The sequence below is a fragment of the Frankia canadensis genome (assembly GCF_900197875.1).
Lineage (GTDB): Bacteria > Actinomycetota > Actinomycetes > Frankiales > Frankiaceae > Frankia > Frankia canadensis.
Window position 1 is genome coordinate 1 of record NZ_FZMO01000268.1, and the last position, 42,642, is coordinate 42,642.

Consider the following 42,642-nt stretch of genomic DNA (forward strand, 5'->3'; position numbering starts at 1 on the left):
CCTCGCGGAACTCCGGGGAGAATTTCCTGCGACGTTCAGCCATGTGGCACACACTCCATTCCGTGTACAGTCTATTAGATCGACTGCCCGGAATTCTCGGGGCGCCTCAAAGGTCGGCCAGGCGGACGGACTGGTTGTTCAACTGGCGTGCGAGGTCGGGCGGCTGGTCAGTGTTGCGGCGTAGCTGGTCGATGGTGAGGCCGGTGAGGGTGGCGGCGGTGTCGGTGAGGCGCAGGGAGAAGTTGGGGAAGGCGTCCAGAATCGCGGTCAGGTCATGCAGGGGGAGCTGGGTGACGGCGGAGCTGATCGGTGGCTGAGTGAGGAGGCCGGCGAGGAGGGCGGGAACGCCGTTCTGGTGGGCGGCGGCGCGAGCGAGGACGATGAGCGCCTGAGTCAGCTGGCGGGGGCGCGCGGTGGCGAGAACGTCGGTGGCGAGCTGGGGGTAGGGGTCGCTGCCGGCGGTGAGCGTGTGGCTGACGAGATGTTCGGCGATGCGGTCCGGTTGCAGGGCTCCCCAGTAGCGGTCGTCGGCTGCCGGGTAGAGGTGGTGCAGCCACTCGGCGAGGGTGAGTCGCGAGGCGGGTGGCTCCTCGCGGAGGTCGGCGAGCCGGCCGACGGTGTCCACCGCCTCGGCGCGGTCCGCGGCGCCGCACAGGGCGGCGGTGACGACGGCCCAGCGCAGCAGGACATCCGGAAAGCGGGGTGCCAGGCCGCGGGCGGTGGCGCTGGCCGTCCAGTAGCGCTGCTCGTGGCCGAGCAGCACATCCGCGACATCGTCGCCGGCGCTGGCCTCGACGGGCCGGGGGCCGGCCTGCAGCAGAGCGGTCAGTGCGGCCATCTGCAGGGTGAGAGCCAGGGCGTACCGGTTGGCGTCCAGATCGCGAGGGGCGGGAAGCCTGCGGGCGATGGTCGGCCAGTCGGCGGTGGAGTCCGTTCGTGCCCAGACGGTGGCCAGGTCGATCGCGGCATGGTGGAAGGCGTCGGCGCGGGTGCCGTCCGGCTGCAGGGGCGGCAGAGGTCGGGGTTCGACGGTGGCGCACAGGTCCGGGAACTGCGAGCGGAGCTGGGCCCACCAACCGCTGTCCCTCGACGCGGAGCGGGCCAGCAGCAGCGCCCGCACGGGCGCCGCGGTCCGCTGCCGCAGGATCCGGAGCAGGGCGTGCGTCTGGTCGTGGCGGGTGTCGGCGTAGTCGACGACGATCAGCACGGGCGTGTTGGTGTCAGCCAGGATGGTGATCTGGTCGGTGGTGGCGTCGGCGGCGAGGAAGCCGGCGACCCAGCCAGCGGCGGCCAGATCCGCGCAGACCTGCTCGGCGAGGCGGGTCTTGCCCTGGCCGCCCGGTCCGGTCAGCGCCTGCACCTTGGCAGTGGTGCCCGGGACCCTGGTGGCCGGCTCGGTCGAGGGCACGCACCAGGAGGTGAGGGCGCGGCGTTCGTCGTGGCGGCCGTAGAAGCCGACGACCGCGCGCAGGGGGTGCAGCAGCAGGGCGGGGGAGTCGCCCCAGTCGTCGATCGTCTCCGTGAACAGGCGGTGCAGCTCCACCGACTCCAGCGCCAGCGGCCGCCCGCCGGTCAGCGCGTCGCGGAACGCGGCGTCGGCGGCGAGGACCCGCAGCGGGGTCGCGCGCAGGCGACGCTCCCCGAAACCGCCGGTGCGCAGGGTGAGGATGCCGAGGAGCAGCCCGTCCGCGAACAGGCCCGCACCCGACATACCCGACCAGGGCGATGACTGGCCCGAGCGGGGCGGCGGTTCCGCGGGGAATTCGCGGATCAGCACGTCGTAGCGCCGACCCTGCTCATCCACCCCCGGGTTGACAGGGCCGGTCGCATGGTCCCGGACCCGCTCCTCGCCGTCCTTCAGGCTGCGGGGGAAGCCCTGTGCCTCGCAGTCCACCTGGCCGGCCAGGCCAGTCAGCCGGCTGAACCGCACCGGCGGCAGCGCGGGCGGCTCCCATCCGTCGCCCTCGGCGCCGACGCGGAGAACCGCGACATCCATCGCGTCGGACAGGTCGGCCCAGGAGACCGTCGCGGGCCACCAGCGGGCCGAGCCGGACAGCCGCACCTCCAGCGGGCCCAGCACCCGGCCGCCCGGCTCCGCGATCACATGGGCCGCGGTGAGGACCAGCCGGTCCGACACGAGCACGCCGGAGCCGACCGACACCTCCTCGTCGGACAGCCGCGCCCGGACGGCGACGACCCGCCCGGACGGCACCCCCGCCCCCATCGCCGGACCCCGACGACTCAGCCGCGTTCCCGATCCCGGATGCGGGCCGGACCGCCGGTGGCACCATCCTGCGGCTTCAGTACCAGCTTGAGCCGGTGCGTGGACGCGGCGGACACTCCGCCTTTGCCGCCGAGGGTGACCACCCCGAACCGCACCCCGGCCTCGCCGGCGCCGTCCCGGCGAACCTCGAGCGCGAACTCCAGCTCGACGGGCTCGACCTCGAACCGGAACCGCGGATGATCCCCCGCCGCGTCCGCCGCCGCCTCCAGCTCGGCCCGCAGCGCCCCGACCGCCTCAGCCAGCCCGACCCACGGCTCATCCGTCACGACATCCCCGATCACCGAAACAGGTGACCGAATGCTCGCACATCACCACAACAAGCCAGTCGACAACCCCGAACGGAGTCAGGGTGACGCTCCGATCGGATAGGACGACAGCTGGCCACAGGATGTGGCTCGCGTCGCCGTGCGATGGCCTCCTACCTGCGCGTGGTTCGTCCGAGATGTGGCTTACGTGACCGGCTGGCGGCCGGTGCTGATCATGGCCGCTCCGGGTGACGGTGGCTGGGGGTGCGGCCGCCGGCCGAGGGGACGGGACCTGGAGATCACAACTCCGCACCTGAGCTAGCCGAAGACCTCGATGGGGCAGGAGGCCGCGCCGCTGCGGGCGATGCGGGCGTCGCTGGTGATCAGGGGTAGGCCGAGCGCCTCGGCGAGCGCGACGTACTGCGCGTCGTACGCGCTGAGGTTGTGGTGCAGCTCGCCGACCCGCCGCCACAGTGCGAAGGTCTCGTGCCGTTCGAGCGGTAGCACCTGGTAGTCGGTGATGGCTCTGGTGGTTTCCCGCTCGGTCAGCCGGCGGCCTCGGCGCATCCCGTACAGGGCCGAGAGGACCTCGTAGTCGAGCAGGCTCGGCGCCGCGAGCGAGATCAACCCGGCGAGTCGGCGCCGGACGGCGGCACCGGCATCGCCGTGGTCCGTCAGGGTCCTCACCAGAGCCGAGCAGTCGATCACCGCCGCGTCGCGGTTCAACGGCTCGCCCGGCCCTCGTCGATCGCCGCGAGGATGTCCGACGTGGCGACCTCGGACGCGGTCGTGGCGTCAAGACGGGCCATCATGCTCGCCAACGTGGGCGTGCGTGCCTCCCGCGTCACCAGGTCGAGGAGGTACGCCTGCAGGCTGCGTCCACCCTCCGCGGCCTTGGCCTTCAGCGCTTCGAGGGTCGCCTCGGGCACGTCCCGGATGGTGATCGCCGTCATGGTCGCACCCTAGCCCGTGTGCCTGCGTTATGCAGGCACACGTCGAGGTTCGCTGATGCGGGGAACGGCGGCACCGTGTCGCGAACCCCGGGTTCCCTGTCCGCTTTGCCCCGGAATTCGCGACACAGACTGCCGTAACGCTGCCATGACCCGCCTCGCGGCGAGGATCGCGACGTTGGCAACGCAGGGGATGCGATCTCTGCGGCGCCGTGATGGACCGGTTGTGATCGCCCGCGACATGAACGCCGACGTGACGTACGATTTCCTGTACAAGTGGCCGAGAGCTCGGGAGGCTCGATGAGGACGATGACGTACTCGGAGTCGCGCGCACGTTACGCCGAGACGCTCGACCGCGTGGTGCAGGACCGGGAGGAAGTCGTGATCACGCGAGCTGGCCACGAGCCCGTGGTCATCGTCTCCCTCGACGACTACCAGTCGCTCAAGGAGACGGCCTACCTACTCCGCAGCCCGGAGAACGCGCGGCGCCTGCTCACCGCCATCGACCGGCTTGAGAGCGGTGGCGGAACCGTGCGGGATCTGGTGGAATGAAGATCGTCTGGGACGAGAACGCCTGGGATGACTATGTGTGGTGGCAGGGGCAGGACCGTAAGATCCTTCGCCGCATCAACGCTCTGATCCAGGACATCGCCCGGAACGGCAACGAGGGAATCGGTAAGCCGGAGCCCCTGAAACACGGGTTCCAGGGGTACTGGTCTCGCCGCATCAACGACGAGCATCGTCTTGTCTACCGGACGACCGGAGACGAGATTCGGGTCGCCCAGTGCCGATATCACTATGGCCGGTAGTTCGCGTGCCCGGACCTGCCCAGCGGGATTCGACCCTCGGCCAGCGTGGTGGTTCACCGCGCCCGCCGTGGGCGCTGCTGGGGGAGGGACCGAAGTGAGGGCCAGCGGGTTCTGAGGGCGTCGTGCATGGCCGCGGTGAGCTGGCGCAGTCCGTCGTGCCCGCCCTCGTGCACGGTCAGGTGGTGGACGACCGCGAGGCGGTGGGCGAGGCGCTGGCGGGCGGTCGCCGTGCCCCAGCGCCAGTCGCGGTGCGGGATCGTGGCGAGGTGGTCGCGGGTCCCGCGGTGCGCAAGCTGTACGAGGGAGTCGCCGCGTAGCAGCCAGCCGGCGCAGGCGTCGGTCAGATCGTCCGGGACGTCGGTTCTGGTGTGGTGGTGCCAGGTAGCGCGGTAGGCGGCCTCGGCCTCGGCCAGTAGTCGGGGCGGCGGAGCGGTGGCGCACCAGCAGGTCGGGAATCCGATGCGCAGGTAGGCGAGCTCGACGAGGCCGTTGCCGAGGGACGCCTGCTCGAAGTCGATGAACCGGATGCCGTCACTCGTGTGCAGATCGTTGCCCGGGCAGGGATCGCCGTGCAGCAGGGCCAGGCCCGGGGTGTTGGTCAGGCGTGGAGCGTCGGCCAGCCCTGGCGGGCGGGTCAGCCGTTCGACCAGGCCGTACAGGTCGGCGCGCGTCCCCGCTGGCGGGGTGACACCGAGAGCATCGGCGAGGGCGACGAAGGCGTCGACGTCGGGCTCGGTCGGTCCGGACCAGGCCGGGAGCGCACCCGGATCCGCCGCCCTGGCGCAGGAGTGGAGCCGTGCCAGCGCCTCGGCGTAGCCGACCACCCAGTCCTCGCCGGGTCGTCCGGGCTGCACGTGTTCGACGATGAGGAGGCGCCGGGCCGGGTCGGTGCCGAGGAGTCTGGGCGCCACCGGCGGGGTGACCTGGGACGCGAGTCTCAGCGCGGCCACCTCGCGGGCGTACCGCTCGGCTGCCCGCGGCGCGTCGACGAACTGCTTGACCACGGCACGCCCGCCGACACCGGCCAGCTCCACCCGCCACACCCGCGACCGCGGGCTGCTGCGTAGACGACGCACCCGCCGAGGCGCCCCCAGATCAGCCCGCAACTCCTCCCGCACAGGCGGCCGCGACCACATGACCACTAGAATGGAATATCCGCCGGTAGCACGACGGCCCTGCGGGCGAGCACCGCTTCGGCGAAGATGTCGGGTGGCCGGTAGTGATGCCCCTCGACGTAGTGGAACACCAGGTTAGGCGCGAGCAACAGTTCCCCGCCGGCGCCGACCACGCCGATCTCGGCGCCGACCACGCCGATCTCGGCGCTGCCGAGCCGGGCTTCTTCGCCCCCTCGATGGGCGATGCAGATGGGGGCTGTCATCGTGGCGTGTGGTAGCAGGCAGTTGTGGAATCCCCGGATCGTGGCCGGCTGCACCAGGTGCCTGCCGGACCGCTGCTCGGTCACAACCTCCTGCGGCTGACCCCGGCCGAGCAGCAGACCCGGCGATGAGCGACGCGGCGAGGACCTGCCCGCGGCTCGACCTCTCAGCCACGCTGACCTACGTTGACCACTCCGGCCGCGATCTGCCCGCGCGCCGGAGTTCCGAGTGAAGGAGCCCCATGGAGGGAATCGACCCCGCGGTGCCGCCGAGCGGCACGGGCTGCGCCGACTGCGAAGCCATGAACCCGCCCAGCTGGTGGTTCCACCTGCGGCGGTGCGCCGAGTGCGGACGCGTCGGCTGCTGCGACTCCTCGCCCAACCAGCACGCCAGTGGGCACGCCGCGGCCACCGGTCACCGGTTCGTGCGCAGCTTCGAGCCGGGCGAGAAGTGGTTCTGGGACTACGGCGAGCAGGTCATGTACGAAAGCGGCCCCGCGCTCGCCGCTCCCGAGCACCGTCCGCTGAGCCAGGGCGTGCCGGGCCCGGCCGCGCGGGTGCCCGGTGACTGGGCCGAGCACCTGCACCGGTGACCGGTCAGGCGTCGATGTCCGCGGCCGCGGCGAGCACGCTGCCGAGCAAGCCCGGAAAGCGGGCATCGAGGTCGTCTCGCCGCAGCTGGACGGCGTGCTCCCGGCCCCGCACCCGCGTCGAGGTGACCCCTGCTTCGCGCAACGTCCTGAAGCGGTGCGACAGCGTGGACTTGTGGAGGTCCAGCTCGTACTCCTGCACGGAACAGGGGTGGTAGCGGTCGTCGGCCAGGGTGCGCAGGATCCGCAGCCGCACCGGATCGGCCAGCGCCTTCAGCACCGAGACGAAGTCGATCCGGTCCTGCTCGGGCTCCGGGAAAGCGCGCAAGCGCAGGACTACGACGCCCTGTTCGTGCCGGGTGGCCTCGCCCCCGGCGAGTTGCGCAGGAACGAGGCGGCGCTGGACTTCGTCCGTGAATCCGCGGCAACCGGTCGGCCGGTGGCCGCGCTGTGCCACGGACCCCAGGTGCTCATCAGCGCCGGGCTGGCCGAAGGCCGCCGCATGACGTCCTGGCGGGACGTCGCCCCCGAGATACGCGCCGCCGGCGCCACCTACGTCGACGAGCCGACCGTGGAGGACGGACAGTTCATCACCGCCCGTAAACCGGGGGACATGCCGGTGCAGATGCACCACCTTCTCGAGGTGCTCGACGAGCGTCGTGAACACTGCCCCGGTTCCAGCCGGAGGCGATCGAGGCGAACCTGCGGGTCGTCGACCAGGTGAGGCGGATCGTCGCGGCCAAGGAGGCCACGCCCGCCCAGGTCGCGCTCGCGTGGGTTCAGGCCCAGGGCGCGGTCGCGATCCCCGGCACCCGGCACCGCTCGCGCCTCGACGAGAACGCCGCGGCCGTCGACCTGGTGCTGACCGCGGACCACCTCACCGCCCTCCGGCGCGCGGTGATCGAAACCGGGGTCGCCGGTGAACGGGACACCGAGGCCGGCTTGGCCCGGATGCACGCGTGATCGGCACAGTGTCCGCCCTGCCGGCTCAGACGTCGGCCGGCTCGTCGAGCACGGTCAACCCTTCGGCGGCCAACGATGCGATCTGCAGCTCCTGCGGAGTGAGCTCGTCCCGACCTCCGATCCTTGGGGAGACGGTGGCGGGCGTGCCGCCGGCGGCGGTGAGCTCAGCGTCCGCCCGCGCCGCCCAGCCCCGCCCCCCGGCATCCTCGAAAGCCGCACTCGCCGCGGCGAGGTGGTGGCGGGCTGCGGTGATCCGCCCGGGCAGCGGCCTCGGCCAGCATCGTCTTGCCGATCCCCGCCTCACCGGCGATGATGACGGCCTGCCCCGTGGCCGTCATCATGTCGATCAGATGAGTCAGCACCGACATTTCCGACGAGCGGCCGATCAGGAGACGTCATCCGTTCTTCCCAGCTGTCCCGCATGAGGACAAAGTCGGCGCCGCCGGCTGTTGGGGCAGGCCACGACACGTCAGCACCACACCACTCCGGAATTCGGCGCCACGAGAGAAAGAACATCGATGACTGAGCCCAAGCCCGTCCTCGAACCGGTCGCCCAGGCCTTCGCCGACGCGAACTCCACGCCCCCGTTCCTATACCAGATCTCCCCGGAAGAGGGCCGCAAGATCGTCGACAGCGTGCAGGCCAATCCCGGCCAGGTGCCCGACGCCGACATCTCCGACCTGACGATCACCGGCGGCCCGACCGGCACTGTGCCGATCCGGATCGTCCGCCCGGCCGGCGCGACCGGTGACCTGCCCGTCATCCTTTATGTTCACGGCCTCGGCTGGGTCTTCGGCGGGCCGCAGACCCACGACCGGCTGATCCGCGAACTCGCGACCGGGACCGGGGCGGCCGTGGTGTTCCCGGACTACAGCCTCTCGCCCGAGGCGAAGTACCCGACCGCGATCGAGCAGATCTACGCCGCGGCGGAATGGATCCACACCCACGGTGCCACGCAGAGCCTGGACGCCAGCCGGGTCGCCGTCGCGGGCGACTCGGTGGGCGGCAACATGGCCACAGTCACCACGATCCTGGCCAAGCAGCGCGGTGGCATCTCCTTCGCCGGCCAACTGTTGTTCTACCCGGTGACCGACGCAAGCTTCGACACCGGCTCCTACCACCAGTTCGAGACCGGCTATTTCCTCGCCCGCGAGGGCATGCAGTGGTTCTGGGACCAGTACACCACCGACCCGGCGCAGCGCGCCGAGATCACCGCATCGCCGCTGCGGGCGACGACCGACGATCTGGCGGGCCTTCCCGAGGCGTTCGTCATCGTCGGCGAGGCCGACGTGCTGCGCGACGAGGGTGAGGCGTACGCGGCCAAGCTGCGCGAGGCCGGTGTGCCGGTCACCGCGGTGCGTTACCAGGGCATCGTGCATGACTTCGTCGGGCTCAACCCGTTGCGTGGCAGCCGTGCCGCGCAAGCGGCGATCACGCAAGGCATCGGCTTCCTCGCCGGCGTACTCGGCACCGCCTGAGGGGCGCCGGTTACAGGCTTGGGCCGTTCCGCGGGCTCACACCTGTAACCAGCCGCTTGCCTGGCCGTCCCGCGTCGAGGTCGATGACGATCACGGGTTTGCGCGACCTCGGCCTTCGACACGGGTCAGCACCTCGACACAGCGCCGCGGACAGCTGCTCTCGAGCCTCGGGCACACGTCGTTCCCGGCGCAGCCACCGGCCGTAAGCCAGTTGGGTCCGTGCCTGTTCCAGTACTGCCAGCCCATCGCGTCCCCGCTCGAGCGACGCTTCAAAATGGATGGCGACCTGGTTGCCTTCGGCGAGCAATGCTCAGCATCGCTGCACCAGCATGTCCAGATCTGGTGACCTCAACCAGGTGGCATCGCGTTCGGCTCCCTCGAGCATTCGTCGCGCCGATGCGACCTTGCCCGAGCCGACTGAGGCGCCCGCTTGCGCTATCGTCGAGCAGGCAGCAGGCGCTGGGACGAGAGCACAGAGGAGGGTCGCATCCTCATGCACGAGATCGCACCGGAGTCGCCGTTCGCCTTGCTCTCGGACGACGAAACCCGCGCCTGGTACGCGTACATGAAGGTGCACTTGCGGTTACGGTACGAGATGAATCGTCAGCTGCGGGCCGAGCATGGGCTCTCCCTCGCCGATTTCGACGTTCTCGTGGCCTTGATCAGCGACGAGCACGCGACTCTCTCGGTTTCCGATCTGGCCATCCGCATCGGGTGGGAGCGCAGCCGAGTCAGTCACCACATCCGCCGCATGGCCGACCGGGGCCTGGTCGAGAACACAGTCAGCGAGACCGACAAGCGGGTCACCGTGGTGTCGCTGACATCTGCAGGGCGCGGCACGCTCGCCGCGGCGTCTTCCAGTCACGTCGAGCTCGTGCGGACGATGTTCCTCGAACCGCTCGACAGTCGGCGAACCCGGCAACTCGCCGAGTTGTTCGAGCAGATCTACGACAACCTCATTGCACACGGCACATTGCCGCGCCCCGCCGACCACCCATGATCCACGTTGCGGTTGTCCCCGTCATCGTTGCCGTGCAAGAAACTCCGGCAGCCGCATCACCGATGGCCGCAACCGGGCGGTGGTGCCGAAGTCCGCGGCGTACGACGGTGGCTTGCCGAACCACTCGTACATGGCTCTCTGATCATCGTCCTCGATCTCATCTATCCGGTCCGCCTCGAACCGCGTCGGCACACCGGACTCGGCCTGCAATGCCTCAGCGATCTCCTCGGCGGTGAGCTCGTCTCCGCCGATCTCCAGGCTTCCGTGGGGAATCTTCCCTGCGTCCATGACAGCCGTCGCGCAGATCTCCCCGATGTCCTCGACCGCGATCATCTGCAACGGGACACCGGGGAGCAACGGATACCGAAACACCCGTTGCCGGTCGTCGCCGGAGACCGGAGACCAGTTGATCAGGTTGTCCATGAAGAACACCGGCCTGATCACCGTCAGATTCACTCTCGAGCCACGCGAAGCGACGTCCCGCAGGTCGGTTCGCACCGTCACCGCGCTGCCACGCTCGATCACGGGGTGATGATCGTGTAGACCTTCGCGATGAGCCCGTTCTCGACGAGGCAGATGTCCATGCCTCTCGCGGCCGGCGCCTGCCCTTCGGGTCCGAAGTGCCAGGCCAGGAAGCCGAGATCGTGGTTGACGAAGATGGGTCCGCCTTCGGTGAACGCAAAACCGGGTGCTTCGTCGAGCAGCCTCTGCGCCTTGGCGTTCAGGGCTTCGCGCCCCACGACGACCTCTTCCGGGTCGGCGAAGACGACGTCTTCGGTGTAGGTGCGCTCGACCGCTGCGGCGCGCAGCAGCGGGTCGCGCTCGCCGAAGACTTCGTGCAGGTTCGCCTTCATCAGCGACTCGATCTCGTCGGACATGGTTCTCCCATTCTCGTCTTACGTGAAGTGTCATCTAATCGTGATAGGCGGTCAAGGCCAAGCCCCGGTCGTCGCGGACCTCGACGGGCCGGCCGAAGGGCAAGCAGCCCGGCATGGCGGGGACGACCCGCGCGATGGTCGATGACCCGGACGGGATCCGCACGGCCGACCCGTCGCTATGCGGGGACTGCGGATTCCCGCTGGCCGGGGCGCCGCGGGCCACGACGCGGCGCCACCAGATCGTCGAACCGCCGCCTCCGCTGCACGCGTGGTGCGGTGCTCACACGTTGCGTGACCTGCGGTCCATCCACGACGGCGACCCCGACGGGCAGCTGTGGGCCGAGGCGATGGCGACGACGCTGCTCGACGCCCACCACGCCGCGTGCGACGCCCGCGACACCGCGCAGAACGCACTCGCGCCCGAGGCCGTCGCCTTCATCCGCAACCACTATCGCGACGCGCTCGCCCGCGGTGAGACCGACAACCACGGCGACCTGTCCTCGCTCGCCCACGACGCCCGCACGCTGATCCGCCGGATGCGCCGCGAGGAGGACATGATCCTCCGGTTCGTCGTCGACCCGACCGTGCCGTTTTCTAACAACCAAGCGGAGCGCGCCGTCAGGCCGGTCAAGGTTCAGCAACGAACCTCCGGTGGGTGCTGGCGGACCCTGGCCGGCCTCGTCGACTTCGCCGTCGTGCAGTCCTATCTATCGACCGCCGCCAATGGGGCCTGAACACCCGCGACGTCCTCGAACGCCTCTTCGCAACTGGTCTCTGGCTACCGCCCACTACTTTCCAGGTGGTTAAGCCGGACGCGCGGGCCTCGACGAAACAACGGGCGCGACCACTAGAGCGGAATATCCGCCGGTAGGACGAGGGCCCTGCGGGCGAGCACCGCTTCGATGAAGATGTCGGGTGGTCGGTAGTGGTGTCCCTCGACGTAGTGGAACACCAGGTTCGGCGCGAGCAACAGTTCCCCGCCGGCGCCGACCACACCGATCTCGGCGCTGCCGAGCCGTGCTTCTTCGCCCCCTCGATGGGCGATGCAGATGGGGGCTGTCATCGTGGCGTGTGGTAGCAGGCAGTTGTGGAATCCCCGGGTACGGATGATGGAGTGGTGGGCGCAGAGATAGAACAGGGCGTCGAGGAAGGCGCCGTCGGGAAGTGCGGTCGGGAATTCGTGCTCGGGCGCCAGCCAGCCGACCGTGAGCGCCGGAGTCCCAGGCGGCGGCCAGCCCTTGATCCTGCATATCGCATCGAATCGCGGGTGTGTTGCGAGATCCTGCAGGTATGGCATTGAAGAGCCTTTAGCGTCGTCCCTACGAGTCGACGGCCACGGGAACGGACACGCTGGCGGCGGACGCGCCCGTGGCCGCTGGGGCGCCGGATGCCAGCCCAGTCGCCGGGCAGAGCGAATTTCGCAGCAGCTATGGTTCGCCCTGGTAATTGACAGGGCGAACGTATCCCGGTGAGGCTAGAGTAGAAAGTTCGTCGGTAGGACGACGGTCCTGCCGGCAAGTACCGCTTCGATGAAGATGTCGGGTGGCTGGTAGTGGTGTTCTTCGACGTAATGAAAAACCAGGTTCGGTGCGAAGAGCAGTTTTCCATCGGCGGCGACCACGCTGATCTCAGCGCTGCCGAGCCACGCTTCTTCGCCGCCGCGACGGGCGGGGTAGGGGGCGGCTGGCTTAGCGGTGTGCGGCAGCGCACAGCTGTGGAAGCCCCTGGTGCGCAGGATCGAGTGGTGGGCGCAGAGATAGAAGAGGGAATCGAGGAAAGAACTCTCGGGAAAGGCGGTCGGGAAGTTGTGCTCGGGTGCCAGCCAGCCGACCGTGAGCGCCGAAGTGCCGGGCGGTGGCCAGCCAAAGTTCCTCGACATGTCTTCAAGATTCGGGTATGGAGTGAGATCCGGCAGGTATGGCACTGAATAGCCTTCCATGTCGTTTCCTCTGGTGTCCCTGGCGGGCGGTGCTGGTCTCTCCCCTTCGATGTTCCCTACCAGTCCTCGACAACTCGGCAGGCAGCCCAGTGCCAATCACCCATATTTGGTTCCAGGAGTTCGGATAGCCGTGTCGACCTGTCCACCGTTCTGGAGGTGGGGGCTATGTGGAGGTCCGGGCCAGGTATGAGCGAATAATCGGGAATACTGCTGCCGGCGGGGTAGACGAACTTTTCATAGTGGTTTATGCCCGCCCCCTCAAAGTATTTCATGGTCGCAATATCATTTGTCTCGATGGCATATCCGAGCTGATCGGATATCGGCATACCATGTCGAATGTACATCGTCAGGCTGGTGCCTTCGGGGATGGTGACGGTCGAGGGATCGCCGGGCCGGATCGCCCCGTGGCCGGCGAACACGGGCCGAGGCGGTGCCGGGAGTAGATCAATCCCTTCTGTGGCAGGCGGGGTGACGTGGTCGATCCCGAGACCACCCTGCGTGAAAGGCGCCCGGTGGGCGAAGGCGCGGCCGCCGGCGCCGGCGAGGCCGCCCGTGGCGCTGCTGATGGTCAGCTCGGTGAGGTTGACGTGGCCGGGGTGGGCGAGTTGTTGGGCGGCGAGGTCCTCGGCGCCGCCGGCTGCCGCGCCCGAGCCGGCAGCGGCGAGATAGGAACCACCGGCGGACAGCAGTCGGGTGGTGCCCTGGCCGACGCCGCCGCCGACCGCTCCGGCGATGCCGCCAATGGCCACGGCGCGGGGATCGAAGTGGCCCGTGACCAGGCCGATGCCGCCGGACGTGGCGGCCCCGACGAGAATGCCGGCGCCGATGGCTTGGCCGCCGGGCACGAAACACAGACCGACGCCGGTGGCGACGACCCCCACAGCGGCCAACGAACCCCAGGGGTCCTCCCGGATGTTCGTCCAGGCCTTCTCGAAGACACCGGCGCGCTGCTGGGAGAGGTAGTCCTGGTATTGACTGTCGGTGAGTGGGCGCTGGCCGGTGGGATCGAGGAAGCCGACCGGATTGTTCCAGGCGTACTGATACGGGTTGGCGGCGCCGGGCATGCCGGGTACGTGCGGAAGCGGATCTGTCGACAGGAACGAACGGGTCGCCGGGTCCAGGACGCGTTCGCGTTGCCAGACGAGACCGTTCACCGCGAGCTCGCCCCGAAACCCGATCGTCGCACCCTGCTCGGTGGCCGGATCGGTGGCCGGCGTGGTCTCGCCCCAGGGGTCATGGGGACCCTGGGCGCCAGGTGGCTGTGTCTCCGGCGTGACCCATCGATCGCCGAGTCGGCGGGCGTGGCCCGGCCCGGCGAGGGAGTCCCACAGCACGGGGGTGCCGCCCACGGCGATCGGAGCGCCACCAGCGTCGGTGACGAGCCGGGTCGTGCTGGCGCCGGTGCGATGGACAGCGTCCAGACGCCCGAGGTCGTCCCAGTCGTAGCTGACGGTGCGGCCGTCGCTGCGCCGTTCGGTGCGGCGGCGGCCGGCCGCGTCGTAGGTGTAGACGGTACGGATCCGCTTTTCACCCTCGGCGGTGTCGAGGGTCTCGGTCAGTTGGCCGGCGGCGTCGTAGTGGGCCTGTCTGGTCTGGGTCGTCGTCGTGCCACCAGCCCGAGACCGTTCTTCGGTGATCAGGCGCCCGCCGAGGTCCCAGCGGTAGCGGTGTTGACCCCAGGGGCCGTCAGCCTGGATGAGCTGCCCGGCCGCGTCGTAGGCAAAGCGAACCGGTTGGCCCGCCACGGTGGTTCGGACAAGACGGCCGTCGGCGTCGCGTTCCCCGGCCTGGGTGGCCGCGGTCCGGGAGGGCACGCGCAGCCGGCCCCGGTCCGGGTCGATGACGGCATCAAGATCGCCGTCGGCGGCGTACTGGTAGCGCAGGCCGGGCGCGCCGGGGACTCCCACGGTGGTGACACGGCCGTCAGGATCATGGTCCCAGGCGATGGTTCCGGCGGCGGTGGTGCGACGGGTCAGCCGGCCGACGGAGTCGTAGCGCAGCCGGACATCACGGCCGCCGCCCTCGCGGGCACGGAGGAGACGACCGGCGGGATCGTAGTCGTAGGTGATCTGCGAGGTGTCGGCCGTGAGTGGTCCGCGGCCGGTGATCCGCCCGGCCCGATCTCGCCAGATGCGCGCGCCCGAGCCATCGGCGTGCTGAACGGTGTGGAGCAGGCCGTCGGCATCGCGGCTGATGGTCGTGGTCCGGCCCAGCGGATCGCTGCGGGTCGCCAGCCGGCCGACGGGGTCGTAGCCGAGGCGCGTGGTGCCACCGAGAGGATCGGTCCAGGACGCCAGCCGTCCGCGCAGGTCGTAGTGATAGGAGCTGACGACGCCGCGGGGGTCGGTGATCTCGGTCAGTGCCCCGCGGGCGTCATAGCGGTAGCGGTAGGTGGCGCCGCCGGCCAGGGTGAGCCGGGCTGGCAGGCCGAGTGGGGTGTTCTCGGCGACCACGCGGCCGCCGGACGGGCCGGTGATCGCCGAGACGGCGCCCAGACGGTCGTACTCCCAGCGCATGGTGCGCCCGTCCGGACGGACGAGGGCGCTGAGCCGACCAGCCGCGTCCCATTGGTAGCGCTCGGTGGCACCGGAGGGCAGGCGCGTCTCGGCGAGCCGTCCTGCCCGGTCGTAGCGATAGGTGATGGTCCGCCCGGACGGTGAGGTGATGGCGGCCTGGCGTCCGCCCGGCGTCCAGACGTAGGAGGTCTGGTTACCGGCGGGATCAACGACCCTGACGAGCCGCCCGGCCGCATCATGCTCGTGATGGGTGCGCGCGCCGGTTGGATCGGTCTGGCTGACAAGCCGTCCCACGCGGTCGTAGGTCCGCTGCCAGGTCTGACCGCCCGGCCCAGTGATCGCGACCAGGCGACCGCGTCCGTCGTGTTCATGGCGCCAACCGGCGCCGGCCGCGCTGGTACCGGTGGTCTCGTGACCGTCGGCGTCGTAGCCACGCCGCAAGGTCGCGCCGGCCGGATCGGTGACGGCGACCAGACGGCTCAGGCCGTCGTGGGCGAACGTGAACGCGTTCCCGTCTGGTGCCACGACCTGGCTGGTGTTACCGAACCGGTCGTAGTCGAAGCGCACGGTCGAACCGAGCGGATCGACCACCTCGCTGACACGGCCCGACGGGCCATGGGCCGACTGCCACCGGCTCCCGGCCGCGTCCACGTAGGTCTCGGGACGGCCGGCGGGGGTGTGACCGAACTGGCGCGTCAGCCCGGCGAAACGCTCCAGGATCACCCGGCCGGCCGCGTCGGTCTCCCAGTCCCGAACCTGCCCATCCGGGCCGGTCATCCCGACCAGCCGCCCGGCCCGGTCGTAGCGGAAGGTCGTCTGCCCCCCACCGCGGGTCCAGATGCGGGTGGGCTGGCCGTCGTCGTTCCAGCGCAGGTGACAGGCCACACCGTCCGGATCGACGATGCAGGTCGGCAGGTCGTCGGCGCTGACGGTCAGGCGGGTGACGCCACCGGTGGGATCGACGATCTCGGTCGGGGTGCGAAACGCCGCGGCGTAGGTCCAGCGGGTCTCGTGCCCGCCGGAATCGCTATGCGCCAGCAGACGACCGGCCGCGTCCCAGGTGAAGGATTCGTCGAAATCCTCGGGGCCCGTCCGCCGGATGAGGTTGCCGGCGGTGTCATATTCCATTGCCCAGCGCGCACCAGAACGCTCCTGAACGCCGACCAGCCGGCCGGCCACGTCGAAGCTGCGGCGCGTCACGTGGTCGGCGTCATCGACGACGGCCGTGAGCCGGCCGGCCTGATCGTGCTGGTAGCTGTTGATCGCGCCGCCGGATTCGTCGCTGACGATCGTGCGGTGTCCGCCCGAGTAGCGGAAACGCGTCAGCCGCCCCTCGGGGGAACGCTGGCTGATGACGCGGCCCGCCTCGTCATAGTCGGTCTGGACCAGCTCGACACCGTCGGCATCCACGACTCCGAGCAACAGGCCGGCCCGCGCCCGATAGCTTCGTGTGCCGCTTGGCCCGCCGCTGGCTTCGATCAGGTTCGCCGCATCGTCATAGCGGTAGCGAACCGACCGGCCGTCGCTGGTGCGGACCCCGACGATGAGGTCCCGGCTGGTGTCCCAGTCCAGTGTCAGATAACGGCCCGAACGAAGCTCCGACATCCGGACGAGCCGGTCGTTCTCCCAGGCGAGCACACAGGCGCGGGGACCGGACTCGATCCGGACCGGCCGGCCGGCGGGGTCGTACCACCAGCTCTCTTCGGAAGCCTGCCCGGCGTCGCGCACAAAACGGAAGCCTCCGGCCGCCGCTGCATCCGTCGCCGGCCCCCGGGTCGGCGCCGTTGGCTGGTCAGGTTCGGGCTGGTGTTCGGTGGCGGGCGCGATCTCGTTGGGGCTTCCCTCCGCCGAATCTGAGGGGGCGGCAGCCAGGCAATAAAGGACGGCACCCAGCAACGGCATGGGGGAGGGATCGCCCGCGGTCGGGCGCCGCACCAGCGATTCCGCGCCGTCCGGAGACCGCCACCGCACGACGTCCGCGGTGAGGTCGAGAGCGGTGTCGGCCCAGCAGCTCCAGCCCAGACCAAGAGCACCGCGGTCGGCGAAGGCTCGTGAGTTGTAGGTGCGCCGCCAGCCCAGGCCGGCAGCTCTTCCCGGCATCGGCAGGTCCAGTTCGGACTCGACGAGGTTGCCGTTGGCCGTGCACACCGGGTCCTCGGCGAAGCCGCTGTCCAATGGGCGGCCCCGAATCTCCGGAGCATCCACCGTCAATGCTGTTGACGGCAGGGCGCCCACACCAGCCTTGGCCAGCGCGGCGGCAATCATGGTATCTCTGATCGTGACTATTCCGGCCGCTGTTCCTGGGGAACCGCCGTCCGCCGCGACAAAAGCCCCCTTGACACTGTCGACGAACCGCTCGCGCTCCTGGGCGTCGATCAGGTGGGTGGACATCTTCGCCCACAGGTCCGGATGGTTCAACGTGTACTGCGAGCCGAACGCCGACACCACCGAGTCGTAGCGGCTCTGTACCGCCGAAACCGCGCCTGACAATTCGGTCCGTGCCGCCGCAGCGTCGGTGACGAAGGTCTGCAGGTCGTCCGGGTCGGCCGCGCTGGTGGTCACCGGTCAACCGGCCGAGTAACCAGGAATGATCAGGCGATGCGTCACCGCGGTGCCTCCAGTAGCTCGGGTCAGGATGATCGAAAGCCTGGGCGGTCGACGTCCGGCAACGGTCCACCTTGTACCATAAACCCGCTCTTCGCTACAAAAGTCCAGGTGGGGACACTCGGCGATGAAATTGCCTCGAGGTTGTGGTGCCTCGGCCGATTCCAGGACGGCGCCCGTCAAGCCCGGTTATGGGCAGGGTCGCTGTCACTGGTCGGAGGACGACGAGTCGTTCAGGGAGACGGCTTATCTGCTTCGCAGCCAGGAGAACGCCCAGTGCCTGGTCATCGCCATCGACCGGCTGGAGAATGGCGGCGGAGCTGTGCGGGATCCGGTGGAATGAGTCATCCGGACCGCCGTGCTTCCCCGCCGGTCATCGGCGGGGGAGATGGCGGGTGTGGGTGTAGGGGCGGCGGCCGAAGGCGAGGATCCTGGCGGGGTGAACGGCGTAGACGTGCGCGATGCCCTCGCCGCCGGGATGCCGGAAGGCGCCGTCATGGACGTCGAAGCGCCAACTGCCGTCCCATTTGGTGCGCCAGGCGGCTGCGAGGCGTTCCAGGGTCGCCGCGTCGGTCACGCGGGAGGCCGTGCCCTCGACCATGACGTCGAGGCCGCTGTCCCAGGTGTCGGTGCCGGTGGTGATGACCACGTGGGGGTTGGCGGCGAGGTTGACGGCCTTCTGCTCGGCCGGGCCGGTGCTGAAATGCAGGGCGTCGTCGAGCCAGACGGCGACCAGGGGGGTGACGTGCGGCCGGCCGTCGGCGCGCACCGCGGAGATCCAGCTGATCTGGGCGGCCTCGAGCACGGCGCGGGCCTGCGCCCAGGTGGTGGCCTGAGTGCCGGCGTCGCTGAAGCGCTCGTCGAGCTCGGTCAGCGGCTCATCGTTCATAGTCGCCTCGCTTCCCCGCGGGGCCGGTCCGCAACCGCCGTGGCGCCGGTGCGGCCGGTGGGGCGGCACCCGCCGCCAGCCGTCCGGCCCGGTCCGGGTGACGTGCTCTCTGGCCATCGATGTCGCCAGCCGTCCGCCGTGGCCATGCGGGAGGATTGATATCTGTTGCCGGTTGAGCGCCGGATAGCGCCGGGTGATGCCGTATGATCGTGAGTGTGAACCTCAAGGAGTGGGCTGTCGTGAACGGGGTCGGGTACTCGACCGCCCGACAGTGGTTCCTTGACGGCAAACTGCCGGTGCCCGCCCGCAGGGTCGGGGGGCTGATCCTCGTCGACGAACCCGCGCTGCCAGCTACCGGCACGACGGCGGTGTATGCCCGGGTGTCGTCCGCTGACCAGAAGCCGGACCTGGACCGGCAGGTCGCGCGGATCGTCACCTGGGCGGTCGGGCAGAACCTTCCCGTTGGCAAGGTGGTCACCGAGGTCGGGTCGGCGCTGAACGGCCATCGCCGGGAGTTCCTCGCGCTGTTACGTGACCCGCAGGTGACGACGATCGTCGTCGAGCACCGGGACCGGTTCGCCCGGTTCGGCGCCGAGTACGTCGAGGCGGCGCTCGCCGCATCTGGCCGGCGGCTGCTGGTCGTCGACCCGGCCGAGGTCGACGACGACCTTGTCCGGGACGTCACCGAGATCCTGACGTCGCTGTGCGCCCGGCTGTATGGCCGGCGCGCTGCGACGAACCGAGCCCGCCGGGCCGTCGAAGCCGCCACGGAGGCGTCCGAGTGAGGACGCTTGCGGCGTACCGGTTCGCCCTCGACCCGAACGACGCCCAGCTCGCCGCGCTGTCCCGGCATGCCGGCGCGGCCCGGTTCGCGTTCAACTGGGGTCTGGCCCGGGTGAAGGCCGCGCTGTCGCAGCGGGAGGCAGAGAAGTCCTACGGCATTCCTGACAGTGCGCTCACTGCCGTGCCGTGGACGCTGCCCGCGCTGCGACTCGCCTGGAACCAGGTCAAGAACGACGTCGCCGGGTGGTGGGCGGTGTGCTCGAAGGAGGCGTTCTCCGCCGGCCTTGACCACCTCGCTCGGGGGCTGAAAGCGTTCTCCGACTCCCGCAGGGGGAAGCGGAAAGGCCGCAGAGTCGGGTTCCCCCGTTTCAGGAAGCGCGGGAAGGGCCGCGACAGCTTCCGGTACACCACCGGCGCCTACGGCCCGGCCGGCGACGTGCGGGTGAAGCTGCCCCGGATCGGCCGGGTGAAGGTCTGTGAGTCGATGGGCGCGCTTACCGGTCGGCTGGCGGGCGGTTCGGCACGGCTGCTGGGTGCGACGGTGTCGCGCAGCGCCGGCCGCTGGTTCGTGTCGTTCACGGTCGAGGTGGACCGGGAGGTCCCCGCCGGCCCGTCTCCGCGGCAGCGCAGGGCCGGGCCGGTCGGCGTCGACCTCGGAGTGAAGCATCTCGCTGTCCTCTCCACCGGCGAGACGATCCCGAACCCGAAGCATCTCGGCGGGTCGCTGCGCCGGCTGCGTACCGCGTCGCGCGCTTACGTCCGGTCGAAACCCGGTTCGGCCGGCCGGCGCAAGCGGGCCGGCCGGCTCGCCCGTATCCACGCTCGGGTCGCCTGCCAGCGCCGTGACGGGCTGCGCAAGCTCACCACCCGGCTCGCGAAGAACCACGACACGATCGTGGTGGAAGACCTGCATGTGACCGGAATGGTCCGTAACCGGCGGCTGGCCCGTGCGGTCGCCGACACCGGCATGGCGCAGATCCGCCGCCAGCTTGCCTACAAGACCGGCTGGTACGGATCGACCCTCGTCGTCGCGGACCGCTGGTACCCAAGCTCGAAGACCTGTTCCGGCTGTGGCTGGCGAAACCCAAACCTGACGCTGTCGGACCGCACCTTCATCTGCCAGTCCTGCAGGCTCGTCCTCGACCGCGACCTGAACGCCGCGGTCAACCTGCGTTCCCTCGTCGCCGCCAGTGCGTCGGAGACGGTAAACGCCCGTGGAGTCGACCGTAAGACCCGCGCGAGCGGGCGGGTGGCTGCGAAGCGGGAACCCGGCACCGCGCGAGCGGATCAGACCGGGAGTGCCTCGCCGAGAGGCGGGGCGGCATGACCGCTAGCACATCTGGCGCTCTCATGCAACGGTTCAGGGCATCTGTCGCATATGGGCGAAGAGGAGTGGCGATGCAGCTACCGGGTGTCGGGACCGAGGCCACCGACGGGGCTGGTACGCGTTCCTGGGTAGATCACGGGTCGGGAGAGGATCCGCCGACGCAGCCCTCCGCCATCCCACCGCTCCCCGTTCTGACGGCGACCGAGGCCGGGCCGCCGAGTGCCCCTCAGTCTCCTGTCGCGCCAGACACACCGGGCACGCCAGACAGCCCGGGCGCATGGGGTGCGCCGTCGGCGCCGGGAGCCACGCTGGCCGCGTCACCGGCGCAGGGAGCGAAGCCCCCGGCGGGCGGGCCCGCCCCCGAGCGACCCGAGCGCCGCCGCAGGCGCCTGATCGCCGCGACGTCAGGTGCGGTCGCCCTGGTCGTCGCGATCGCGCTCACGGTGTGGGCGACGGCCAGATCGGGTGGTTCGCCGTCGGGCGGGCACGAGGCCGCCGCCGGTAACGCGGGGTCGGCCTCGGTCCCGTCGAAGGGGTCACGTTCGGCTGCGGCCGAGGCGGCGAAGGACGCGATCGGTGGGGCCGGCGGCGCGGGCGGGGCCGGCGACGCGGAGGGAACAGGAGCAGCCGTCGGGAGGGCGCCGAGCCCGGCCGGAGCCATCGAAACCGCGCTCGATCCATCGTCGCTGCCGGTCCGGTCGGCGACGGGTGGCCCGGGCACGAGCGGCGGGGGATCGGCTCCGGGCGGATCAGGCTCGGCGGGGACGGGCTCCGGCGGGACGGCCCCGGGCCCCGCGCGGGTGCCGACACCGGCACCGAACCCGAACCCGAAGCCGAGCCCGAAGCCACCCGCGCCCGCGCCGTCATCGGCGCCCGCCTCGAAGGCCAACCCATACACGCCAAGCCAGGTCTGCGGTGCCGGCTACTCCCAGATCGACCAGCAGGCGCTGGGCAGCACCGCCAAGATCTATCTCCTGTACGACGGCACACGGAACTGCGTGGTGACGATGAAGTACGGAGCCGGGGTGGGCACCGCCCAGGCGATGACCGCCTGGGTACAGGTCCAGGGATCCTCCACGAAGCAGGTGGACTCCGGCAGCTATGCGTACTACGCCGGCCCGAAGTACGTCACCGCGCCCGGCCGGTGCGTGAAGTGGGGCGGAACCTACGCCGGCACTTCCTACACGAGCGGCTGGGAACACTGCGGGTAGCAGTCGGCGCGGACCGGCCGGCTGGCCGGTGACGGCGTTCCGGCCAAGCCAGCTGGGCGGCGGAGGAGGCCGCAGGTCGGCCAGGGCATGACTCGATCGTGCGTGCCCGCGGCCCGGCGGGGTCGGGACAGGATAGCCGGCGGATTGCCTCGTGGCGATGGTGCCCCCACCGTGAGGGGACGTTCCCGGCGTCGATAGGTTGACGTCACTTCCTTCTCGGGAATCGGGGACGAAAGGCGGTCGCGATGACAGGAGCGGTACCGCCCGACTCGTCGATCCCACAACTGCTGGTCACCGTTGGAACAAGGGTGTACCCGGTTGACGCGCCCCACGAGTTCACGTTCGGACGTGCCCCGGACAACACGTATCGCCTTGACGGCAATGATCTGGAGACTCCTCGGTACGTCGGCGCCCTCACATTCCATGTCCGGCACTGGTGGGTTGTCAACAGGAGCACAAGAAACTCGTTGACCGTGTTCGAGGACGGCCTTCGGGTGACGTTGGCCCCTGGTGAGTCGCGGCTGCTTTTCAGACCAATAACGCTGTGGGCGGCCGGCCGAGGCCGTGGTCACTGGCTGGACATCGACCTGCCGGCCGTTTCCGGCGGGTACCGGCGTGGTGGAAGGGCCGGCCGCGGGTCGAGGGCGGCGGGTGCGGACCGGTCGGCGCCGGCGTCGCCCGCCTGGGCGCGGGACATCGAGGAACCGCTGCTGGAGCCCCTGTTCCGGGCAGGCGGCCCGTCCGAGCCGATGCCCGCGCCGCGATCCCCTCGCGTCGTCACCGCGCCGCGGTCGGGTGGCAGAGTTCCTGGTCCACGAGGGTGGTGACGGCCTGCTGGGCCTGGTCGCCGTTGTCGCCGGTGCTGGCGACGACGACGGTGCGGTGGGTGTCGGGGTTGATGCCGTCCCAGATGTGGAAGCCGGGTACGTCGCCCGGGTGGCCGTAGTAGCCGCCGCCGCAGGACAGCGGGAGCCAGCCCAGGCCCAGGCCGTAGCGCACGCCGGGCGCCAGTGAGTCGGCCGGGATCGTGGTCTTCATCGCGGTGAGCGTCGCCGGGGCGAGCAGGCGGCCGCCAAGCAGGGCCGTGTAGAAGCGGGTCAGGTCGTCGGTGGTGCTGATCATGGAGCCGGCGGCGTCGGCGGCGGTCGGGTTGAAGACCGTGACGTCGACGGGGGTGGACGTGCCGAAGGTCGAGTACCCCTCGGCGTGCGGGCCGAGCAGGAACGGGAAGGCGCCCGGGGTGAACGTGTGCCGCAGGCCCAGCGGGCGGATGATGCGCGCGTTCACCTCGTGGGCCCAGCTCTGGCCGGCGACCCGGTGGATGATCATCCCAGCGAGGATGTAGTTCGTGTTCGAGTACGACATTCTGCTGCCGGGCGCGAAGCCGGGCGGATGCTTCATCGCCATCGCCACCAGTTGCTGCGGGGTGTAGCTGCGGAACCTGGCCGCCCTGTATCCGTCGGCGCTGGTCAGCTGCGTGAGGTCGTCGGTGTAGTTGTAAATGCCGCTGGTGTGCTGTAGCAGCTGACGGACGGTGATGCGACTGCCGTCGTTGCCGTTCCCGGTGACGGTCCCGGGCAGCCAGCGCGCGACGGTGTCGTCGAGGGACAGCCGCTTCTCCTGGACGAGCTGCAGTATGACGGTGGCGACGAACGTCTTCGTGGTGCTGCCGATGCGGAACTTGGCGTCCAGCGGCACCGGCGCGCCGGAGGTGAGGTCGGCGACGCCGGCCCGCGCGCGGCGGCTGCCCGCCGGCGTCGTCACCTCCGCGAGGACGCCGACCGCCCCGCCGTCGTGGATCGCGTTCACCTGGCGTTGCAGCGCATCGTCGTGCTGGCCGGTCCGTGGCGCGGAGCTGGGGGTGGCGCTGGTCGCAGGGGTGGGCTTCGTCGCGGCCGCGGCCGCGACGCCGGCGGCGAAGGCCGGGGCCGTGGAGGCGAGGGCGACCAGCGTCGCCAGCGCGGCCGTCGTCGCGGCGACGACCGCTCGCGGCAGGAGTCCGCGCGCGGCGAACGTGGGCTGGTGGCCTGGCGGCGTGAGCGGTTCCGCGAGGTCCCGCGGTGTCGAGGTCATGACCCAGACGATCTCAACGGGCTGGCGGACGCACAGCGGTGCGCGCACCCGTCTTGCCGGTGGGGATGGCCCCCGCACCGAAGCTGACCGTCGCACTACCTACCCGGCTGGCACGAGCTCTGGTTGGGCTCTCGAACACTCAGCTGAGCAGAGTTCGCAATTCCTCAGCATCCATACCGGCCTGGCGAAGAATTGATGCGAGAGTACCGGTCGCCAGCTCGCGGTGAAGCGGAACGATCACGGTTCGGGCTTCGGTCTTGCTTCGGAGCTTGCAGTGAGAGCCACGGGTGCTCACCTCGTCGAAGCCGGCCCGACGCAACGCCCGAACCACCTCCGAGCCCGAGACTCGGGGTAGCGCTGATGTCACGCGGAAAGGCGGATGTCGACGGGTGCGACGATCGGACCGTCGACGGAGGCTGCGGGGATCGGCTCGTCCTCGAAGTACAGTTCCAGCGCCTCACGGAGGTTCGCCAGCGACTCCTCCACGCTCGGTCCCTGACTGGTCACCTCAACCTCGAGGGCCCGCGCCACATACCAGTCGCCTTCGTGTGTGACGACAGCGGTCAGCCGGACAGCTCGCTCCATGGAGATCATTCTAGTACCGGCGAGTGCGCATCGCGCGAGTTCCCTCCGGCGACGCGCACCCGAGTCGGCGACAGGTTGGGTGACCTGCCGGGACGCGGCCGGTAGTCGACGTCGACGTGTTCCATGTCTGTCCGAGTTGCTGGTCCCCCGCGGATCCCGTCTCGTGTCTCGGCTTCGGGTTGTCGGCAGCTGTCGACAGGCGTAGGCTCCCCCGCATGCCCGACAGCACGAACGCGCTGGTCACCCCAGGTGCGAAGGCGGAGCAGCTGTACGAGCGGATCAAGGCTGATCTGGTCGCCGGCCGGCTGACGCCGGGGCAGCGGCTGTCCGAGGCGTCGCTGTCCCGGCAGTACGGGGTGAGCCGCTCGCCGATCCGCGAGGCGACGATCCGGCTGGAGACCGAGGGCCTGATGGAGCGGCGCGGCATGGTCGTCCGCGTCCGGGAACGGTCCCCCGAGGAGATCGTCGACATCTACCGGGCGCGGGTGTTCCTGGAGGGCGCGCTCGCCGCCGACGCGGCGACCCGCCACCGCGACCTCGACCTTCTCCGCCTGGAGCAGGCCGTCATCGCGGAGGCGGGCATCGATCCGGCCGACAGCGCCGCCACCGTGCGCGCCAACCGCGCGGTGCACGACGCGCTCGCCGCCGCGGCTCACAACGCGACCCTCGCCGACCTGCAGCAGCGGCTCACCGCCCAGGTCACGCATTTGCCGGCCACCACGCTGAGCTTTCCGGGCCGCTGGGCGCATGCGCACGACGAGCATCGCCGCCTGCTGGCCGCGATCCGCGACCGCGACGCCGAGACCGCCCAGCGCATCGCCGAGGGCCACCTCGCCCGGGCCCGCGACCTGCGCCTGCGCCTGTTCACGACCGAGTCCGCGCCGGCCGTCACCGCGCTGGCGGCGCCGCGTTCGACCGAGACCGCGCCGCGTTCGACCGAGGCCGCGCCGCGGCCGGTGGAGGGAGACGCCTGATGAACCTTGGCGGGGACTTACGGGTCTACGCGATCCAGTACGCGCTGCGGGACGGCGTGGCGCCGGCGGAGGTGTTCCACCACGCCACCGCCGCCGACACCGAGCGGAGCATGGCCTACTACGTCTGGCTGATCGCCGGGTCGCGTGGCGCCGTCCTCGTCGACACCGGCTTCGACCGGGCGATCGCGAAGCGCCGCGGCCGCGAGCAGGTGCTGCGCGGCGACCCGCTCGACGCGCTGGCCGCTCTCGGCGCTCCCGCCGCCGACCTCGACGAGATCATCCTGACCCATCTGCACTTCGACCACTGCGGCGGGCTGGACCGCTTCCCGAACGCGCTGGTCCGCCTGCAGCGCCGCGAGATGGAGTTCTGGACCGGGCCGGCGGCCTCCCGGCCGTCGTTTCGCCGGGTCGTCGAGCCCGAGGACGTCACCGGCGTCGTCGTCCGCAACCTCGACGGCCGGGTGCTGTGGTCCGACGGCGACGAGACGCTCGCCCCGGGTGTCTCGGTGCACCGGGTCGGCGGGCACACCGCGGGGCTGCAGGTGGTGCGGGTCGAGACCGGCCGGGGCGTGGTTGTGCTCGCCTCGGACGCGAGTCACTACGAGGACAACCTGACCCAGGACCGGCCCTACTCGGCGGTCGACTCGGTGAGCGGCGCGCACGCCGCGTTCGACCGGCTGCGCGCTCTGGCCGGCCCCGACGGCCACATCATCCCGGGCCACGATCCGGCGGTGATGGCGCGCTACCCCGACGCGGCGGCGGGCCTCGAGGGCGTCGCCGTCGAGCTGACGGGTGGCCCCGTCCGCGCGGATCGCTGACGGAAGGCGGCTCTGCCACGGAAGCGGACACGGGCGTGGGCAAGGCCGCGGGCACGGACATGGGCACGACGCGACGAGGAGGGTGTGGATGAGGACGGCCGTGATCGGTCTGGGCACGATGGGGGGAGCGGTCGCCGAGCGGCTGGTCGCCTCGGGGTTCGAGACGCTCGTGTACGACATCAGCCCGCAGGCGGTCGCCCGGGCGGTGGAGCACGGTGGCGTGGCGAGCACGCCGGAGGGGCTGGGCGCGGCCGACGTCATTGTCGTCAGCCTGCCCAACGACGAGATCGTCACCGCGAGCGTGATCGACAGCGGAGTGCTCGCGTTCTGGTCGGGGCGGGTGCTCGTCGAGCTGAGCACGACGCTGCCGCGCACCGTGCTGGCCGTCGCCGAGGCCGCGGCGGTGCACAACGTCGCCGTCGTCGACGCGCCGGTCAGCGGGGGGCCGAACGAGGCCCGCGCCGGCAAGCTCGTCGAACTGGTCGGCGCCGAACCCGCCGCGCTGGAGCGGGCCCGGCCCGTCCTGGAGGTGCTCGGCACGGTCGAGCACGTCGGGCCGGTGGGGACCGGCAAGACGGTGAAGCTGGTGAACAACCAGATGGCGATGGGTGCCATCGTCGTCGCCGCCGAGGCGTTCACCCTGGGCGAGAAGCTCGGCATGGACCGCGACGCCCTGTTCGACGTGCTCAGCCGGTCCGGCGGGCGCTCGTTCCACTTCCTCAAGCGCTGGCCGTACGTGCTGGCCGACGACTACCACGCCCGGTTCGCGGTCTCGCTCGCGGAGAAGGACCTGCGCCTCGGTCTCGCGCTCGCGCATGACGCCGAGCACCCGATGCCGACGGGGAGCATGGTCCACCAGGTCTTCGAGATGGCCCGGGCCCGCGGGCTGGGCGGCGAGGACTGCGTCGCCGTCATCAAGATCTTCCAGGACTGGGCGGACCAGAACCGCTCGGAGCAGTCCCGCCCGGAGCCGGGACATTGACGTCCTCCCCCGCCTGAAGGCGGGGGATTCCAACTCCTACATACCCACCAGGGGGTGCGCAGTGTTAAGGTTCGCGGTTCACGGGCACCGGCAACCCGGCGCCTCCCCGCGCAGTCACCGCACGTCCTGCGGCGATATTCATTGCAGCGTTCACATCGGCGTTGCTCTGGAACCCGCAGGCGACACAACAGAATTGCGCTTGGCTCTCACGCGATTCCGCTGCCACATGCCCGCAGGCCGAGCAACGCTGACTCGTGTAGGCGGCCGGGATCTTCTCGACCCGGCCGGGGGCTTTCTGTTCCAACCGCCGGGCGAGAAGTCCCCAGCCGGCAGCGAGGATGCCCCGGTTCAGCCCGGCCTTCTGCGCCACGTTCCGGCCCGGCGCCTCCACCGTGCCCCGCGCCGACCGGGTCATACCCCGAACGTTCAAATCCTCGACGCGGATCAGATCGTACCGGCGTGCCAGGTCGGTACTGGTCTTCTCGACCCAGTCCTTCCGCCGGTCGGCCTCCCGGGCTTTCACCCGGGCGATCCGGGCTTTCAGCGCGGCACGCCGGTTGCTGCCACGCCGGGCGTGGGCGAGGCGGCGCTGGAGCCGTCGCAGCCGGGCGGCTTCTGCAGGCCGCAGCCCGGGGCATCGCAGCAGCTCGCCCGTACTGAGCGCGGCCGACGCCGTCACACCCCGATCCACCCCGACAGCCTCGCCCACGCCCGGCGCGGCGATCGGGGCGGGCACGGCGGCGAACGCGACATGCCAGCGGCCAGCACGGTCCCGCGTCACCCGGTAGGAGCGTGCGTCCGGCACCGTCCGGCTACGACGAAACCGCACCCAGCCGACTTTCGGGATCCGCACCTCGGACCAGCGGCGGTTGACCTGTCGCACATCGGAGGGTTTCACGGCAACGATCCGAAACCCCTCGGACCGACCGCGTTTCCGGAAACCGGGTTTCCGGTGGGAGCCGCGAAAGAAGCCGGCCATGGCGGTGGAGAAGTCCCGCAAAGCCTGCTGTTGAACGATGATACTGCCCGCGGCGAGCCAGTCGAAAGCGCGGCGGGCTTCGGTCAACTGCCGGTTCTGCTCCACGTAGCCGGGTGCGGGTCCGCGGCGGGGATTCCACCACGACTGCTGTTCGACGGCGAGGTTCCACACGTACCGCGTATGCCCGCAATGCTCGACCATCGCCACTGCCTGTATGGCGGTGGGATAAAGTCGGTAGCGGGACATACTCCGATTCTACGAATGGGATATCTACCTGTGGCCAACCATGGTCGCCGTTTCCTCCCCGGCCTGAACGCCGGGGCATCCACGGCGAGATCCCGGTGAGCGACACGCGGGCGGTCACCGCGGAGCTCGCCGACTGGATCCACGGCCTTGGCGCGCCGGGCGCCCCGGTGATGCCGGCGTCGGTGGCGGGGCAGGTGCGGCGCCTGGTGCTCGACTTCCTGGCGGCGGCGATCGCCGGGACGGACACGGTGGCGGCGGTGGCCACCCGGGAGCTGGTCGCCGAGATGTATCCCGGTGACGCGGCGACGGTGCTCGGCGGCGGCCGGGCGTCGGTCGCCGGCGCGGCACTGGCCAACGGCACGGCCGCGCACGCGCTCGACATCGACGACGGCTACACCCCCGGGTCGGTCCATCCGAGCGCGCCGACGCTACCCGCCGTCCTCGCCGCCGCGCAGGCCCTCGGCGCCGACGGTCCCACCACGCTGCGGGCCGCCGCGGTCGCCGTCGAGGTGACCTGCCGACTCGCCGCCGCCGGCCATCCGGCGACCCGCGACGCCGGCTTCCACAACACCGCGATCGCCGGCGTGTTCGGCGCGTCGGCCGGCGTCGGCCTGCTGCTCGGCCTGGACGCGGAGCAGACGCGCTCGGCGCTGGGCCTCGCCGGGTCGCACGCGGGTGGGCTGTTCGAGTTCCTCGGTAGCGGCGCCGAGGTCAAGCGGGTGCACGCCGGCAAGGCGGCCCGCGACGGCGTGATCAGCGCCTACCTCGCCCGCGCCGGCGTAACCGGCCCCGACACTGTCCTCGAAGGGCCGAACGGCTACTTCCACGCCTTCGCCCGCGACCACTGGAACCCGGCGACCGTCCTCGACGGTCTCGGCGAGGACTGGCTGCTCGAACGGACCTACGTCAAGATCTACCCCTGCTGCCGGCACGGCCACGCCGCCGTCGACGCGATCCTCGACCTGCGCGGCGAGCACGCCCTCGCGCCCGACCAGATCGACGAGATCCGCGTCGACACCTACGACGTCGCCGCCCGCCACGGCCACACCGACGTCGCCACCCTCATCGACGCGCAGATGAGCCTGCCCTACGCCGTCGCGGTGGCGCTCGCCGACGGCGAGATCGGCCTGCGTCAGTTCGACGCCGCCCATCGCACCAACCCCGAGCTCGTCGACCTGGTGTCGCGGGTGCGGGTGACGTCGGACGCCGAGCTCGACGCCCGCTACCCGCGTTCCCGCCCGGCCCGGGTGACGGTGCGCCGCCGCGGTGCCGGCGACGCGCCGGACCTGGTCGCGCTCGTCGACCAGCCGCTCGGCGAACCGTCCCGGCCCGTCGACGACGTCCAGCTCACCGCGAAGTTCCACCGGCTTGCCGAGCCCGTCCTCGGCGCCGACGCCGCCCGGCGCGTCGTTGACCGGGTATGGGCGTTCGACGACGTGTTGGGCCTCATGTCCGCCCTGCAGGCCGCCCCTGCGCCGGCCACCGACCTTCCGCCGACCACCGTTCCCGCGGCGCCCGTCGCACGGAAGCGGATCACGACACAGGAGAGTGCATGACCGCCGCGATCGACCCCGGGGCCAGAATCGACGACGAGGACCGCGGTGCGTTCGCGGCCTCCGTCCGCCAGTTCGCGAAGGACCGGCTCGGCGCCGACGCGCTGCGCCGCGCCCACTCGCCCGGCTACGACTGGCAGGTCGCGGGGCTGCTCGCCGAGCAGGGACTGATCGGGCTGACCGTGCCGGAGGCCGACGGCGGCCAGGGCGCGTCGCTGCTCGACGCGGTCGTCGCCATCCAGGAGGTCGGCCAGGTCTGCCCGCGCAGCGCCGACGTCGTGCAGGCCGGCAACTTCGGCCCGCTGCGTACCTTCGCCGAGTACGCCTCCGCCGAGCAGAAGGCCCGCTGGCTGCCCGACCTGCTCGCCGGCAGGACGCTGATCGGCCTCGGGATGAGCGAGACCGAGGCCGGCTCCGCCGTCACCGACCTGCGCACCACCGCCACCCCGGACGGCGACGGCTACCGCGTCGACGGCACCAAGATCTGGTCGACGCACAGCATCGACGCCACCCTCTACCTGGTCTACGTCCGGTTCGGGCCGGGCGTCGGCGGCATCGGGTCGGTGCTCGTCGAGCGGGGCACGCCGGGGCTCACGGTCGGCGAGCCGTCGGAGTACCTCAGTGGCGAGCAGTGGGCGCCGCTCGTCTTCGACAACTGCCACATCCCCGCGGAGAACGTGCTGCTGGGTCCGGGCGGGTTCAAGAAGCAGATCAGCGGGTTCAACGTCGAGCGACTCGGCAACGCGTCCCGGTCGCTGGCGCTGGGCCGGCTCGCGTTCACCACCGCCCGCGAGCACGTGCTGGCCCGCCACCAGTTCGGCCGGCCGCTCGCCGAGTTCCAGGGCATCCAGTGGAAGTTCGCCGACATGGCCGTCGCCCTCGACTCGGCGCAGCTGCTGCTCGACCGGGCCGCCCGCGGCGCGGCGAACGGACTGCCCTCGGCGTACGAGACGTCGGTCGCCAAGCTCGCCGCCAACCAGGCCGGCTTCCTCGCCGCCGACCAGTCGATGCAGGTCATGGGCGCGATGGGCTACAGCACCGAGACGCTTGTCGAGTACTGCTTCCGGCGCACCCGCGGCTGGATGATCGCCGGCGGCTCGATCGAGATCCTGCGCAACCGCATCGCCGAGGACGTCCTCGGCCGCCGCTTCAGCCAGCGGGGCTGACGATGGCCGAGATGACGGGGGCCGAGATGACGAGGGACGCGGCTCGCGTGCCGTTGCGGGGGGAGGCGCTGGCGGCGGCCTTGTTCGCGCCTCGGGCCGTGGCGCTCGTCGGCGCGTCCGCCGATCCGACGAAGGCGTCCTCGCGGCCGCTCGGCTATCTGCGGGGCAGCGGCTACGCCGGGAACGTGTACCCGATCAACAGCGGCCGTCGTTCGATCGGCGCGGAACCGGTCTACTCCTCGATCGAGGATCTGCCCGAGGTGCCCGACCACGCGTTCCTCATGACGCCGACGGCCGCCACCGTCGGCGCCGTCGAACAGTGCGGACGCCGCGGCGTTCCGCTGGTGACGGTGCTGGCCGGCGGGTTCGCCGAGGCCGGGCCGGCCGGCGCGCAGCGCCAGCGCGAGCTGGAACAGGTCGCCGCCCGCTACGGGATCCGGCTGCTGGGCCCGTCCAGCCTCGGCGTCGTGAACACCCGCAACGGCCTCACCCTCACCGCCAACGCCGCCTTCGCCGACGTCACCGGTGCCGGTGCCGGTGCCGGCGGGACGGGCGGGATCGTCGTCGCCTCGCACTCCGGTAGCATGATCGGCGCGCTGCTGTCCCGAGGGAGGGTCGCTGGGACCGCTTTCTCGCACCTGGTGTCGGTCGGCGGCGAGGTGGATCTCAGCATCGGCGAGATCTGCCAGGCGACGCTCGCCGACCCCGCCGTCACCGGCTACCTGCTGTTCCTGGAGAACCTGCGGCACGCCGGTGAGCTGCGGGCCTTCGCCGCGGCCGCCGCCAAGCGGGGACGGCCGGTGCTCGCCTACAAGCTGGGCCGGTCCGCCGCCGCCGCCGAGCTCGCCACCTCCCACACCGGCGTCCTCGCCGGCGAGGACGACGTCGCCGACGCCTTCCTCGCCGACTGCGGCATCGCCCGGGTGCACACCCTCGACGGCCTGCTCGAGGGGCTGCCGCTGCTCGGCCGCGTCCCCGCGACCCCGGCGCCGGTCGCCGCGGCGCGGGTCGGCGTCGTCACCACGACCGGCGGCGGCGCGGCGATGGTCGTCGACCAGCTCGGCGTGCGCGGGGTGACGGTCGTCGGGCCGTCGGCCGCCACGCTCGACGCGCTCGCCGCGGCCGGCGCACCGGCGGCGCCCGGGGCGATCGTCGACCTCACCCTGGCCGGCACCCGCCCCGAGGTGATGTCCGCAGCCCTGGACACGATGCTCGGCTGCGGCGAGTTCGACCTGGTCATCGCCGTCGTCGGCTCGTCCGCCCGGTTCTCGCCGACGTTCGCCGTCCAGCCGATCATCGATCGGGCGGACCGGCCGGGCCTCGCCGCCTTCCTCGTCCCGCACGCTCCCGAGGCGCTGGCGTCGCTGCGGGCCGCCGGCGTGCCGGCCTTCGGCACGCCCGAGTCCTGCGCCGACACGACCTACGCCGCCCCCGACCACAGCGCCAGTGTCGGCACCGACCTCGGCACTGACGTCGGCGCCGACGTCGGTGCGGCCGTCGGGGGAGTGGGCCGTCGTCTCGACGAGGCGGCGTCCTACGCGCTGCTCGCGCCGCTCGGCGTCCGCGCGGCGGAGTACCGCGTCCTCACCATCGACGAGCTGGGCCCGCCGGCCGCCGCCACGTCCGCGACCGGCACCGCTTCGACTGCTGACGGCGCGGCCGTCTCCGCCGCCACGGGATCGGCGGACCTGCGTTTTCCGGTCGCGGTCAAGGCGCTGACGGGGGAGCTCGGGCACAAGAGCGACGTCGGCGGGGTGCGGCTGCGGGTCGACGCCGCGGGGCTCGCCGCCGCCGCCCGGGACATCCGCGCGGCCGTCGCCGAGCACGCCGAGGTCGACGTCACCCAGGTACTCGTCCAGACGATGGAATCCGGGCTCGGCGACATGCTCGTCGGCTACCGCGTCGACCCCTATGTCGGTCCGCTCGTCCTCGTCGCGGCCGGTGGCGTGCTCACCGAGCTGTACGCCGACCGCGCGATCCGGCTCGCCCCGGTCGACGAGGCGACCGCCGCCGCGATGCTCGACGAGGTGCGCGCGACCACCGTCCTGCGCGGCTACCGCGGCGCTCCCCCCGGCGACCTGCCCGCGCTCGCCGCGCTGATCGCCGCCGTCTCGCGGCTTGCCGAACGCTCGGACGTGCTCGAGGCCGAGATCAACCCGGTGCTGGTCCGCGCCCAGGGCGAGGGCGCCCTCGCCCTCGACGCCGTCGTCCACCTGCGCGCCCAGCCCGCCGCCACCCCGAACACCGCCGACGACCCCCTCGCGGCCGACGGCCCCACCGACGAGGAGGCCCGAGCATGACCGAGCACCCCACCCCCCGCATGCTCATCGGGGGGACGTGGACCGCCGGCAGCGGCGGCGCCACGCTGCCCGTCATCAACCCGGCCACCGGGGAGACGCTCACCCACCTCCCGGTCGCCACCCGGGCCGAGATCGGCGCGGCCCTCGACGCCGCCGAGGCCGGGTTCCGCGTATGGCGGGCGGTGCCGCCGATCGAGCGGGCCCGGATCCTCGCCAAGGGCGCCCGCCGATTCCGCGAGCGGATCGACGAGGTAGCGATGGTCATCACGCTGGAGCTCGGCAAGCCGCTCGCCGAGTCCCGCGCCGAGGTGACGCTCGCCGCCGAGCACGTCGAGTGGGCCGCGCAGGAGGCGCGCCGCGGCTACGGCCAGGTGATCCCGGCCCGCGACCCGGGCGTCCTGCAGTACTCCGTGCTCGAACCGGTCGGTCCGGTGGCCGCCTTCGCGCCGTGGAACGCCCCGGCGATCACCCCGGCCCGCAAGCTCGGCGGGGCGCTCGCCGCCGGCTGCTCGGTGATCCTCAAGCCCGCGGAGGAGGCGCCGAGCGCCGCGCTGATCCTCGCCGAGTCGCTGCTCGCGGCCGGCGTCCCCGACGGCGCGCTGAACATCGTGTTCGGCGATCCGCCGCTGATCGGCCGCACCCTCGCCGAGTCGCCGCGGATCAAGGGGCTGACGTTCACCGGGTCGACGGCCGTCGGCGCCGAACTGAACCGCCTCGCCGCCCCCTCGATGGTCCGCACCACCCTGGAACTCGGCGGCCACGCGCCCGTGATCATCCTTGGTGACGTGGACGTCGAACGGGTCGCCCGCACCGCCATACCCGCCTGTCTGCGCAACTCCGGCCAGGTGTGCACGTCGCCCACCCGATTCCTCGTGCACGCCAGCGTCTACGACCAGTTCCTCGACACGTTCGTCTCGGCGGTCGAGTCCCTGAAGGTCGGCGACGGCCGCGACCCCGGCACCCAGATGGGCCCGGTCGCCACCGACCGCCGCCTGACCGCGCTGGCCGAGATGACCGACGACGCCCGCACCCGCGGCGCCACCGTCGCAACCGGCGGCCACCGCCTCGGCGACACCGGCACGTTCTGGAGCCCGACCGTGCTCACCGGCGTCCCCGCCGACGCCCGCGCCGCCACCGTCGAACCGTTCGGCCCGCTCAAGACCGTCGCCCGCGTCGACGATCTCGACGAGGCGCTCGCCGAGGCCAACCGCCTGCCGTTCGGCCTGGCGTCCTACGCCTGGACGCACGACTCCCGGGCGATCGCGCGGATCACCGACGAGATGGAGGCCGGTTCCGTCGCCGTCAACAGCTGGAAGCCGTCCTTCCCCGAGACCCCGTTCGGCGGCTTCCACCTCAGCGGCCTCGGCACCGAGGGCGGCGTCGAGGGCGTCCGCGCCTTCCAGCGCCTCAAGTACATCAGCCGCGGCTAGCCCGCGCCACGCGACCCGGACCGGGTGCGTCGCCAGCCGCGGCACGGCGACGCACCCGGCCCACGTCCAGGGCGGCAGGCGTCAACCCGTCCGTCTGTGTTCGATTTTTGTTCCTATGTAGGCCACGATAATCCGGCGCGCCGCGTACTCGGTCCTGAAATGGATGCGACCCGCGCCCGGAGTGAATCTGGCATGCAGATCAAAGGAGCGCCTTGTCCCGTCGAGATCTTCGAACACGCATAGCAGTCTGCGCTGCTCGGCCTCCGGTGCCACTTTGGACATCCACGCCGGCGCGGCGGTGATTCTGGGATTCCACGACGACATCGCCTTCTCCAGCTCAAGGAGCCGGTCGGACACCTGCCTGAGATGCACGGGGCCGAGTGCAAGGAGATCGCTCTCCACCCGAGCGAGGAAGGCGAGATGAGGAAACAGGTCCGCTCTCGCGTTCCAGAGGTGACTGGGGGTATGCAGCTGGCGTAATCCGGCGCCGGCCAGCCAGGAGCCATGGGAATTTACGTGCTGGCGAGTGGCTGCGTGGCGCACGGTTGTCGTTCTATCGACAAGATAGAGACCGGAGTCGTCGTGCTCCACGAGTTCGCGGCGGACTACGTCGATCTCTGCGGCATTCCACCGCTCGGCGGTCATCATGCTCACTGCCAGGCCACCGAAAGCGTGCGCGTACCCCAAGCCGTCGACCTCCTGCTCATCGAGGAGGTAGGAGACCAGTCCGTCTGCACTGAGCGGCCCGATATCCTGAAAAGGGGCGCGGTTCATGACGGCCTTGAGCAGGCGGAGATGCTCCCTGTTCCTGTGATCGCCCGCCCAGCGGGCGAAGACGTAGTCGCCGCCGAACCTGATCTCGCGGATGGGCATCGCGGAGACGAGCGCGACGTCACGACGCTGCTTCCGGATCTCGACCAGGAGGCGAACGAAATCAGTGAGGAGATCGCCCGCGTTCTCGCGGTCCGTGCGCCGGTCATCGTCGCCCACGCCGTCATGCGACTTCTCATTCAAGAAGAGGAGGATAGTCATCAGTTCCTACGAGAGGAGATCATCCAGGGAGTGGTCCCATTCATCGAAAAATCCGTCCGGCCACACTGAGAGCATGCCGTCAGGGCCAACCATGGGACGGGTCGAGGTCACCTCGTCGGAGGCGGACCGCTCAAAGTACTGGAGGGCCACGTCCGCCGTGTCAAGGACACTCTGCTTGACGGCGAGCCGAACGCCGTTGAGGACATGGTCGCTATGGCTCTCCATGAAGATCTGCACGCCACGCGCCGCAGTCAGGCTGGCCAGCCTGCCCATGAGCGTCTGGCCCCGGGGGTGAAGGTGGGCCTCAGGGTTTTCGAGAAGAATGACGCTGCCCGGCTCGACGGTGAGGCAGGCGACCACCACGGGGAGGACGTAGGTGAGGCCGAATCCGACGTTGGTCGGGCGGTAACGGTTCGTGGAGCTGATGCCCGCGGTGCCGAAAAATCCGTAGTTCAGGCGGACGAGGTCCGTGCCCTCCAGATCGTTCACGCGAAGGTTCACGCCCGGACACAGCTGCTGCATCCAGGCGGTGACCTGGTCGAGTAGCGAGGACGAGGCGGCGTCGGGATGGGTTGTCGTGGCGTCCGGCAGGTGGTCGTCCTGATGGAATCGCAGGTAGTTGAACGTGTGTTCTCCGGTAGCCCCCAGGAATCCTCGGCGGATCGCGTTCTCGTAGGACTTGGGGTAGGAGACGGCAGGGACTACACGGTCGGCCCGCAGGTACTGGAAGCCTCGTCGGAAGAGGGCGACGTCGTAGGTGCGCGGCGGCGGCTGGTCGTCGATATGGAGCAGATCGGCCTCCCGGCTGTATCGCATGGACCAGCGGTACTCGTGCCCGTCCGCCGATAGCGAGATGGCGATCTGTAGTTCACCGTCGCTCGTGCGGTAGTCCTCATGGAGAAGATCCTGACCGGTGCCCAGATCGACAAGCTCGCCGTTCAGCAGGAGGCCGTCGTCGGCGAGCGTGCCGGCATCGAAGGACTGCCGCAGTACCGCGAGTGACTGGAGGACGGTGCTCTTTCCGACCGCGTTGATGCCGGACAGCAGGGTGAGCGGTGCAACGGCGAGGTCCAGCGCGGCGAACGCCTTGAAGTTCTGGAGCCGGAGGCGATCAATCACCGAGAACCTCGCGAAACAATTCCCTGACCTGGCCGAATCGCAGCTTGACCTTGGCGACATCTCCGGTGCCCTGTGATACCGATCTCTCGAATGCCTGGTTGGTCATCAGTAGAGCGAACTGGGAATTCACTGCATCCTTGCGTTCCACCAGGGCCTGGATCTGTGTGTCGGTCAGAGTTGCGAGATTGACGGCCACCGCCTCGAAAATCGCCTTGTTGATCGGAAATCGATTGCTTCTGCCTGGATACTGTTTCCGGAAGGCGTGTGGCCCAAAGATGTCGCCGGCAGCTTGCATGGCCTTGTTGAACTCCTGCTGCAGGCCATCCCGCTGATCGTGGCTGAGAGTGTTGGTGCTCCTCATTGCTTCCCGCAGGAATGCGTCGAAGTCCTGTGAGGTGTAGTCACCCGGTGAGGTGATGCGGAAAGCAATGAAGCGGAGGACCATCTCGCGATCGGCCATCCGCTCCTCGCGGACACTGCCGCTTGTGGCGTTGATGAACTCGGTCGATCTGGACCAGGTTCGGAGCAGATCGCGTGCTGGCCCTTTGATGAGGGCGTGTCGGAGCTCCTGCGTGGAAAGTGGCATCCCGCCGGTGTTGATGCGCGCGAAGATGTTGAACATCACCTCCTCTGGTGTTCCTGGCCTGATGAGATGAACTACCAGCTCCGTCTCCCGAAGTCGGGTCTGGAGCCGTCCAGGAAGGCCATCGTAGGACGCTCCGTTGTACGATTTCCCAAGGTACTCCAGGCTACTCAGGATGAGCCGGTCGGCGCCGTTGACCTGCGGCTCGATGAATCGCGAGATGGCGGTCAGCCGCTGTATCCCGTCGACGACGGTCCAGATCTCGTCCTCGCCCTCGGCGGCGTACAGGGTGGGCAGCGGTATGCGGAGGAGCAGGGACTCGATGAGGCGGCTCTGGCGTTGATCAGTCCAGATTCCTCGCTGTCGCTGGAACTCGGGTTCAAGGTCGAGGGTGCCGTGGCGAATCCGCGAGAGCAGGAGGTCGACGGTGGGCGTCCGGGTAATGACGTCGATCTTGTCCGGGTCGAACGGCCGACGAATCAGGTCCGTGTCCTGCGGCTCCTCGGCCTCGACTCCCGTGCTGCGGCCAAGCGAATCATGCTCCTCTGGCACATCCCCCGATGCCATGCTGTCGCTCATACCGTCCCAACCCGCTCCGCCGTGACTGCTGTCGCTCCCCGTGTCAGTAATCTATCCGTCCGGAGCCGGGTGGCTGGTCACGGTGATGCTGGACCGGCCGTGGTTCCTGACGCGAGGAGATACGCCGAGGATAGGGAGAGGAGTCGGTCGGAGTCGGCTGGCCGCAGATCGACCGGCCCGGAACTCGTGATCTGGTAGTTGGCCGCCTCCGCATCGCCACCGAGCGCCGACGTCGACTCCAGGCGGTCACGTCCCGTCGGTCGCGGTCGACATCGCTCCGCCTCCTCCGGGCGGGACGCATCTCGCGAACCTTTGCCGGAGGCGAGTCACCTCCTTGCCGAGGGTCACCGAATTGCCGGATAATGGATCAGCTTTTCCGAAAGTCGATCAGCGGTCCGAACGGTGGTCGCGGCCAGGGTGGGGATGGTCCGGGGGTGGGGAGCGCGGCGCGCGGCCCGTACGGTGTGCCGCTGCTCGCCGCGGCGGGGGCGGTCTTCGGTGCGATGGTGCTCGCGGTGTCCGCCGGCGGCCGCGACGGGGGCACGACCACGACCCTGTTCTCCGGCATGGTCGGTGGCCTCTACCTGCTGACCGGCTCGGTCGTGCACCTGCGCCGGCCGGGTCGGCTCGGGCTGCGCATGGTGACGGTCGGGATCGCCTGGTTCGCCGAGGACCTGCAGGTCTCGACAGAGCCGGTGCCGCACACGGCCGGGCTGTTCCTGCGCAGTGTCGCGTCGGCGTGCCTCGTGCACCTGCTGCTGGCGTTCCCGGAGGGCAGCCTGCGGGCGCCGGTCGAGCGGGCGCTGATGGGTTCGCTGTTCCTGTTCGTGCTCGTCGCCGTGCCGGCGGGGGTGCCGTTCTACCAGTCGGTAACGCCGAACCTGCTGTTCGTCGCCAACCACGGCCAGCTACAGGACGAGGTGATCGACGGGGTTCAGGTTGTGGTGGCCGTGGTGGTCGGCCTGCTGCTGATCCGACGCTGGGTGGTCGCCACCCCGCCCGCCCGGCGTGTGCTGGCGCCGGTGTACGGCGTCGGGCTGGTCGGCACCGCGGCGTCGCTGGCGCATCCGGCGCTGTCCGGGGAGGACGCGCAGCTGGTCAACGATGTCGCGCATCTCGCCACGCTTGGGCTGCCGCTGGCGTTCCTGGCCGGCGCGTTGCGCGTCCGCCTCGGCCGGACGGCCGTCGGCGACCTGCTGCTCGCGCTGCCGCAGGGACCCCCGGAAGACCTGCGCGACCTGCTGGCCCGCGCCCTCGGCGACCCGACCCTGCGCATCGCCTACCCCAGCCCCTTCACCGCCACTACCTCTCCCAACGCGCCGCACGCCGACAGCGCCGCGTACCCCACGAGCGCGGCGCACTCCACGAGCGCGGCGCACTCCACGAGCGCGGCGCACTCCACGAGCTCCGCGCATGCCACCACCTCGGCGCACGGCGCCAGCGACGACGACGCGGATGGCTATGTGGACGCCGAGGGGATGCCCGTCGTACTCAGGCTGGCCGACGTGGTGACGCCGGTTCGGCGCGGCACGCGAGTCGTCGCCGTCCTCCTGCACGACCCGGCGCTGCGAGCCGACCGGCACGTGCTGCGCGCGGTGACCGCGGCCGCCGCGCTCGAACTGGACAACCAGAGGCTCGCCGCCGAGGCACGGGCCCGGCTGGCGGAGGTCCGCGCGTCCCGGGTCCGCATCGTCGCCGCCGCCGACGAGCAGCGCCGACGGATCGAACGCGACCTGCACGACGGCGCCCAGCAGCAGCTCGTCACGACCGCGCTGCTGTTGCGGCTCGCGCGCGACCGGCTCGGTCCGGCGCCGCCCGACCCCGACCTCGTCGCCCTGCTGGGACGTGTGGCTGACGGGCTGGACGCCTCCCTGCGCGACCTGCGGGAACTCGCCCGCGGCATCCACCCCGCGGTACTCACGGAGGCCGGGCTTCTTCCCGCGCTGCGCGCCCTCGCCGCCCGCGGCCCGTATCCGGTGCGCGTCGTCGACGGGCCCGCGCTGCCGCCGCTGCCGGCGCGGGTGGCCGCGACGGCGTACTTCGTCGCCGCCGAGGCCGTGACGAACGCGGCGAAGCACGCCCAGGCGTCGGTCGTGCACATCCATGTCCGGGTGACCGGCGGTCGGCTGCTCGTCACCGTCGCCGACGACGGCGTGGGCGGCGCCGAACAGCGCGCCGGAACGGGTCTGCTCGGGCTGCGGGACCGGGTCGCCGCGCTCGACGGAGCCCTGGCCGTGCACAGTGCGCCCGGCGCCGGGACCTCCGTCCATGCGGAACTTCCCCTGCCGGTCGAGCCGTCCGGCGAGGCCGAGTCGCTCACACCCGTTGACGCTCCCGGGCACGATGAGCCGTCCCTACCCACCTCGTTGCCTCCGGAGGGGCCGTGATCAGCGCCGAGATCCCGTCCACACCGTCCGCCCCAGCCACACCGTCCGTGCCGCCTGTGCTGCCTGTGCCGTCCGTGCCGCCTGTGCCGTCCGTGCCGTCCGTGCCGTCCGTGCCGTCTGTGCCGGGCGTGCCGTCCGGGACGGCGACGCGCGTGGTGCTCGCCGACGACGCACCGCTGTTCCGGGATGCCCTGGCCGAGCTGCTGCACCGCGACGGCTGCGAGGTCGTCGCACAGGCCGGGGACGCGGACGGCCTGCTGGAGGCGGTCGAGCGGCACCGACCGGACATCGCGGTCGTCGACATCCGGATGCCGCCCACCCAGCGGTTGGAGGGGCTGCGCGCCGCGTTGCTGCTGCGGCAGCGCCATCCCGGCACGGGCACGCTGCTGCTGTCCCAGCATCTGGAGGTCGCGCACCTCGACGAGCTGATCGGGCGCTCCGCGCGGGGCGTCGGCTACCTCCTCAAGGAGCGGGTGACCGGCCCCGACTTCCTCGACGCCGTACGCAGGGTCGCCGCCGACGGCTGCGCGTTCGATCCCGAGATCGTCCCGATGCTGGTCGGCGCTGGCGCCCGGAACCGGCGTGACGAGCTGGCCCATCTCAGCCCGCGGGAGCGCCAGGTCCTCGCGCTGATGGCGCAGGGCCGTTCCAACGCGGCGATCGCCGCCGCGCTGCACCTGACGAACCGCACCGTCGAAACGCACGTCCGCAACATCTTTGTGCGCCTCACCCTGCCCGACGAGACCGAGCACAACCGCCGCGTCCTCGCGGTGCTGACCTACCTGCGCTCGTCCTGACGGGCGACGAGCAGCGCCAGCGTGTCCGCCGCCAGCGCCGACTTGGGCAGGAAGCCCGCGGCCGCGCAGCGTTCGACCGCGTCGCCGTACTGCTCGGCGTCCCGCACCGAGCAGAGCACGACCGTGACACCGGGGGAGGCGTCACGCAGTGCCCGGCACACGCTGAAGCCGTCCATGTCAGGCAGGGCGACGTCGAGCAGCACCACGTCGGGACCGGTCGCGGGCACCCGGGCCAGCGCCTCCGCCCCGGTCGCGGCGTCCCCGACGACCTGGTAGCCGCCGCTTTCCAGCAGCGCGCGGGCGACGGTCCGGAACGGCGCGTTGTCGTCCACGATGAAGACGCGGCCCACCGCCACCCGGTCCATCGGTGGCACGGTAGCACCGGGTGCGCCCAGCGACCTCAGGGGTAACACGGAGATATTCGGGTCCGGGAAGTCCGGGTTGGCACCGATGTGCCGCAGTCCTGATCGTCCGAGACTTCCGTTCATGAAAGCAGTGCTGGCCGTGCTGGGAGGCGCGCTTGTCGCGGTCGTCCTGTTCGTGGTCCTCCAGGGTCAGCACAACGGCGACTCGGGCTCGTCCTCTCAGATCAGCACGGGCTCCGGTGGCGCTGGTGGCCCAGGTCACGGGTCGGGCGGCTCAGGCGGCTCGGAACATCCGGACTCGACGGGGACCGTCGACGTCTCCCGGCGGGGGACGAGCGGCACCGAACGGGTCGACTGCTCGAACATCGACAGCGAGCTGAAGATCTCCGCTCGCGATGGCTCGGTTCGCTGGACCGCCGTGCCCGCCGCCGGCGTCTCGGTCTCGCCCTCGTCCGGGTTCCTCGACGAGGGCGAGAGCCAGGTCATCCACGTGGGCGGGAGGTACACCGGCGCCCAGACCTTCACGGTGAACGTGTCCGCCCCGAGCCGGGCGGGTTCGAGTGGTGTCCCGGCGGAGTTCACATGCGCGTGACCAGCCGCCGCGCGCCGTGGCGGAATCCGGCGCTGGCGCCGGCGTACGCGGCGGCCATCGCGTTCGGCGCCGTCGGCCTGGCCGGCCTGGTGGTCGACCTCGACCCGACGTCCACAGCACCGCCCCCGCCGGAGGTCACCATCAGCGTGGAGGTCACCCCGTCGACGAAGGCCGTGCCGGCCAGGGTCTGCGTCAGCCCGCCGGACGGCTGGCAGTTCGCCGATCCGACCCCGGCCCCGAC

At 70.8% G+C, this 42,642-nt stretch carries 42 protein-coding genes and 2 pseudogenes; 22 read left to right on the forward strand and 22 right to left on the reverse strand.

All coding sequences use genetic code 11. The features are described from left to right. Positions 1 to 106: 106 nt before the first annotated feature. The 4 genes from C1A33_RS20010 to C1A33_RS20025 all read right to left on the reverse strand — a co-directional run bounded on the left by C1A33_RS20010 (position 107) and on the right by C1A33_RS20025 (position 3,482). Positions 107 to 2,224 (reverse strand): S1 family peptidase, encoded by a 2,118-nt coding sequence (locus C1A33_RS20010; RefSeq protein WP_101832969.1) that lies wholly within the window; start codon positions 2,222 to 2,224, stop codon positions 107 to 109. A 17-nt stretch (positions 2,225 to 2,241) separates the two neighbouring features. Continuing rightward, the gene (locus tag C1A33_RS20015) at positions 2,242 to 2,550 is read right to left on the reverse strand and encodes a trypco2 family protein (RefSeq protein WP_101833003.1); all 309 of its coding nucleotides are present in this window, start codon (positions 2,548 to 2,550) and stop codon (positions 2,242 to 2,244) included. A 297-nt stretch (positions 2,551 to 2,847) separates the two neighbouring features. Continuing rightward, positions 2,848 to 3,237 carry a type II toxin-antitoxin system VapC family toxin gene (locus tag C1A33_RS20020; RefSeq protein WP_279354673.1) on the reverse strand — a complete coding sequence of 130 codons (390 nt, stop codon included), beginning with the start codon at positions 3,235 to 3,237 and terminating at the stop codon, positions 2,848 to 2,850. A 14-nt stretch (positions 3,238 to 3,251) separates the two neighbouring features. Then, a complete protein-coding gene (locus C1A33_RS20025; RefSeq protein WP_101832971.1) occupies positions 3,252 to 3,482 on the reverse strand; it encodes a FitA-like ribbon-helix-helix domain-containing protein in 231 nt (76 codons plus the stop codon). A 306-nt stretch (positions 3,483 to 3,788) separates the two neighbouring features. On the opposite strand from C1A33_RS20025, the gene C1A33_RS20030 reads away from it, so the two are divergent. Both C1A33_RS20030 and C1A33_RS20035 read left to right on the forward strand, forming a co-directional pair. Next, positions 3,789 to 4,031, forward strand: a complete 243-nt coding sequence (locus C1A33_RS20030) for a type II toxin-antitoxin system Phd/YefM family antitoxin (protein WP_243407743.1) — start codon at positions 3,789 to 3,791, stop codon at positions 4,029 to 4,031. Next, positions 4,028 to 4,288: a Txe/YoeB family addiction module toxin gene (locus C1A33_RS20035; protein WP_101832972.1), complete on the forward strand. Its 261-nt coding sequence runs from the start codon at positions 4,028 to 4,030 to the stop codon at positions 4,286 to 4,288. The genes C1A33_RS20030 and C1A33_RS20035 overlap by 4 nt, the downstream gene beginning before the upstream one ends. A 53-nt stretch (positions 4,289 to 4,341) precedes the next feature. Here C1A33_RS20035 and C1A33_RS20040 read toward each other — a convergent pair whose 3' ends face one another. Together C1A33_RS20040 and C1A33_RS20045 are read right to left on the reverse strand one after the other, a co-directional pair. Beyond that, positions 4,342 to 5,322: an aminoglycoside phosphotransferase family protein gene (locus C1A33_RS20040; RefSeq protein ID WP_243407744.1), complete on the reverse strand. Its 981-nt coding sequence runs from the start codon at positions 5,320 to 5,322 to the stop codon at positions 4,342 to 4,344. A gap of 107 nt (positions 5,323 to 5,429) precedes the next feature. Further along, complete coding sequence (locus C1A33_RS20045; protein ID WP_101832974.1) at positions 5,430 to 5,750, reverse strand: DUF7919 family protein; 321 nt, start codon at positions 5,748 to 5,750, stop codon at positions 5,430 to 5,432. Positions 5,751 to 5,905: 155 nt separating this feature from the next. Between C1A33_RS20045 and C1A33_RS20050 the strand changes: the two genes are divergently transcribed. Beyond that, positions 5,906 to 6,256, forward strand: a complete 351-nt coding sequence (locus tag C1A33_RS20050; RefSeq protein ID WP_101832975.1) for a UBP-type zinc finger domain-containing protein — start codon at positions 5,906 to 5,908, stop codon at positions 6,254 to 6,256. Between the two features lie 4 nt (positions 6,257 to 6,260). Here C1A33_RS20050 and C1A33_RS36830 read toward each other — a convergent pair whose 3' ends face one another. After that, complete coding sequence (locus C1A33_RS36830) at positions 6,261 to 6,710, reverse strand: ArsR/SmtB family transcription factor (RefSeq protein ID WP_423748111.1); 450 nt, start codon at positions 6,708 to 6,710, stop codon at positions 6,261 to 6,263. On the opposite strand from C1A33_RS36830, the gene C1A33_RS38045 reads away from it, so the two are divergent. Continuing rightward, entirely contained in the window at positions 6,606 to 6,977 is a 372-nt protein-coding gene (locus C1A33_RS38045; RefSeq protein WP_165818481.1) for a DJ-1/PfpI family protein, read from the forward strand. The two genes, C1A33_RS36830 and C1A33_RS38045, sit on opposite strands and share 105 nt — an antisense overlap. Further along, complete coding sequence (locus tag C1A33_RS20065) at positions 6,956 to 7,216, forward strand: aldo/keto reductase (protein ID WP_279354674.1); 261 nt, start codon at positions 6,956 to 6,958, stop codon at positions 7,214 to 7,216. Before C1A33_RS38045 ends, C1A33_RS20065 begins: the two co-directional genes overlap by 22 nt. 164 nt (positions 7,217 to 7,380) lie before the next feature. Here C1A33_RS20065 and C1A33_RS20070 read toward each other — a convergent pair whose 3' ends face one another. Then, a complete protein-coding gene (locus C1A33_RS20070) occupies positions 7,381 to 7,605 on the reverse strand; it encodes an ATP-binding protein (RefSeq protein ID WP_341477245.1) in 225 nt (74 codons plus the stop codon). Positions 7,606 to 7,734: 129 nt separating this feature from the next. On the opposite strand from C1A33_RS20070, the gene C1A33_RS20075 reads away from it, so the two are divergent. Continuing rightward, positions 7,735 to 8,694 carry an alpha/beta hydrolase gene (locus C1A33_RS20075; RefSeq protein WP_101832978.1) on the forward strand — a complete coding sequence of 320 codons (960 nt, stop codon included), beginning with the start codon at positions 7,735 to 7,737 and terminating at the stop codon, positions 8,692 to 8,694. Positions 8,695 to 9,187: 493 nt separating this feature from the next. Continuing rightward, positions 9,188 to 9,694, forward strand: coding sequence for a MarR family winged helix-turn-helix transcriptional regulator (locus C1A33_RS20080; RefSeq protein WP_101832979.1), 507 nt, complete (start codon positions 9,188 to 9,190; stop codon positions 9,692 to 9,694). Between the two features lie 21 nt (positions 9,695 to 9,715). Here the strand turns inward: C1A33_RS20080 and C1A33_RS20085 are convergent, their stop codons facing one another. Both C1A33_RS20085 and C1A33_RS20090 read right to left on the reverse strand, forming a co-directional pair. Beyond that, the gene (locus tag C1A33_RS20085; RefSeq protein WP_101832980.1) at positions 9,716 to 10,219 is read right to left on the reverse strand and encodes an NmrA family NAD(P)-binding protein; all 504 of its coding nucleotides are present in this window, start codon (positions 10,217 to 10,219) and stop codon (positions 9,716 to 9,718) included. Next, the gene (locus C1A33_RS20090; protein ID WP_101832981.1) at positions 10,216 to 10,572 is read right to left on the reverse strand and encodes a nuclear transport factor 2 family protein; all 357 of its coding nucleotides are present in this window, start codon (positions 10,570 to 10,572) and stop codon (positions 10,216 to 10,218) included. The genes C1A33_RS20085 and C1A33_RS20090 overlap by 4 nt, the downstream gene beginning before the upstream one ends. A 53-nt stretch (positions 10,573 to 10,625) precedes the next feature. Between C1A33_RS20090 and C1A33_RS20095 the strand changes: the two are divergent. Further along, positions 10,626 to 11,359 (forward strand): annotated as a pseudogene (locus C1A33_RS20095) (IS66 family transposase); the annotation flags it as partial. 60 nt (positions 11,360 to 11,419) lie between these two features. Here C1A33_RS20095 and C1A33_RS20100 read toward each other — a convergent pair. The 4 genes from C1A33_RS20100 to C1A33_RS20115 all read right to left on the reverse strand — a co-directional run bounded on the left by C1A33_RS20100 (position 11,420) and on the right by C1A33_RS20115 (position 18,520). Then, positions 11,420 to 11,869 (reverse strand): DUF7919 family protein, encoded by a 450-nt coding sequence (locus C1A33_RS20100; protein ID WP_101832982.1) that lies wholly within the window; start codon positions 11,867 to 11,869, stop codon positions 11,420 to 11,422. 177 nt (positions 11,870 to 12,046) lie between these two features. Next, complete coding sequence (locus tag C1A33_RS20105) at positions 12,047 to 12,511, reverse strand: DUF7919 family protein (RefSeq protein WP_133150748.1); 465 nt, start codon at positions 12,509 to 12,511, stop codon at positions 12,047 to 12,049. A gap of 56 nt (positions 12,512 to 12,567) precedes the next feature. Continuing rightward, positions 12,568 to 17,589: a putative adhesin gene (locus tag C1A33_RS20110; protein WP_101832984.1), complete on the reverse strand. Its 5,022-nt coding sequence runs from the start codon at positions 17,587 to 17,589 to the stop codon at positions 12,568 to 12,570. A gap of 415 nt (positions 17,590 to 18,004) precedes the next feature. Continuing rightward, positions 18,005 to 18,520, reverse strand: a complete 516-nt coding sequence (locus tag C1A33_RS20115; protein WP_101832985.1) for a pyridoxamine 5'-phosphate oxidase family protein — start codon at positions 18,518 to 18,520, stop codon at positions 18,005 to 18,007. A 215-nt stretch (positions 18,521 to 18,735) separates the two neighbouring features. Here C1A33_RS20115 and C1A33_RS20120 point away from each other — a divergent pair, with 215 nt between their 5' ends. From C1A33_RS20120 to C1A33_RS20135, 3 genes are all read left to right on the forward strand, one after another. Beyond that, positions 18,736 to 19,305: an IS607 family transposase gene (locus C1A33_RS20120; RefSeq protein WP_101833007.1), complete on the forward strand. Its 570-nt coding sequence runs from the start codon at positions 18,736 to 18,738 to the stop codon at positions 19,303 to 19,305. Further along, a complete protein-coding gene (gene tnpB, locus C1A33_RS20125) occupies positions 19,302 to 20,630 on the forward strand; it encodes an IS607 family element RNA-guided endonuclease TnpB (RefSeq protein WP_101832986.1) in 1,329 nt (442 codons plus the stop codon). Before C1A33_RS20120 ends, tnpB begins: the two co-directional genes overlap by 4 nt. 800 nt (positions 20,631 to 21,430) lie before the next feature. After that, positions 21,431 to 21,841 (forward strand): serine/threonine protein kinase, encoded by a 411-nt coding sequence (locus tag C1A33_RS20135; RefSeq protein WP_101832988.1) that lies wholly within the window; start codon positions 21,431 to 21,433, stop codon positions 21,839 to 21,841. 777 nt (positions 21,842 to 22,618) lie between these two features. On the opposite strand, the gene C1A33_RS20140 is transcribed toward C1A33_RS20135, so the two are convergent. The 3 genes from C1A33_RS20140 to C1A33_RS20150 form a co-directional block, all read right to left on the reverse strand. Further along, a complete protein-coding gene (locus C1A33_RS20140; RefSeq protein ID WP_101833008.1) occupies positions 22,619 to 23,914 on the reverse strand; it encodes a serine hydrolase domain-containing protein in 1,296 nt (431 codons plus the stop codon). Positions 23,915 to 24,053: 139 nt separating this feature from the next. Further along, entirely contained in the window at positions 24,054 to 24,281 is a 228-nt protein-coding gene (locus C1A33_RS20145; RefSeq protein WP_101832989.1) for a type II toxin-antitoxin system HicA family toxin, read from the reverse strand. Further along, positions 24,278 to 24,499, reverse strand: coding sequence for a type II toxin-antitoxin system HicB family antitoxin (locus tag C1A33_RS20150; RefSeq protein ID WP_101832990.1), 222 nt, complete (start codon positions 24,497 to 24,499; stop codon positions 24,278 to 24,280). Before C1A33_RS20150 ends, C1A33_RS20145 begins: the two co-directional genes overlap by 4 nt. 215 nt (positions 24,500 to 24,714) lie before the next feature. Between C1A33_RS20150 and C1A33_RS20155 the strand changes: the two genes are divergently transcribed. From C1A33_RS20155 to C1A33_RS20165, 3 genes are all read left to right on the forward strand, one after another. After that, positions 24,715 to 25,473: a GntR family transcriptional regulator gene (locus C1A33_RS20155; protein WP_101832991.1), complete on the forward strand. Its 759-nt coding sequence runs from the start codon at positions 24,715 to 24,717 to the stop codon at positions 25,471 to 25,473. Further along, positions 25,473 to 26,291, forward strand: a complete 819-nt coding sequence (locus C1A33_RS20160; RefSeq protein ID WP_101832992.1) for an N-acyl homoserine lactonase family protein — start codon at positions 25,473 to 25,475, stop codon at positions 26,289 to 26,291. Before C1A33_RS20155 ends, C1A33_RS20160 begins: the two co-directional genes overlap by 1 nt. An 88-nt stretch (positions 26,292 to 26,379) precedes the next feature. Beyond that, on the forward strand, positions 26,380 to 27,273 hold the full coding sequence (locus tag C1A33_RS20165) for an NAD(P)-dependent oxidoreductase (RefSeq protein ID WP_101832993.1): 894 nt from the start codon (positions 26,380 to 26,382) through the stop codon (positions 27,271 to 27,273). A gap of 64 nt (positions 27,274 to 27,337) precedes the next feature. Here C1A33_RS20165 and C1A33_RS20170 read toward each other — a convergent pair whose 3' ends face one another. After that, positions 27,338 to 28,498: an RNA-guided endonuclease InsQ/TnpB family protein gene (locus C1A33_RS20170; protein WP_101832994.1), complete on the reverse strand. Its 1,161-nt coding sequence runs from the start codon at positions 28,496 to 28,498 to the stop codon at positions 27,338 to 27,340. A 95-nt stretch (positions 28,499 to 28,593) separates the two neighbouring features. On the opposite strand from C1A33_RS20170, the gene C1A33_RS20175 reads away from it, so the two are divergent. From C1A33_RS20175 to C1A33_RS20190, 4 genes are read left to right on the forward strand one after another with little or no spacing between them, the layout of a single operon-like run. Then, entirely contained in the window at positions 28,594 to 30,054 is a 1,461-nt protein-coding gene (locus C1A33_RS20175) for an MmgE/PrpD family protein (protein WP_101832995.1), read from the forward strand. Next, positions 30,051 to 31,217 (forward strand): acyl-CoA dehydrogenase family protein, encoded by a 1,167-nt coding sequence (locus C1A33_RS20180; protein WP_101832996.1) that lies wholly within the window; start codon positions 30,051 to 30,053, stop codon positions 31,215 to 31,217. The genes C1A33_RS20175 and C1A33_RS20180 overlap by 4 nt, the downstream gene beginning before the upstream one ends. A gap of 11 nt (positions 31,218 to 31,228) precedes the next feature. After that, positions 31,229 to 33,517 carry an acetate--CoA ligase family protein gene (locus C1A33_RS20185; protein ID WP_207770397.1) on the forward strand — a complete coding sequence of 763 codons (2,289 nt, stop codon included), beginning with the start codon at positions 31,229 to 31,231 and terminating at the stop codon, positions 33,515 to 33,517. Next, positions 33,514 to 34,947 carry an NAD-dependent succinate-semialdehyde dehydrogenase gene (locus tag C1A33_RS20190; RefSeq protein WP_101832997.1) on the forward strand — a complete coding sequence of 478 codons (1,434 nt, stop codon included), beginning with the start codon at positions 33,514 to 33,516 and terminating at the stop codon, positions 34,945 to 34,947. Before C1A33_RS20185 ends, C1A33_RS20190 begins: the two co-directional genes overlap by 4 nt. An 81-nt stretch (positions 34,948 to 35,028) precedes the next feature. On the opposite strand, the gene C1A33_RS20195 is transcribed toward C1A33_RS20190, so the two are convergent. From C1A33_RS20195 to C1A33_RS20205, 3 genes are read right to left on the reverse strand one after another with little or no spacing between them, the layout of a single operon-like run. Continuing rightward, on the reverse strand, positions 35,029 to 35,979 hold the full coding sequence (locus C1A33_RS20195; RefSeq protein WP_101832998.1) for a hypothetical protein: 951 nt from the start codon (positions 35,977 to 35,979) through the stop codon (positions 35,029 to 35,031). Positions 35,980 to 35,985: 6 nt separating this feature from the next. Then, the gene (locus tag C1A33_RS20200; RefSeq protein WP_101832999.1) at positions 35,986 to 37,098 is read right to left on the reverse strand and encodes a DUF3696 domain-containing protein; all 1,113 of its coding nucleotides are present in this window, start codon (positions 37,096 to 37,098) and stop codon (positions 35,986 to 35,988) included. Continuing rightward, positions 37,091 to 38,260: a DUF262 domain-containing protein gene (locus C1A33_RS20205; RefSeq protein WP_101833000.1), complete on the reverse strand. Its 1,170-nt coding sequence runs from the start codon at positions 38,258 to 38,260 to the stop codon at positions 37,091 to 37,093. The genes C1A33_RS20200 and C1A33_RS20205 overlap by 8 nt, the downstream gene beginning before the upstream one ends. 503 nt (positions 38,261 to 38,763) lie before the next feature. Between C1A33_RS20205 and C1A33_RS20210 the strand changes: the two genes are divergently transcribed. Together C1A33_RS20210 and C1A33_RS20215 are read left to right on the forward strand one after the other, a co-directional pair. Continuing rightward, positions 38,764 to 40,647 carry a sensor histidine kinase gene (locus tag C1A33_RS20210; RefSeq protein WP_165818483.1) on the forward strand — a complete coding sequence of 628 codons (1,884 nt, stop codon included), beginning with the start codon at positions 38,764 to 38,766 and terminating at the stop codon, positions 40,645 to 40,647. A gap of 110 nt (positions 40,648 to 40,757) precedes the next feature. Beyond that, a complete protein-coding gene (locus C1A33_RS20215; protein ID WP_243407748.1) occupies positions 40,758 to 41,444 on the forward strand; it encodes a response regulator transcription factor in 687 nt (228 codons plus the stop codon). On the opposite strand, the gene C1A33_RS35070 is transcribed toward C1A33_RS20215, so the two are convergent. Next, positions 41,426 to 41,809, reverse strand: coding sequence for a response regulator transcription factor (locus C1A33_RS35070; protein ID WP_165818484.1), 384 nt, complete (start codon positions 41,807 to 41,809; stop codon positions 41,426 to 41,428). The two genes, C1A33_RS20215 and C1A33_RS35070, sit on opposite strands and share 19 nt — an antisense overlap. Before the next feature lie 121 nt (positions 41,810 to 41,930). Here C1A33_RS35070 and C1A33_RS20220 point away from each other — a divergent pair, with 121 nt between their 5' ends. Further along, positions 41,931 to 42,401: a hypothetical protein gene (locus C1A33_RS20220; RefSeq protein WP_101833002.1), complete on the forward strand. Its 471-nt coding sequence runs from the start codon at positions 41,931 to 41,933 to the stop codon at positions 42,399 to 42,401. Next, positions 42,392 to 42,642: pseudogene (locus C1A33_RS20225) on the forward strand (hypothetical protein); the annotation flags it as partial. The gene C1A33_RS20220 and the pseudogene C1A33_RS20225, both read left to right, overlap by 10 nt.

Excerpts from the sequence above, each read along its gene's own strand:
- C1A33_RS20115 (WP_101832985.1), bottom strand. The coding sequence starts at position 18,520 with ATGAACGATGAGCCGCTGACCGAGCTCGACGAGCGCTTCAGCGACGCC.
- C1A33_RS20050 (WP_101832975.1), top strand. The coding sequence starts at position 5,906 with ATGGAGGGAATCGACCCCGCGGTGCCGCCGAGCGGCACGGGCTGCGCC.
- C1A33_RS20030 (WP_243407743.1), top strand. The coding sequence starts at position 3,789 with ATGACGTACTCGGAGTCGCGCGCACGTTACGCCGAGACGCTCGACCGC.
- C1A33_RS20170 (WP_101832994.1), bottom strand. The coding sequence starts at position 28,498 with ATGTCCCGCTACCGACTTTATCCCACCGCCATACAGGCAGTGGCGATG.
- C1A33_RS35070 (WP_165818484.1), bottom strand. The coding sequence starts at position 41,809 with ATGGACCGGGTGGCGGTGGGCCGCGTCTTCATCGTGGACGACAACGCG.
- C1A33_RS20195 (WP_101832998.1), bottom strand. The coding sequence starts at position 35,979 with ATGACTATCCTCCTCTTCTTGAATGAGAAGTCGCATGACGGCGTGGGC.
- C1A33_RS20090 (WP_101832981.1), bottom strand. The coding sequence starts at position 10,572 with ATGTCCGACGAGATCGAGTCGCTGATGAAGGCGAACCTGCACGAAGTC.
- C1A33_RS20025 (WP_101832971.1), bottom strand. The coding sequence starts at position 3,482 with ATGACGGCGATCACCATCCGGGACGTGCCCGAGGCGACCCTCGAAGCG.
- C1A33_RS20010 (WP_101832969.1), bottom strand. The coding sequence starts at position 2,224 with ATGGGGGCGGGGGTGCCGTCCGGGCGGGTCGTCGCCGTCCGGGCGCGG.
- C1A33_RS20185 (WP_207770397.1), top strand. The coding sequence starts at position 31,229 with ATGACGGGGGCCGAGATGACGAGGGACGCGGCTCGCGTGCCGTTGCGG.
- C1A33_RS20100 (WP_101832982.1), bottom strand. The coding sequence starts at position 11,869 with ATGCCATACCTGCAGGATCTCGCAACACACCCGCGATTCGATGCGATA.
- C1A33_RS20150 (WP_101832990.1), bottom strand. The coding sequence starts at position 24,499 with ATGGAGCGAGCTGTCCGGCTGACCGCTGTCGTCACACACGAAGGCGAC.
- C1A33_RS20160 (WP_101832992.1), top strand. The coding sequence starts at position 25,473 with ATGAACCTTGGCGGGGACTTACGGGTCTACGCGATCCAGTACGCGCTG.
- C1A33_RS20165 (WP_101832993.1), top strand. The coding sequence starts at position 26,380 with ATGAGGACGGCCGTGATCGGTCTGGGCACGATGGGGGGAGCGGTCGCC.
- C1A33_RS20180 (WP_101832996.1), top strand. The coding sequence starts at position 30,051 with ATGACCGCCGCGATCGACCCCGGGGCCAGAATCGACGACGAGGACCGC.
- C1A33_RS20210 (WP_165818483.1), top strand. The coding sequence starts at position 38,764 with ATGGTGCTCGCGGTGTCCGCCGGCGGCCGCGACGGGGGCACGACCACG.
- C1A33_RS20075 (WP_101832978.1), top strand. The coding sequence starts at position 7,735 with ATGACTGAGCCCAAGCCCGTCCTCGAACCGGTCGCCCAGGCCTTCGCC.
- C1A33_RS20190 (WP_101832997.1), top strand. The coding sequence starts at position 33,514 with ATGACCGAGCACCCCACCCCCCGCATGCTCATCGGGGGGACGTGGACC.
- C1A33_RS20205 (WP_101833000.1), bottom strand. The coding sequence starts at position 38,260 with ATGAGCGACAGCATGGCATCGGGGGATGTGCCAGAGGAGCATGATTCG.
- C1A33_RS20105 (WP_133150748.1), bottom strand. The coding sequence starts at position 12,511 with ATGGAAGGCTATTCAGTGCCATACCTGCCGGATCTCACTCCATACCCG.
- C1A33_RS20140 (WP_101833008.1), bottom strand. The coding sequence starts at position 23,914 with ATGACCTCGACACCGCGGGACCTCGCGGAACCGCTCACGCCGCCAGGC.
- C1A33_RS20035 (WP_101832972.1), top strand. The coding sequence starts at position 4,028 with ATGAAGATCGTCTGGGACGAGAACGCCTGGGATGACTATGTGTGGTGG.
- C1A33_RS20080 (WP_101832979.1), top strand. The coding sequence starts at position 9,188 with ATGCACGAGATCGCACCGGAGTCGCCGTTCGCCTTGCTCTCGGACGAC.
- C1A33_RS20220 (WP_101833002.1), top strand. The coding sequence starts at position 41,931 with ATGAAAGCAGTGCTGGCCGTGCTGGGAGGCGCGCTTGTCGCGGTCGTC.
- C1A33_RS20155 (WP_101832991.1), top strand. The coding sequence starts at position 24,715 with ATGCCCGACAGCACGAACGCGCTGGTCACCCCAGGTGCGAAGGCGGAG.